Annotated in this window: 32 protein-coding genes; 7 read left to right on the forward strand and 25 right to left on the reverse strand. The window is 41.0% G+C overall.

All coding sequences use genetic code 11. The annotated features are described in order from the left end of the window. Positions 1–270: 270 nt before the first annotated feature. On the reverse strand, positions 271–1,242 hold the full coding sequence (locus V6259_RS17155; protein WP_341585560.1) for a LysR family transcriptional regulator: 972 nt from the start codon (positions 1,240–1,242) through the stop codon (positions 271–273). 300 nt (positions 1,243–1,542) lie between these two features. Here V6259_RS17155 and V6259_RS17160 point away from each other — a divergent pair, with 300 nt between their 5' ends. Further along, positions 1,543–2,583: a GlxA family transcriptional regulator gene (locus V6259_RS17160; protein ID WP_341585561.1), complete on the forward strand. Its 1,041-nt coding sequence runs from the start codon at positions 1,543–1,545 to the stop codon at positions 2,581–2,583. Between the two features lie 408 nt (positions 2,584–2,991). Here the strand turns inward: V6259_RS17160 and V6259_RS17165 are convergent, their stop codons facing one another. The 4 genes from V6259_RS17165 to umuD are packed head-to-tail and all read right to left on the reverse strand — an operon-like array spanning position 2,992 to position 5,443. After that, complete coding sequence (locus V6259_RS17165; RefSeq protein WP_341585562.1) at positions 2,992–3,342, reverse strand: ethanolamine utilization protein EutQ; 351 nt, start codon at positions 3,340–3,342, stop codon at positions 2,992–2,994. Further along, a complete protein-coding gene (locus V6259_RS17170; protein ID WP_341585563.1) occupies positions 3,332–3,703 on the reverse strand; it encodes a hypothetical protein in 372 nt (123 codons plus the stop codon). Before V6259_RS17170 ends, V6259_RS17165 begins: the two co-directional genes overlap by 11 nt. 22 nt (positions 3,704–3,725) lie before the next feature. Further along, the gene (gene umuC / locus V6259_RS17175) at positions 3,726–4,997 is read right to left on the reverse strand and encodes a translesion error-prone DNA polymerase V subunit UmuC (RefSeq protein ID WP_341585564.1); all 1,272 of its coding nucleotides are present in this window, start codon (positions 4,995–4,997) and stop codon (positions 3,726–3,728) included. After that, entirely contained in the window at positions 4,997–5,443 is a 447-nt protein-coding gene (umuD, locus tag V6259_RS17180) for a translesion error-prone DNA polymerase V autoproteolytic subunit (protein WP_341585565.1), read from the reverse strand. The genes umuC and umuD overlap by 1 nt, the downstream gene beginning before the upstream one ends. 315 nt (positions 5,444–5,758) lie before the next feature. On the opposite strand from umuD, the gene V6259_RS17185 reads away from it, so the two are divergent. Continuing rightward, entirely contained in the window at positions 5,759–6,088 is a 330-nt protein-coding gene (locus V6259_RS17185) for a hypothetical protein (RefSeq protein ID WP_341585566.1), read from the forward strand. 16 nt (positions 6,089–6,104) lie between these two features. Here V6259_RS17185 and V6259_RS17190 read toward each other — a convergent pair whose 3' ends face one another. Beyond that, positions 6,105–6,299 (reverse strand): hypothetical protein, encoded by a 195-nt coding sequence (locus tag V6259_RS17190; protein ID WP_341585567.1) that lies wholly within the window; start codon positions 6,297–6,299, stop codon positions 6,105–6,107. Positions 6,300–6,355: 56 nt separating this feature from the next. Then, positions 6,356–6,583 carry a helix-turn-helix domain-containing protein gene (locus tag V6259_RS17195; RefSeq protein WP_341585568.1) on the reverse strand — a complete coding sequence of 76 codons (228 nt, stop codon included), beginning with the start codon at positions 6,581–6,583 and terminating at the stop codon, positions 6,356–6,358. A 132-nt stretch (positions 6,584–6,715) separates the two neighbouring features. Here V6259_RS17195 and V6259_RS17200 point away from each other — a divergent pair, with 132 nt between their 5' ends. From V6259_RS17200 to V6259_RS17210, 3 genes are read left to right on the forward strand one after another with little or no spacing between them, the layout of a single operon-like run. After that, on the forward strand, positions 6,716–6,931 hold the full coding sequence (locus tag V6259_RS17200) for a hypothetical protein (RefSeq protein WP_191600067.1): 216 nt from the start codon (positions 6,716–6,718) through the stop codon (positions 6,929–6,931). A gap of 2 nt (positions 6,932–6,933) precedes the next feature. After that, complete coding sequence (locus tag V6259_RS17205) at positions 6,934–8,139, forward strand: site-specific integrase (RefSeq protein ID WP_341585569.1); 1,206 nt, start codon at positions 6,934–6,936, stop codon at positions 8,137–8,139. Then, the gene (locus V6259_RS17210) at positions 8,132–8,767 is read left to right on the forward strand and encodes a hypothetical protein (protein ID WP_341585570.1); all 636 of its coding nucleotides are present in this window, start codon (positions 8,132–8,134) and stop codon (positions 8,765–8,767) included. The genes V6259_RS17205 and V6259_RS17210 overlap by 8 nt, the downstream gene beginning before the upstream one ends. 104 nt (positions 8,768–8,871) lie before the next feature. Here V6259_RS17210 and V6259_RS17215 read toward each other — a convergent pair whose 3' ends face one another. The 17 genes from V6259_RS17215 to V6259_RS17295 form a co-directional block, all read right to left on the reverse strand. Beyond that, on the reverse strand, positions 8,872–9,441 hold the full coding sequence (locus V6259_RS17215; RefSeq protein WP_341585571.1) for a hypothetical protein: 570 nt from the start codon (positions 9,439–9,441) through the stop codon (positions 8,872–8,874). 12 nt (positions 9,442–9,453) lie between these two features. Further along, on the reverse strand, positions 9,454–10,065 hold the full coding sequence (locus V6259_RS17220; protein ID WP_341585572.1) for a hypothetical protein: 612 nt from the start codon (positions 10,063–10,065) through the stop codon (positions 9,454–9,456). 158 nt (positions 10,066–10,223) lie between these two features. Next, on the reverse strand, positions 10,224–13,247 hold the full coding sequence (locus V6259_RS17225) for a DEAD/DEAH box helicase (protein WP_341585573.1): 3,024 nt from the start codon (positions 13,245–13,247) through the stop codon (positions 10,224–10,226). Between the two features lie 12 nt (positions 13,248–13,259). Then, the gene (locus V6259_RS17230; RefSeq protein ID WP_341585574.1) at positions 13,260–15,203 is read right to left on the reverse strand and encodes an EH signature domain-containing protein; all 1,944 of its coding nucleotides are present in this window, start codon (positions 15,201–15,203) and stop codon (positions 13,260–13,262) included. A gap of 2 nt (positions 15,204–15,205) precedes the next feature. After that, complete coding sequence (locus tag V6259_RS17235) at positions 15,206–15,964, reverse strand: OmpA/MotB family protein (RefSeq protein ID WP_341585575.1); 759 nt, start codon at positions 15,962–15,964, stop codon at positions 15,206–15,208. Then, positions 15,964–17,835, reverse strand: a complete 1,872-nt coding sequence (zorA, locus tag V6259_RS17240) for an anti-phage ZorAB system protein ZorA (protein ID WP_341585576.1) — start codon at positions 17,833–17,835, stop codon at positions 15,964–15,966. The genes V6259_RS17235 and zorA overlap by 1 nt, the downstream gene beginning before the upstream one ends. A 103-nt stretch (positions 17,836–17,938) precedes the next feature. Next, on the reverse strand, positions 17,939–20,986 hold the full coding sequence (locus V6259_RS17245; RefSeq protein ID WP_341585577.1) for a DEAD/DEAH box helicase: 3,048 nt from the start codon (positions 20,984–20,986) through the stop codon (positions 17,939–17,941). 22 nt (positions 20,987–21,008) lie between these two features. Beyond that, positions 21,009–22,175, reverse strand: a complete 1,167-nt coding sequence (locus V6259_RS17250; protein ID WP_341585578.1) for a restriction endonuclease subunit S — start codon at positions 22,173–22,175, stop codon at positions 21,009–21,011. After that, positions 22,172–23,770: a type I restriction-modification system subunit M gene (locus V6259_RS17255; protein WP_341585579.1), complete on the reverse strand. Its 1,599-nt coding sequence runs from the start codon at positions 23,768–23,770 to the stop codon at positions 22,172–22,174. The genes V6259_RS17250 and V6259_RS17255 overlap by 4 nt, the downstream gene beginning before the upstream one ends. 17 nt (positions 23,771–23,787) lie before the next feature. After that, positions 23,788–27,189 (reverse strand): DEAD/DEAH box helicase family protein, encoded by a 3,402-nt coding sequence (locus V6259_RS17260; RefSeq protein ID WP_341585580.1) that lies wholly within the window; start codon positions 27,187–27,189, stop codon positions 23,788–23,790. A gap of 31 nt (positions 27,190–27,220) precedes the next feature. Then, positions 27,221–28,702: a sigma-54 interaction domain-containing protein gene (locus tag V6259_RS17265; RefSeq protein ID WP_341585581.1), complete on the reverse strand. Its 1,482-nt coding sequence runs from the start codon at positions 28,700–28,702 to the stop codon at positions 27,221–27,223. Positions 28,703–29,032: 330 nt separating this feature from the next. Continuing rightward, the gene (locus V6259_RS17270; RefSeq protein ID WP_341585582.1) at positions 29,033–29,380 is read right to left on the reverse strand and encodes a hypothetical protein; all 348 of its coding nucleotides are present in this window, start codon (positions 29,378–29,380) and stop codon (positions 29,033–29,035) included. Between the two features lie 452 nt (positions 29,381–29,832). Next, entirely contained in the window at positions 29,833–32,952 is a 3,120-nt protein-coding gene (locus V6259_RS17275; RefSeq protein WP_341585583.1) for a UvrD-helicase domain-containing protein, read from the reverse strand. A 2-nt stretch (positions 32,953–32,954) separates the two neighbouring features. Next, positions 32,955–35,645, reverse strand: a complete 2,691-nt coding sequence (locus V6259_RS17280) for a hypothetical protein (protein ID WP_341585584.1) — start codon at positions 35,643–35,645, stop codon at positions 32,955–32,957. A gap of 616 nt (positions 35,646–36,261) precedes the next feature. Next, positions 36,262–41,562 (reverse strand): tyrosine-type recombinase/integrase, encoded by a 5,301-nt coding sequence (locus V6259_RS17285; RefSeq protein WP_341585585.1) that lies wholly within the window; start codon positions 41,560–41,562, stop codon positions 36,262–36,264. Then, positions 41,562–42,395, reverse strand: a complete 834-nt coding sequence (locus tag V6259_RS17290) for a hypothetical protein (RefSeq protein ID WP_341585586.1) — start codon at positions 42,393–42,395, stop codon at positions 41,562–41,564. The genes V6259_RS17285 and V6259_RS17290 overlap by 1 nt, the downstream gene beginning before the upstream one ends. Positions 42,396–42,554: 159 nt before the next feature. After that, a complete protein-coding gene (locus V6259_RS17295) occupies positions 42,555–43,574 on the reverse strand; it encodes a helix-turn-helix transcriptional regulator (RefSeq protein WP_341585587.1) in 1,020 nt (339 codons plus the stop codon). Positions 43,575–44,012: 438 nt separating this feature from the next. Between V6259_RS17295 and V6259_RS17300 the strand changes: the two genes are divergently transcribed. Then, a complete protein-coding gene (locus V6259_RS17300) occupies positions 44,013–45,212 on the forward strand; it encodes an MFS transporter (RefSeq protein WP_341585588.1) in 1,200 nt (399 codons plus the stop codon). A 50-nt stretch (positions 45,213–45,262) separates the two neighbouring features. On the opposite strand, the gene V6259_RS17305 is transcribed toward V6259_RS17300, so the two are convergent. Beyond that, positions 45,263–46,129, reverse strand: a complete 867-nt coding sequence (locus V6259_RS17305; RefSeq protein WP_341585589.1) for a LysR family transcriptional regulator — start codon at positions 46,127–46,129, stop codon at positions 45,263–45,265. A gap of 292 nt (positions 46,130–46,421) precedes the next feature. On the opposite strand from V6259_RS17305, the gene V6259_RS17310 reads away from it, so the two are divergent. Then, positions 46,422–47,531: an MFS transporter gene (locus V6259_RS17310; protein ID WP_341585590.1), complete on the forward strand. Its 1,110-nt coding sequence runs from the start codon at positions 46,422–46,424 to the stop codon at positions 47,529–47,531. The last annotated feature ends 246 nt before the right edge of the window (positions 47,532–47,777 follow it).

Genomic DNA, 47,777 nt, shown 5'->3' on the forward strand with positions numbered 1-47,777 from the left:
ATTACATAGTAGGATACTACAGCCAAATCAGGCCGCATCAACACAATAGAATGTTGCCACCGAATAAAGCGGAAGAACTGTACTGGAGAAACTATAAAACCGTGGCCAGTTTTACTTGACCACTACAATCAAACCTTCACGATCTTAGGTGACTTATGACCATGAAGAGATTAAGAGATGAAAAGCAAGAAAGCCGCTAAAGAGCGTAGAGATTTGAAGTGAAAGAGTGCCTAAAAAACGACACTCAAAATGAAAGGAAATGTTTTATAATCAACTAATTAAGCTGGTCGGTTCATCTTTGACTATTTCGAGGAACCAACCCTTAAAAAGATCTAATATTTTTCTATTCCGATGATTCTCAGCATAAGTTAAGTAATGCATTTTCTCTTTGTAAGATAACTCAGATGCACCGACTCTAACCAACAAACCTTGTTCTACAAGATGAGCAACTAGGTGATTCCATCCTAAACAAACACCTTTATGACTCAAGGCCATCTGAATGATCATATTGTAGTCATTTGCATTGAATAGCTGTAACTTTTCATCGATTGCCAACTCTGGGTTCAAACTATTAAACCACACTCCCCAATCAACATGTTCAGCTACTTGAGAGCGCCCATATGGACTTAAGTTTAATAGCTGAGTTGCCCTTAGCCCCTCTAGCTCTGCTATCTCCGAATGCTTTTGTAGGAATAGAGGAGAACAAACTGGGTAGATCAGATCAAAAAAAAGAGGGATAGATTGATAACCTTCGCGAGGATCCATTATTTTGTTGATAAATACATCTGGATGCACACCCGGTTCAATATGCAAAAAGTCACTTGTCGTAACAATATTGATATTAATATCAGGATATTTAGATATAAAGTCAGGGAGACATGACGAAAGCCACAAAGATGAGAAAGCGGGTGAACAGCAAATAGTAAGTTCTTTATTAGCTTCTTCGGTCGCTTTTATCCTTTGAGCTGCTTGCGCAATATTCACAAATGAAAGATAAGCAGCATCATAAAAGATAATACCGGCCTCAGTCAGCTCTACTGCTCTTCCCGCTCTTTTAAACAATGCAACACCTAATGACGCTTCAAGTTCTCTAATTTGCCGACTTATTGCCGCTTGCGTAACGCAGAGAGCTTCCGCTGCACGGGTAAAATTTTGATATTTCGCTGCAGCAACAAAAGACTTTACAGCCCTTAACGATGGCATTTTCACAAGAATTTGATCAGGTTCAACATACTTAACCATGCATTATTCCTATTAGTTATAACGTATATCTTAATTAACTAATCTTAATCCATTCAATTCGTCGAAGAAATAGGGATTGCCTATAAACAATCAGCGTTTGTGTTCTGTAGACTTCGAAGCACAGCTTAACTTAAGGAATAGCCCACTTCGTAGTTTAATTATTCTATAGCGACAAATGATAACAGGATGTTATCAATTTTTCTAAAAATTACTCATTTGACTCAACTTAGCTAAAAGGTAAAGGTACTAGGGTAAAAAATTTATTCCAATAAAAACCATCATAAAAGCGACGAGAAAATTATGAGAAGCACAAGCTCACAAAACGACCAAAAAAAGTATTCAGATGCGCAACATAGACCATTCATTAAAGAAAGCACTGCTTCACCAATAAAAATAGCATTCCTTCTTTTAGAAAATTTCTCAATGGCCTCTTTTACATCTTCTGTAGATGCTTTAGTAACGGCAAATTTGCTATCCGAAACCTCAGTTTTTGAGCTCAAGAAAATTGGTATAAACTCTATATCTGTTGACAGTGATATTAATATAAGCGTATCTACAGATTTGACTTTAACCAATCAGATTAACGCTGAGCTATTTCATTTTGACATCTTAGTTGTATGTGGTGGTTATCGTTGCAGTCTAAAAGAAAATCCTATTGTTTCTTCCTATATATCAAGCGCAGTAAAAAAGAAAATTTTCTTAGCATCTTTGTGGAATGGAATTATTCCTATAGCAAATGCTCGAGTCATGAATGGAATGATCTGCGCAGTACATCCAAACAATCATTCTTTCATGAAGGAAAAATTCTCTTCAATATCCGTAACGAATCAGACTTATGTAATTGGTGAGAGTATAGCAAGCAGCTCTGGAGTAAATAGTGCTCAAGAAATGATGCTACATTTAATCGAAAAGTTCACCGATAAAAATCTTATAAAATCAATTAAACAAGTATTGAGCTGCGATAAATCTCCTAGTTCATCAAATGCATTTGAATTTTATGACTATCATTCACATAGACTACCTAGATCACTTAAATTAATATTAAAGCTCATGAAAAATAATATAGAAGAGCCTCTAAGCATCGATGATTTAACCGAATATTGCTGTTTGTCAAGAAGACAAATCGAGCGCTTATTTAAGCAGCACCTAAACAAAACTCCTTCCAAACTTTATTTAGAAATTAGACTTAAACATGGAAAAGATTTACTCATACAGTCTAACGAGAGCGTTACAAACATAGCTTTAGCAAGCGGATTCGTAACAAGTAGTCATTTTAGCAATCGTTTTAAAGAACTTTATGGGATGAGCCCTCGTTCAGCTAGAAAAAACTCTGGTTATTAGTTATAAAAGATGCAACTACGTCTTATCCACTCTGACATGGTTGCATCTTTATTGACCGCAAATTCAGATAATAAGTGCACAACTCATGGTTGAGTGTGGCAAGAGATGAACTGCCCATAGGTGGTATTCTAATGTCGCCAAACAATTAGAGTATGACCATGAGCTACAAGTCCAGTAAAAGCTCTATCTTAAAATGACAACAAGCTTGCTATACTATTTTCTCTTGGAGATGCTGAGACTGGATCAGATTATGAAGTCTACACAGAGTCAGCCCGTCTCAATAGCAGTTACAACATCCAGAGCACTTTAATCGCTAAAATGGCATTTTTTTGGCGTAATATTGATGAACAACGAAAGTCAGAACAACATAGTCTGACTTGTTCGTATGCTCTAAAGGCTTAAAGATGGTTAGGATAGTCCATGTAATTCTTTCCAGTTACCTGGATAGACAGCATAAAAAATTTTAGCTTGCCGACCTTCATACTTGAGCTCCGTACCCTCCGATATCCAGATTATATCTCCGGCTTCTCCTTCAATAACACCATCTTTAGTTACCAGACGAAATACGCCATCAACAACATAAATAACTTCATCATACAATACCGTCCAACTGATAGAACAATCATCAAAGTAAGCTACACCAGCTCCCATTGTTGTGCTAAGGTCGTTACTAACAGCCCTTGCAACACTCGCTTTTCCAGGAGGCCCTCCTCGATGAATATGAGTGAGGCTATTTCCTTTGATTAATTTAGCAGACATATCTTCTCCGACATTTTAAATGAGTTTTAACTAGACTTCTGAACCGCTCAAAGGCCAAACGTACAGGAACACCGATACGCAACAATGGTTTAGCAGGTAATCGGGAAGGATTACCTGATACGATCTTAATACTATCTAGGAGATCAGATTTTATTCCACAAGCCATGTCAGCAAGCATCATGCCAGAATATGTACCACGCGCCGCGCCAACGCTTTGATCACAGCAAGATGTAAAAATATCCTTTTCCACTTCACCAAAGTAAGTTTCAAAGTTTCCTGACAAGCTACTCGCCCCTCCCCAAGTATATTCAAATTTTAAGTCTGTTAATTGCGGATAACGCTCATCAAAAGCTTTAGTCAATTTGAATTTTCTACACTTTGAATCAAAAAACCTTTGGCAACTCCTCCCACCTAGTCGTGTATGCTGGCGATAGATGTTCTCGTTTCATTGACCATTGTGGTGACACACCTTGCGAGGCAAAAAAGACGTTACCCAGGCCGCTGTGATTGATTTTGTCCACGACGCTCATTAGGGCTTTTGAATTGGTTTTCGTGTTGTCTGCTCGAAATAAATCTTGTTGTAAGGCTCCATGTTCGTAGAAGTCTGTCAGCATCACCCCACCTTTGGCATAGCGATAGCCTGTCCGATACATACGACGAAACAACACGTCGGCCACTTCTAATAAATATCGTGTGTCGTCAGTTGGATTGGGGAGTTCTGCAGATAACGTTTTCGAGTACTGCGGTTCGTTTGGAATAAAGGGGCTGGTACGGATAAACACACTCACAACGCGACAAAGGCGTTTTTCCCCACGTAGTTTCTCGGCGGCTCTGGTTGTGTACTTGGCGATGGCTTCCCGTAGTTCGCGCTTCTCCGTCACTTTATGACCAAATGAACGACTACAAATAATTTGTTGTTTAGTCGGCCTGACTAACTCTAAATCCAAGCAAGACACACCATTCAGCTCTCGAATAGTTCGCTCTAACACCACAGAAAACTCACTACGAATTGATTTAGGATCGGCGTTAGCTAAGTCCAACCCAGTATGAATCCCCCTCTCCTTTAGCTTTGCCGTAGTACGACTGCCAACGCCCCACACATCACTCACGTCAACCAATGCAAGCAAACGCTTTTGTCTATCTGAGTCCATCAAATCCACGACCGAACCCGTCGCTGGGTATTTCTTTGCAGCGTGATTAGCCAACTTAGCCAATGTTTTGGTGGGAGCTATACCAATCCCCACTGTAATTCCTGTCCACTGATCAACCTTAGCTTTTATTCCCTTACCAAACTCCAGCAAATCCGGCACATGATTAATACCGGTTAAATCCATAAAGGCTTCATCGATGGAATACACTTCCAGCCGAGGTGCTTCCTCTTCTAAGATCGTCATTACCCTATTCGACATATCCGCATACAAAGCGTAATTCGATGAAAAACACACAATCCCATGCTGCTTTATCTCTTCCTGAACCCGAAACATCGGCACGCCCATCTTAATACCCAGCGATTTTGCTTCTTTTGAACGTGCAATGACACAGCCATCGTTGTTAGACAAGACAACTATGGGTGTGCGTTTCAAATCAGGTCGAAACAACTTCTCACAACTAGCATAAAAGTTATTGCAATCGACTAAAGCAAACACTGTTTGCATCAGCCACGCTCATACTTACGAATCACACTGGTTACTACACCAAAAACCTCGAACTCTGACTCTTCTGTTATCACAATGGCTTTATAAGCCTGATTTCTAGGACGAAGAAGCACATTAGGTTGTAACTCCAAGGTCTTTACAGTCATTTCTCCATGAATACAGGCAATTACGATATCACCATGACGAGCGGTTAATGACTTATCTACCAGCAAAACATCACCTGATAAGATACCAGCTTCAATCATGGAGTCACCTTGGGCACGAACATAGAACGTAGATGCAGGGCGGGAGACACAAAACTCATTAAGGTCCAACGTTCGCTCAACAAAATCTTGCGCCGGAGAAGGAAACCCAGCTGACACAGAATCAGCATAAAGCGGAATTCGCAGACTATTTGCCGCGATAAATTCCGACGATTCAGATACACCTAAATAAGTTACACGCATAATTCACCAATATACTGTATGGATATACAGTATATATTTAGAGAGTACGAATAGCCAAGTGAATTCTCGCAAGAGGATAAATCCCAAACTCTAAGAGAAAAATTAGGGAATCTACTCTAGGCAAACTGCCAGGATACTCCAGAGTTAGTGACAGGCAGTCCATCAGGGCTACTGATTATGCTGATATTAGCCGTTTGAATAACTTGAATTGGCATTTTCTTAGCTCTATTGATAGGTTTACGAGATAGCCTTTGTAATGGAAACTATTGCAATCGACAGTCCAAATACTCATAAAGCGAAGGAGCCTAAATAGAAATGAATGAACACCAGAAACTCATAAAAACCCTTCATATAGCCCAAAGTTTCGGTATTACTAGCATCAATCAGATGATTTTCTTTCTAATGATCGCCAAGGAAAAAGAAGCGGCTCTTTCCGTTCTCGACCTAGCCTCTACTCATGACGCAACCTCTGCTGAATATAAATTCGCCTTAGGACAATTTCGAAAGCTTTCTTCAGGGAGTAAATATCGCTCTAGTGATGGACTAGGATTAGCAGAGTACGCAGACTCGGGCAAAAATCGGAGAATAAGACTGACAACCAAAGGCAAGCAACTACTAAAGCAGCTGGATGACACGATTTTTTGATGGCTTTTCCCCTGCTCTACCCTCCGCTAAAAATAGCGAAACATCCCAGCACTTTGAGTGAAATGATAAGTAGAACAGCCAATTTCAGAAAAGTCGTATCATTTCTCAATTCAACGAGCCTAAGCGTTATGTCTGCCGCTGAGTTTGCCTTGACTGAATCTGCTCCTGCTTCTAGTAATGCGCTATAAAGACCTTTATCACCTTCTTTCATAGCTTACCCACTGCTTAGTTATTGGAAATGAAAACAGTTAACAAATAAATTCAAAGCTATTCATCTTCGTGAACATACTCTGCAAGTTCGTCTAATCCGCACTTAAAATAAGCGCATAACTTATCCAAATTATCTGTCACTGTACTATAACCTTTGTGGTTAATCATCTTTGACAAAGTCATACGGTTAATCCCCGTTTCTTTGGCAACCTCACCAATCGTAATCCTTCTTCCTTCTTGAAATGACTTCTCTGAAATCATCTCGTTCAACCTGAATCTGATCATAAATAAACTCTTTTGATAACTTTTATAATCAAAAGTATTGACAGATCACGCCAACCGACTTAATCTTACACATATTGATAATATATATTATCAATTGACAATAAATTTGATCTTTAGATAGGATATATACATATGAACACCTACCTTAGCACAGAACAGCTATCAGAGAGAATACATTACACAGCTCGCACTATTCGAAATGAGCTATTGGACTCATGCCTATTAGAAGGGCGCCACTATATTCGCCCGTTCAATAGAAGAAAGATTCTATTCATTTGGGAAGCAATTGAAGAAGACATGCTGGTTCAAGATGACAACTTAGCTATGGCTTATACAGAGGAGGCATAATTATGGCTAGTATCAATGTTCGTAAAGAAACCAACACCCTTTACCTCGATTTCCGTTACATGGGGAAACGCTGCAGGGAACAAACAACGCTAAAACCTACTGTAGCTAGCCGTAAAAAACTCGAACGAACACTAGTCCAGATTGAGTCTGAGATTATAGCTGGAACCTTTCGTTACAGCGCTCATTTCCCAGATAGTAAATCCGCTAAAAATTTTGATGATTTAGAGTTAAAAACACACCAACCCGAAGAGTGGAGATACCAGCAAAATCAAGTAGAGGTTCCAATATTTGAAGAATTCGTTGGGGCTTGGATTGAACGCCAAAAGGTTGCTTGGCGTCGTTCTCACATTGTCAACATCGAAAGCATTGTTGCCAAGCACTACTTACCTTATTTTGGAAAAATGAAGGTCGACGACATCACCCGTAATGACATCTTAAAATTTCGCACCGTACTCGCCAAAGTCCCAGGTCGAAATGGCAAAGAAAGCCTAGCAAACACACGCATCAATAAAGTAATAAACCCTTTGAAACGTATTTTCGAGGACGCCGCCGACGAATACAACTTTACCACGCCGTACATTCGTATCAAACCATTGAAAAGCCCGAAGACCGATGCTTTTCCCTTTACGATCGAAGAAGTGAACTTGATATTGGATACTGTACGACCAGACTATCGAGACTACTTTCTAATTCGCTTCTTCACCGGCATGCGTACAGGAGAGATCGATGGCTTGAAGTGGAAATACGTGGACTTTGACCATCGTGTTATAAAAATCCGCGAGACCATTGTCGCTGGAGAGGAAGACATTACTAAAACAGAGTCCTCTGTGCGTGACATTCATATGAGCACCCCAGTTTATAACGCTTTAATGCGTCAGAAAAAGCACTCAGAGCATTTTGAAAAATTCGTATTTTGCAACCGCTATGGTGATGCAATTAAGCATAATAATGTGACTCAGCGTATCTGGTATCCCCTTCTCAAGCGTCTAAGATTAGAAAAACGACGTCCTTATCAAACCCGTCACACTGCTGCGACTTTGTGGCTGGCTTCTGGCGAGTCACCTGAATGGATTGCTCGTCAAATGGGTCATGCCAATACATCAATGCTCTTTCGAGTCTACTCACGATACGTCCCAAACTTAACACGTATGGACGGCTCAGCAATTGAAAAGCTACTTCAAAGTAAATTGGGAGTGAAATATGCATAACTTATACGCTCAGCCAAATTTGTCACAAGTAACAACCCATAAACGCTTCAAAGGCTGCTACCTACTAGAGTCTGTAAAAGCAAAAATCACAGATACAGGCTGGCCAGTACGCATTGCAACGATTAAAGATGTTCAAGACCATAACACCATAGAGCTACGTTTACTTGGCAATCAATTTTTAGCGATTAATCACTTTGTTGGTGACTACCTCCAACTCGAAGCAGCCATAAAGCGTTATCGGAATGGCCAGTTCTTTTACTTAGCATGGTACGAGCCGGTTACAGGGCTTTTAATGGAGCCAGTTAAAAAGGAAAAGGATGCTGTACATCAGTTAAACCGCGAAAGCTGTTTACAGGCCATTAGGCAACACATTCAATTTTTACCATCGCTGCCTGAGCAATCATTTTGTTTAAACGTGATAAACAAGTTCGGTCATAACATTTCTAGCTATGCGCTGCAAAAACTATGCAAGCAACTGTCGAATTTAACCGACAGCCAATTTATCGTTGAGCTTGCTTGCCAAGCGGAGAAACAGAATGATGACATTGCCTCTATTGGAAAGACCTTAGATCAATTATCTAGCAAACAGGCCTACCACATCTGGGAACAACGACTTCTCGGTAACTAATCAAAAAGCCGCTATTTGAAATTACAAAATAGCGGCTTTTTGCACCTTAAACTGTTAATTCCATAATACACTTAACATTGACTCAATTACGCTTTATTTTTTCATCAAAAAACGTCTTCGTCCTTGGCGAAGGATTTCGGTCTTTTGATATCTTTTTCAGCTTGTCGTGTACGTAAAATATCACTCAAGTACCAATCTAAATTGACGATTTTAAAATCCTTCATTTGCTGGTTCATTACATACAGAACCCCACCTTGATGCCGAGAAAATGCTTTGGAGCCATCAGCCAATCTCAGTTTTTCAGGAAAAGTCCTCAAGGTATAAAGAACATTTTGTTTTCCAAACTCATGTCCTATCTTAGAAAAATTTTTCCCAGATAGTAAAAACTCTGTTTTCCGGTGATGACACAAAATGATCTGCTCATACTCTTGGTTTTTTAGTTTCGCGGCCACTTGTAAAAGCACACGAAAGACATCATTTTGGCTCGACGTATTTCCAAGGTCATCTACACAAAACCAAAGATCGGGCCCCTTGTTAGTCAAATTAATGATTACTCCAGCATTGCGAGCGTCGCCCTTTATTACTTGAGTTTTAATCTCCTTCAAGTTCACTGTATCTTTCGCATAAGCGAAATAACTAAACAGACACAACAGAATAACAATGATTTTTTTCATATTGCCTCCTAATTACAGTGCGCTACTATCAGATTGACTATTCTTTAAATCGATGGCTTTTTTTGCATTGTAAAAAGCAGGGCTCTCATAGGTGATAACAACATAGCCCCTTCCTCGACCACTGCCCTTTAATGTAACTTGAATGTTTCCACCAGAAACAGAATAGGATGAATAATAGAATCCGCACCCTGAATAACCCAGACACTGGTAAAATTCATCCGCATCTTCATACAGTTTCATTCCTGTCCGTTCAAAATGCGATTCTGGAGTGCCATATTTTTTAGTCAGTAAAGTCTTTACCTTTGTATAGAGTGCCTTACCTTCTGAACCATAAGCATCTCCTGTAATACTCTTTGAGTTAACAATTGCTTTGACCAACTTATCCCTATAAGTCAATGCAATATAAGTATCGCCTTGAGACCAAGGTTTGGGTGTAGACACAGATGTTAGCACCCTAAACTGGTCGAGTTTTTTGGGGACTGAAAAACCAACAGCTTGCAGCTGAGCATTACTCATTCCCCACTCTAGACCAAAGGGAGATGGAAATTTTTCAGCAGCAGAAACAGAGAAGGTACAAGACAGCGCCAAAACAGGCGCGACAAAACGTAAAGGCACATATTTCATAACAATATCCTCAATAGGTTAATCGAACGATCAACCTATTGCAGAAGACGTGCCAAGAAATATAATATTTAAAATCAATAACTTAGAGATTAATGATTTTGAGGAAATATAATAAATATTATTGTTAGATAATGAAATTTATAACCATTCCATAGAAATCACTTCATTAAGGAAGCCATCATCTCTTTTTCAGATACAGCTTCAGGAATTACTACAGCATCCCGCAACATGGTTTTCTTTGCCAGCAATCGATCCAAGTTAACATCAAAAGAGTCGTACTCTGGGTGAAGCAAACAAGGTAAATGTATAAACACATCTTTCTTTTGGCCGATTCTATAAACTCGATCCGTAGCTTGTGCTTCTTTCGCCGGATTCCAGTGTCGCTCTAAATGCACAACATGATTAGCACCAACGACTGTTAGGCCTACACCAGCTGCCACTGGCGACATGATAATAATATTGAAGCCATCAACAGCTTCAAAATCTGTAATCATCCCCTTGCGGGACAATTGATCTTCTTTAGTAGCTACAGCTTTCGCATCACCATTAATGATATGAATATTAAGTCCGAAAATTTTATCAAGGCATATTTTTAGAACAGCTTGTAGCTTTTTCGTAGTAGCAAAGATAATCACTTTTTCACTTTTACTCCGAATATCATTCAAGGTATTCATCAACATTCTTAACTTTTCGGACTCGTTAAGCTGCTGCATGGCTTCTTTGCTAGAACCCGCTGGCGTTTTAAAAATTTCCTCTAAACGCGGGTGTAGGCTAACTTTCCGTAATTCTTGTAATACAGCCAGAGCATGCCCAGTGCCATCTTCTTTGGCTTTAGATTTTCGATAGTCTTCAATGATCTGGTCATAAGCAGTTTTCTGGGCACCTGTCATCGACTGAGCAAGATCAGGAGCAAAAGCCATATTATCGGCTAAATCCAGTTGTAAGCCGGTTCTTATAGTCTTCACCGGCATCCCCTTTAACTCACTTTCTTTTGTACGACGCAACATAAATTGACCAACTGCAGCTCTAAGGTCTTCACCAACTTCTAAGCGTTTAGCAGGTTTATCTTCCTCTTCTGCATTGCTTATTGGCTTAATCCAACGCTCTTTAAAATACGGCCAATCCCCTAATAAGCCAGGCTGTGCTGTATCGAATAAACACCAAAACTCACTTAAACTATTCTCAACCGGAGTGCCTGTTGCCAGCAATTTAAAGTCTGCTTTCAGAGCCTTGGCCGCACGAGTTGCTTGAGTATTTGGATTTTTAATGTTTTGTGCTTCATCAAAAACCACAATACCCCAATCAATTACACACAATGAAAACTGATAATCTCTTAAAGTTTGGTAAGTAGTGAGAACAATTCGTCGATCCATATCCAGCCGTTTAGTGGCAGCTTCAGGACCAACATGCAAAGCGTAACGTATTGATTCATAGTCCGCTTTTGAATCGCTCATTACTGAACTTAATTGAATCGACTCTCGTTCAGCACCTTGTTTGCGAAACTCTTTTAAGTCCCGCCCAGACTGGAGGATTTTAATATCCCTAAATGGTGATGAATTAAACGTAACAGCAACCTCTTCTTCCCAATTTTCCAACAAGCTTAAAGGAGCAACGATTAAAATCGGTTTTTCAGGTTGGCGACTTTGCTTTTGCAGCACAAGATATTCAGCAAGCATTACTAATGTCATATAGGTTTTACCCAACCCCATATCATCAGCAAGTAAAGCTCCCTGAATGCGATATAAGTCATCATGATCATCACGTAGTGCTGACTTCAATAAGGCTAACATCCACTTGATACCAGATTCCTGATGTTGAAATGGAGATCTGGCTAGATTTGATCGATCAAAATCGGGGGACTTATCAAGATTTTCGACCTTAGTAACAATGTCATGGTTGTGTTCGTCAGTTTCTTTTAAAAGCAGTGACACTTTTTCTTTACGAACTAAAGCGTCCTCTATCTCAGACTCATTATCGTCGCTACTGGTCTGAGTAATTTTCTCTTTTACTTCAGCTAATGCATCCTGAACACGTCCATCATCACGAATATCAATAGACTCATCATTGACAACAACACTCTCAGCATTTTGTCCTTTTGCTTGTCCATAGCTTTGTTCGAACGCTTGTAGGTCTTCTTCGCATTCTAAAAGCTTAACAAGGCGTTCAGGTGGCTCACTGTCCGCATTAGTCGAAAACCACTTGTTGGTAGCATCGCTGTCTTGTCCAAATGGCAGATGAACCATCTTTCCAATGCCTGCCACTCGAACAGAAAAGCCCAAGTCTAAATTAACAATTGAGGCATCTAAAAATGCTGAGGGTGTTTGAATAAACTCAGCTACCTTATGTGCTGGAATGGTTCTGTTTTGTAGAACTTCCTGAACAGCTTGTTTCTTTTCGTCTGATAAAAGAACAATCCGCTCTTTTACCCGTATGACCTGTCCATCACCTTCAAGTTGCGCCCAACGGTTCTGTAATTCTTCTGATGTCGTGCCATCCCCAAAGCTAGGAGAAAGTTCTAGACTTCCATCTCCGCGTTGGTTAGCGGAGATTGTTATATTCTCTGGTTGTACCAACTCAAATCTATCAAAATGCTTTAAGTCGAGGTTTAAACCATTTTTTGTGGCTTGCTGCAATTTAGCGACAGCCAAGACATTCGCTAATTCTGTTCGCTCATCAGCAAGCAAAGATGCATGCTCTTCAACTGCTTTAATAGCTTCTAACTGAGTAGGAGAAAGTAAAAACTGAGTGCTTTCACTAAAAGCTAAAAGCGGCCCTTTTCGGCGAACAGGGTATTTGTTGTTACCCAGCTTCGCGAATAAAGTAAGTGAAAAACCACTCTTCGTCGTACGCCCTTGTACATCAAGATCAAATGAACCATCAAAAGGACCAGGTAGCCCAAGAGCATCAGCATCTTCGGGGTCTAAAAGCACAGCTTCTTCGCTATCAACACGAAAACCATTTGGCAGTGCCTCAGCGATACTTCGCTCCTGAAGCATTTTAAGTAATACATGTTGAACAAGCTGAAACCCTCCGCCCTGACCTTGATTTAGGCAATGGTATACAGCGGGTTCTGTCACAAAATTAACACCCAAAGAATCATAGAAAAGCCTATAAGAGGAACCTTCCATGATGTTGGTACTATGATTCGGCAGTAGTTTTTTTACGAAGCTAAATAGTGACATACTAAATTCCGTTTACTTCTTTTTCAGACGATACATTTGCTTAAAGTCTTTCTCAATAAAAGGCGCTAATTCGCCACGAATATACTTCAAGCAATGACTTGCTGTTACCCCAAGTGAGGTACGTAGAATAAATAAGTTACACCCCTCAAGCTCTTCAATTTTTTTAATTATTCTTTTGCCTTCAAAGCTAAGACTATCAAAACTATGTTGAGTAGCAGGCTCACTAGTTACATATTCACTATTTGTGTTTGGTAAACTCCAAAAATAGTCATCATCAAGCGACGCTTTTCCTTCTGACCTTAGTGAGTACAAAGTAGAGTTAATTTTGGGTTTCCCAACAACTAAGTCAAACTCTGTAAACAAAGCATTAGCTATAGATTTGGCCTTAAGTGGAGGGTTGATTTCTAGTACTCTTAGAATTTGAGCTTCTAGTGTTTTGCTTGTATCTGACGTTATTTTCTTAACAACAGGCACTCCAAAACGCCTAATGTAAATTTGGTAATCCTCTCTAGAAAGAACTTTTTCCAGATCCAGTTCGACGCCATTTTCTGCTAAAAACTCAATAGCATTTTTTTGCCAAGTTGTTGGTGAATGAGTAATAGATTTGTACTGCCCGCCATCGTAAGAACTCCTAAAATCCCGAACAAATCTAACCGTCAAATCCGAATGGCTTAGTTTATCTAGGGAGTAATCTGATAATCGAATACTAGGCAACCCCATATAAATCCATAATTTAAATTCATGAGAACCCTCTATGATATGGAAATCCCCACAATCCAAGTAAATAACGGCTTTATCAGTCATACTTGAGTCAGAAAGCTTAATAAAATTAGTAGTCATGCTTTTACCAAGCACCCTCTTAACTGTTGACGCCGCCTTGTTTCCTAACATCAACCTTGTATTTCGAATAATTCCATGTTCATACAGTCCTTCTAAAAACCGCTTCCTAGCAGGAAACATTCGATTAAGGGCTTCATCGCCAGACTGTTTTCCATACTCTTCGATTGCTCCCAAGAACAAACGTAAGTCTTCTTTCGCAAGCCAGCTTGTTACCGCTTTAATTCGATTCTCACCTATTGGCATCCACCATTCACGATAGTTTTTAGCCGTACTCGCAATACGTGGGTCACCAGCAAGATCAAGTACAAAGTTTTGCCAGACGCTTGAAGGGGCACCACCAGAACGGTCAATGATAATCTCTAAAGCTATATGGCCAATTCGCTTACCGTCTTCGTAAGGCATTCCTGCCACTTCAGTTTTAGACAGCTCAGATAGAATCTCGTGATCCTCACCTAACGGAATGTCACGCAACGTTTCTAAATAATACTGGGCGTGGCATATATTCAAAAAGCGTCCTTGCGGAAGCTCACTTAACCGTAGTTTTTTAAGTTGATCATTCAGATCTAAATGGTTCTTTGTAGCTAAATCTACAACTGCCTTCGGAGCAGTTATATCAAATAGCCAATTCTTATGCTGATGCAGGACCGAAAGAATGGTATCGCTGCTACCTCGCTTTCGATCTTTTAGACGTAAATCTATTTGTTCAGACAGCCAAGCTGTTAGCTTGTGAAAGGCGGTGCCAACATTCAAATCATCGAAATAACGATACAGCAGCGAAATTAAATTCATCAAAGACGACATCCCTAATTTAGGATGCAGCTCTTTTATGTGATCGATAAAAGATTCATTAAAGGAATGCTGCCTAACTTCTTCGCTATCAATCCAAAGCTGCGTCAACACACGAACACCGCGCCGCTTTTGAAGAATCTTTTTTACCTGCTCGACGTCACCTTGTACAACGAGCCTTCTAACCCCTTCCTCAAGGGCCTTAAACTCTTGACTTTGGCCTGCACTGTCTGCAATTTTCTTTGTGTTCGCTATTAACTTAACCCACTGTTCAGAGACTTTTTCCCACTGAGCATCTTGTAACCTAGGAATAGAAGGTAATTGCAACATAATTACTGCACCTCCAGCCTATTTTTCACAGACTCATACTCTGCACTGCTTGGACGTCGGATGGTAAAACGAATGTCAATTCGACGATTGGATCGATAGTCTTGATCTGTTATTTCCGTTTCAACTGCTCGTCGAGTTGCGGCATAGCCACTCACAGAAAACAATGGATTACCGTCGCGGTTTGTAACACCATCAAGTTTCAATGCATCAGGTAGAGAGTCTCGCCACAGTTCCCACAACGAAATTGCCCTGAAAGTGGATAGCCCCCAGTTACCTTTGCCCATCATGCCATTGAAGTTTTTACTATCAGTGTGACCTTCAATGAAAATAGTATCCAAATACTGCTCTCGGTTATCTTGATTGATAACCTGAGATAACACTTCACCAATTTCTAGAGCTGTACTCTGGAATTGAGGGCCGATGTTGAATGCCGCACTATCAAAACCAAGGATATCATTCGGGATACTAAGCACTGTTTCGTTCTCACTTACGGTAACCTGAATGCCTCTTTGTTGAAGTAATTCTGCGGCCTCGTGAAGAATCGTTTTACGAACACCTTCTGCTTTATGAAGCATCTCAAGCTCTTCCGTAAAGGCCTCTTGCTTATTCTCCAGCTCTTGTTTGGCTTCCATCAGCTCCACCATAAGCACAACAGAGGCCAATACAAACAAGATCAATAGCCCTGATAAGATGTCCGAAAAAGACATCCAATATGGGTTTTCTTCATCGACATTGACTTGCCCAGATTTGAACACACGCATTACTTACGCTCCAACTCATCCACTAAATCAGATATACCTTGTACCGTTCTCACCATCTGATCACTGAATTCACGAGTTTTATCGTTCCATGTTTCCATACGCTCTTTAACTTGAGCGTTCACCTCACCAGAGTATGAACGTAGCCAATCGTTAGTTTGCTTCTCAATATCAGATACTTGCTGTTTCAGATTCTCACCTAAAGACTCAAATGACGATTCAATATTGGCTATAAACTCAGTTTGATGAGCTTTCATCTCTTTGAATCCGGTTTGAGCTAACTGTGCAGTGTCACCAAACTTATCCGCTGTGCTGACCAAAGATGTCTCAAGCCCACGGAGAACCTTGGCCTGTTCAATCACATGAGATGCCAATGCATCATTTTGATCTGAAATGCCTTTAATAGAGTCCACCATATTGCCTAAACGTGCATCAAAAAGCTCTGTCGCTTTAACAAGGTTCCCTGAAAGCACACCGATTTGGTTTGAGCTATTGCTTAGGTTTTGACTGCTGGTCGCTGTTGCATCTGCAACCGTTTTTAATTGCCCCACTACATCGCGATGTTGCTCAATAACAGAATCCATATGAGCTTGAGTGCGCTCTACAGCATCCTTCATGGTTTCGGTTAGCTGAACTTGATTTTCAAGCCAGCTATCCAGCTGAGTTTGAAGCTTATCTCGATGCTCTGTTTCACGCTCCGCTAATGCCTGTTGTTGCGTGGTCAGTGTCTCAGCAAACTTAGACTCCATCGCTTGCTGACGCTCTTCACTTTGTGAAAGCATTGCACGCATCTGCTCATTAAACTGCAGTGACGCTTGCTCTTGTTGTTTTGCCATTGCCTGATGATTATTAGACGTCTGATCTACAACAGTCTTCATCTGGTCACTGAGCGTGGCAACCGCTTGACGCATTTCTTCAGTAGATTTTTGCATCAACTCGCCTTGTCCACGCCCAGCTGACTGCATGCTTTCGGTAAAATTGCCAATCAACTGTTCTAAAACACCACTGGTTTGTTGGCTTGTATTGCTTACCAATGATTGCATCGCCGGTGCCATCACATTGTTAAGAGCGTTGGTGAACGCTTCTTGCATGCTATCACTCACACCAGTAATCGTTTCTTGTAGGCGATCACCGATACGTTCATGCAGCTCTTGAAGCGCTTCACTGCTTTCACCAGTGAATTTTGAAATATCTACTAGAGATTTCTCTGCCGGTAAACGTGGGAATAGGAAATCAATTCGTTGCTGCACTAGCACGACTTTCTTAATGATTCGTCGTTCTATATTTTTTTCAAAAACATTAAGAATAAGGCTTAATGCCACACCCCACACGGATGTCACAAACGCTAGCGCAGCACCATTGATCATGCTAGCAATGCCATCTTTTAACGCATCAATTTCATTGCTTTCAATGTGAAGACCTTTAAGTCCCATTGTTAGGCCAAGAAAAGTACCTAATACGCCAATAGCCGTTAAGAAAGAAGGTGTTGCGGCTAGTAGACGACTTGAAGTAATACCTGAAGCAAGTGTTCGGGCATTGAAAAAATGCTCAGCATCAAGCGTATTGAAAACGCCTTTTTCACGGTGATCTAGTACCAGACTTTCATCAAATTCATGCCAAAGACTTTGGATGACAGGGCTTTCTGAACTTTTGGCTTTGTCTCGAATATCGCCAATATTCTCGTACAAAGTGTCTGTACTTTGTCCATCCAAGATAGATTGAATTTGCTGGATATTGTTCTTCGCGCGACGGTTAAGTACCCATACACGATATATAGCGAAAAAGAAGATTATCCCCATCGCAAATATAAATGAACGACCAAGCCAAGAAGATGGCCAAAGAAGCTCGATATTTAACCAAAACGCTGCAATCATTGTTTACTCCTGTTAACTAAAATATGAGCCTTTCCGACAATTTCTGTCTTATTTTTGACTATAACTTAAACGATTAATTAGCTCTTTTATGTTCCTTTTGAAGCTATACTGAAACGAACACCTTCAGTTCAATATCATTATTATGTGCCGTGGCCAGCCAACTATTTAATAACTGAAAAGCTTGTAAAGTTTCACCATTTGCCTGAGCGCCCAATCTTAATTGCTGCTCAAAATGACTTGCAGAAAAGCTATTTGCAGCGACAATCCAAATTTCTTTTTTTACTGCTGTTGAACGCCTTCTTACAGCAACTGTATCCCATAGCTCATTTAGTTTGTCTAGCCTATACTGCTCGTTTTGAGCAGTAAACATGGCTCCTTGGAAAACTCTAATTCTTTCAGGAATATTTGGGGTATCATTTGGACTAGGCCAAGGTGTATGGAGCCTACTCCAATTTGAAGGCTTCAGTTCAGTATTCCCACTGATTAGCATTTCAATGTTTTTAATGGCTTGAGACCCAACTTCAGCAAGTGCCCCTGCTGATGAACGCGGGTTTGTTGTACTACCACATTTAACATGAACGAATGCTAACCTGTTTTTTGACGATACAATGAAGTCGGCAGGCTCAGTTCCCATATCCGTGTTAATCAACAAGTCGGCTTCGGGGATGTAGGAAGCAAATGGACCTAATTGACTTTTTGTTGGGTTGGCTAAGCCATTAGCTTTTAATTGATCCACCAGATAGAAAATAGAATCACTGCTAAAGCCTCCATCAACAACCTGATGAGCACCATTTTGATACCCTTTTTCATCCAAGTTTGCGCCAACAAGAGATTCTAACCCGATAACAACATTGGCAAGGTTGGAAGTACCTAATTCAAAACTATCAGCCACTGGAAGCGTTAATTGATAGAACTTATCGTTTGAAAAACTTATACCATTGGCTAAAAGAGCTTTATGTAAATGCTCGTTAAGAAAATCAGTTATGTCTTGGTATTCCTCACCATCAAGTGAGTATATTATTTCCGTTTCTGATGTGATTTCTAGATAAGGTTCGTCTTGCTTGAAGCTGACTAAGATTTTACTTTCCTCAATACCATCAACAAGTAAAGCGCCGTTGTCATAAGTTAAATACAAAAACGAGTTATCGATTGCATATTGCTCTTCGTTTATCAAAATACTTATTGGAGACTCAAGCTCTGTTAAATCAAAAATCAAGCTGTGAGCTTCAAAATTTTCATCAACAGATATTGGTTTTGCATATGAATGTACCAAGGCGTTATTTATATCAATATTCGCAGATATAGCGGTATCCATGTCTGTAAGCCAATCATTAAGTTCATTTAAAGAAAACGATGATTCCTTTTGATCTGAAATTCGCCCAGAGTCCGCGCCTACATAATAACTACCTTTTGGTTTATTATATTGGTCATAGGTATCACAACGCATTGTGGCTAACCGATATGAGGCATTAGCTTGCATATCAGCCATTTGCTCTAAATTTCGTCCTTTTACCGCGATGCTTTCTGGACGTTTTCTAGCGGAGCTAATCGATTTACTACTCGCTTCTTTAGTTAAAGATGATTCACCTAATGACATTACGTTAAGCAGTTTATCGAGAGAGACCGCAGAGCCGAGTTTTAAATCTTTCTCACCATTAAATCTGCGGCCTCGGCTATCATAAATTGCAACAACGCTGTTCGAGAGCTGTTTATACAATGTTATTTCTAGTGAAGGTTCGAAAAAAAACTGATCTGTTAAAAACCGAGACTTATTAAATGCAATTGATATTACCCCACGAACACCGAATTCTGTAGAAAACTCCCTAGCTAATTCGCCAGATTTATTACATCGCCAATATAAATGGTCTGATAAAAGCTGAATACTGAAGCCCAGCGACTGATTTAAAAAACAAATTGATGCCGTTGGGATATTAAGAGAACGCTCAGGTTCAAAGGTATTTAGATCAAATTTACTTACAAAGCGGTTACCGTAATAACTAACATCAGGAAATGCTTCTAGGTAACGGTCAATTAGCTTATTACTGTCTAGTGATGCTATGAATTTTTTAACTGCGTCAGCACTATCGAGTGAGCGATCAAATTGTCTGTAGTTTTGCCACATTTGGCTATTCGCATCACTCTCAATTTCCAAAATTATAGGCTCAATATCACCATATAGACGAACTACTCTTCCGATGGTTTGAACTAGCTCCCTTCCACTATTCACGGCATAAGCCAAAACCAATAATTTAGCTTCAGGAATATCGACCCCTTCATCCAGTTTCCGCTGGTGAATAATGACTTGGTAATCAGAACCTTTAAGGTTCGCTGGCACGGAAACTTTTACATTATCTCGTTCATCTTTAGTAAATTGTTCATGTATTGCTAACACCGAAAAGCCATCGTTTAGCAAATCGTAGTAGCTTTTTATATCTTCGAATTTTTCACATTTGATAATGCACTTTGTGCCATCATTAGCCTCTAAGAATTCGGTAATTTTCCCGCTTAACTCAGCTAAAGCAATTGACTCAAAAGTTGGTTCTTTTAATACACCATCTGCAAGTGCTCTTTCAAAGGTATAAATATAACTAGCGTCTTCGGTGACATCGAATTGATACAAGTCATTCCTGTACGGAGTAGCGGTTATAACTACTTTATGAGCATCAATTCCACGTACCAATGTGCTCCATACTGGAGAAGGCTCAGCGTGCCCCTCATCAATAATAATAAGGTCAATATCTTGCTTTAATCGCTCAAGCTGAACACTATCGAAAGTTTGCAGTTTCTGGAAAGTTGAAACATAAATACCGCTATTTGAAGTATCGTTCACATCGTTATAAACAGTCTTGCTCTTGATAACCTCGCCTTCAACACGATCACTAAAGAACTTTCCGTCTATTTCTTTAAAAAGTTGATCACACACAGCACGTCGGTGACATAAAACCAACACTCGTTTTTGAGTAGCTTTGTGAGATACGATACTTATTACACCTGACTTACCTGCACCTGTTGGTAAGCTAATCAGGCAAGAGTTCGCGTTTTTATCTAGCGGTTTTTTTAAGTAACTTAGTGCAGTTTGAATACTTTCTTGTTGGCAAGACCTAAGACTTTGCCATAAATCCTCATTAACAGAGAAACCACTAACATTCATTAAAACGTCCTTGTTGTTATTCTTATAATTTGCCAGCAAAAGCGCCCTGACTTAGGAAATTAAATAAACTATCGCTACTTGAATCATCAAATTTAGATAATAAACCTAAGACTTTCTCTCTTACTTTCACAAACCGTTCTTGCTCTTCTATTGGTGGAGCATACATTTCAATATCAATCATTCTTTTCAAGCCAAGATCTTTGTTCGTAGCTCCCCTGGTATATCTCTGAGATTGTTGATAGCAAAATTTTGTATTTAGCATATGTGTTAGCCAGATATGATTCGCTAACTTTGGCTTAGGCCGAACTAATGCAACATGGACCCACACGGCAAAGTCTTTTTCGAAATCAACAGGACATGCAATGCCAGTTGTTCCCCCTTTTGTATATAAAACATCACCTTTCTGAGGTTTACATTTCTTCCAGTGAACATCGGCTTCTTCTTGTGAGACGTACTTTAAATCCTCCCAAACTACCCCAGAAGGTTTCACATGCCTTGTAGATAAAAAGGGAATACCAGACTCTGAGTATTTAGGACTTACATGCGGTCCATCTTTAGCAAACTCTATGAGATCACCCATTTTTGCAGGCTCCCACCCCTTCGGGTTGGTAACCGGATCACCAAACATGTCTAAGAATACGGAACGCAGAAAGTCGTCGGTGAGTTGGATGGCTTGCTGGCGTTTGCGGCGGATGGCATCGGCTTTGTCGAGGATGGCGGCGATGCGTTTTTGTTCTTCTAGAGGTGGGAGAGGGATTTGAAAACCCTCTACAGTTTTTTTGGATACCTCTTTGAAAGTTGCTCCATTACCTAATGCTTGAAGCCTTTGTGAAAAGTAGCTAATGCAATGATAAAGGTAGCCGCTATCAGTCTTTTCTGATGGAACTAGGCTCTTGAAGCCCTGATTGGTACACATATCTCGACCTGCAATTGCAACATTGCCTATAGGCGCTCTTGATGTCAGCAATACACTTCCTTTTGGAAGTATGTAAGTAGCGCAACTGTTATATCCTAAGTTAGAAATATACTCGGGAGCATCATAAAGCACTGAATCACTCAAGTTTGATACATCTTTCGGGGTAATCCAAGGAACATCAGACGAGCTCCAATATTCAGGAACATCTCGCTTAGGAGTAGCGCCACCGACCACAGTGCAGCAATCTTTCAACTTCACCATCGGCCATGTCATAGCATCCCCTCCAACTCTTTCAAATCAGCCATGATGTCGTTTTCTAGGGTCATGAGTTTGCCAAGGATGACTTTCGGGTCTTCGTAAACTTCTTCTTCGTACACCACTTCTTTGTAGCGGTTGATGGAGAGGTCGTATTTATTGCTGGTGATGTCAGTTTTGTCGACCACAAAAGCTTTTTCTGTCTTAGTGCCAAATTGCTCGTTTACTTGCTCTACCGTGGCGTTATCTAGCACCAGTTGTCGGTAGGCTTTCCATTTAGCAATGGCGTCTGGCAGGTCATTTGAATTGTCTCCTTTTAACGGGGCACGCTTGTCGTCAAGAGAGTAACCGTCCGCTTGTAAGTCGTAGAACCAAACACGCTCTGTAGAACCGCCTTTGGTGAAGAATAAGATTGCGGTGCTCACGCCAGCGTAAGGTTTAAACACACCGCTTGGTAGACTGATGATGCCTTCTAGCTGGTTGTTTTCGATCATTTCTTGACGAAGTTGTTGGTGGGCTTTGGAGGAGCCAAATAACACACCATCCGGCACGATCACCGCAGCACGGCCACCCAATTTGAGCGAGCGCAAAATATGTGCGACAAATAAAAGCTCCGTCTTTTTGGTTTTTACCATACTGAGCAATTCTGGGTTGGTATTGGTTTCGTCTAAACTGCCTTTGAACGGAGGGTTAGCCAGCACCACGTCAAAGAAGTTTTCTTCTTGCTTAGGGAAGTTCTCGCGGATGGATTTATTTAATGTGTCTTGGTAGAGCACGTTCGAGCCGTTTACCCCATGCAGCATCATGTTCATGCTAGAAACGCGCAACATAGTCGTATCGAAGTCAAACCCCCAGAACATGTCATCACTGATGTGTTCTCGGTAGTTTTCTAGCTTGTCACCTGGGTAATGCTTATTGCCCTCTTCGTCTTCCCATACAGCCTCTGGGCTGGTGTGCTGACGGTTGAGGTATTCCATTGTTCGTGCCAAGAAACCCGCCGTACCACAAGACGGGTCGCAGATAGTGTCCCACGGTTGTGGGTCGATAATTTCAATCATGGCGTCAATAATGTGGCGTGGCGTACGAAACTGGCCGTTGATACCTGCCGTTGTCAGCTTGCTTAGTAGGTATTCGTAGATGTCGCCTTTTACATCGCTTTGGTTTAGCGGTAAGGAATCGACCATTTCTAAGGCAGCCACCAGCACAGATTCGTTTTTGATTTCTAGATCGGCGTCTTCCATGTAGTCACTGATGTGACCGAGTGCTTTGGTTGGTGTGTTTTCTTCCGTTTCATCTATGTCGGCCACTTGCCCGAGTTTGGAAAAATACGGATACACTTCGTTTTTTAGGTGTTTATGCAGCTCTTTACCCGATAAGTTTTTGAAGTTTTTCCAGCGCAGTAGCTGACCTTCCTTGGTTTCTGGGAACAAACGAACACAAGGCTTGCCTGTGCGGCTGGCTTTGCGCTCTTCCGCTTCTTCTTGCATATCAAGCATACGGGCGAACATCAAATAGCTAATTTGCTCGATGACAGTCAGCGGATTAGTAATCCCTCCTGTCCAGAATTTTTCCCATAGCTTGTCGATATCATTACGGATTGGTCCGGTTAACATAAATTTTCTCTTGTGTTCTAACTAGCCGACGCGCCAGGGGCTGTCGGTTTAATAAAGGGTTTTAGTACAGATACTAGGTCGTCTACGTCGCTTTCTTTAAACACACCATCAACACCATTGGCCGACACGCTCGTAAAGGGCGCCTCGTAAAGTTTGGCAATGTCTATAAAACCGTAGTTGGCAATGTAGGTTTTCAATAAATCAATAAAGCGTACCTGTTGCGAGGTTAAATTCGGATGGAGGTGCACAAAGTCAGTAAAGTGTTCATTGACTTTTGCAGGCTCCAAGCCTACCAGCTCTTGCAAGGTAATATGCAACTGATCGGCAGTGCGTCCATAAAATTCATTCAACGCATCTAAGCTCACGGTTGGGTGTGTTGTTAAGATGGTCGAGGTTAGATTCTTTAGGTCATCTTCTGAAACAGTTTCATGGGCTTTTATTTTTTGCAAAATAGGGTTCGTCGAAACCAAATTATCGAGCAGTTCTTTGGCTCGTTGGCGATAAATACTGATTTCATCTTTGTTAAATAAGGTGTGCTTACGCGCCTCCGATCGCACCTCACCATCTTGCGTACGCGTTTTGAGTGGGTCATAACCGCCACTGGTATCACTCTGACGGAACTTCATAATACTGCGCAGTTGAGTCCTAGCCTTTTCGAGTTTAGCAATACTCGGTGCTTGCCAAAAATTAGCGCTGTTTACTTCGTCAATAATGGCTTGTTTTTGGCGAACCGCTTGAATATTAATCGCCAAGCTCGCTATTTGTTCTATCAAAGTGTCTCGACCATCTTCAAAACTTGATGACTGTTCGATATAACTTGTTTCTAGCGCGGCCAGTAAACGGTCCAATTGCGTTGCATGCTTGTCTTTTAGAGGACGAACCGCCATCAGTGGTGCCATTGTTTCTAATAACAGGTGCTGAGTGGTGGCGTTCAGTTTCTGTAAGCTATTGGCTTGCAGTAGCCTATCAACTTGTCGCAACTCTTTACGTACAGCTACACTGTCTCTTGGTAAATCGGCAATATCCGCTTTGATTAACGCAATCGCCGTATCGAAACCGTCGCGATGATTATGCTTAAGGGCTTGCACAGCAAGAGTGACACGAGCTTCAAAACAGGTCTGCAATAATGGCTTGCCACCTACATCTTGAGGTTCTTTGTACTCTTGCTCAAAGAACTCAAAATTACCGTAGTGATCAAAAATCAAAAATTCCGTTTTGTCTTTACCTGGGCCAAATAAGTTTTCACATAGGCGAGTACCACGTCCAATCATCTGCCAGAATTTCACGGATGACTTTACCGTTTTCGCAAAGACAAGATTTACCACTTCTGGTACGTCGATACCCGTGTCCATCATGTCCACAGAAATCGCGATTCGGAATTCGTTATCGCCTTTTTTAAATTCTTTAATCACGCTCTCAACATGGGGTATCTTGTTATGAATGACCTTACACACTTTATTTCCATATTGAGGGTAGAGCTTGCAGAACAATTTTTCTAAATGCTCGGCGTGTTTTTGGTTATTCGCGAAGATAATGGTTTTACCGACGAGCGAGTTGGTTTCATCCTTAATGCCATTATTCATGAGGTTTTCAAGGATTTCTTGATCGGTTTTTTCACTGAAAATTTTACGACCAATGTCTTTGCCTTGATATTTGGCATTTTGCGCTTCGTCAAAACCAAGATCGTCTTCTAACTGTCGTTTTTGCTCATCATTAAGATCTTGGTAATGGATGCCGTCACGTAAGAATTCAGTCGTTACGTCTTTAACCTTAAAATCCACCAAATACGGCGGTTCATGATTAATCGCTTCTTGCAGACCAAACTCATAGGTCGGCGCTGTCGTCTCGCAGCCAAACATATCAAAGGTATTACGACTGATGAATTTTACCGGTGTTGCTGTTAACCCAACCTGCAGTGCATCAAAATAATCAAAAATATCACGGTAGCGATTATAGATACTGCGGTGACTTTCATCGGCAATGATCAAATCAAAGAAGCCCACATCCAGTTGTGCAAAGCGGTTCATCATGCCTGGATAAGTAGACACGTAAATACGTGCGTTCTCGTCGATTTTATTCGCATCACCGATTTCACAACGTGGTTCACTTGGCAGGTTAGCCTTAAATGCTTCGCTAGCTTGAGTACGTAATTCTTTTCGATCGCATAGAAATAACACTCGCTTTGCCCAGCCTGCATTTAGCATTAAGTCAGCCAAGGCGATAGAGACACGCGTTTTACCTGTCCCTGTTGCTTGAATAATTAACGCTTTGCGACGCTGCTCTTGGAAAACATGAGCGACGGACTTGATGGCGTCGATTTGATACAAGCGATCCGCAATCTTTAAATTTGGATTATTCTGTTCAAGCTGGTTGTCGCGGTATTGATGCTGGTAAATAAGATACTCAAGGCTCTCTTTACTGTAAAAACCATAGACGATTCGTGGCGTATTATATTGTACGTCGTCCCAAATAAAGGTCTCATAACCATTGGTGTAAAAGATCACTGGCCGTTGACCAAATTGCTCCCCAAGCGAATTCGCATACAGTCGAGCTTGTTCACGCCCTGCTTGATCTGAGCTGTTACTAGAACGCTTCGCTTCTACTACGGCGAGTGGCTGACCATCGCTTCCCCAAAGCACATAATCAGCATAACCTTTGCCAGAAGGGTTATTCTCAAAAGCCACCTCTACTTCAATACCAACTTGCTCTGGATCAGAGACATTCCAGCCAGCTTGAACCAGCATGGCATCAATTAAAAGCTCACGAGTTTTCGCTTCGTTCCATTGCAAACTGTCAGCAACGGCTTGGCTTTCTTGCTTACGTTTAAGTTGATCGGGATAGGCAGGTGCATCAAGATACTTAAGGTTTTTAGTTCGTTCTTGTTCAATTTGCTCAAGCAGCTCGTCGTTGAGCTTTTTCTGCTTCTCCAGTTCCTCTTTGTATTTATTGATGGACCCAGACAGCGCAACAGCATCCGCACGATTGTCTTTTATCTCAACAAACTCAGGAATTGCTGCCTTTTTCTTCATGTAATATTTAATACCAAGGTAGCAGGCTAACTGATGTGCTGTCCCCAGAGCCATAAGAGCTGTTCGTAAATCCCCTTCTCCACCATGTGCTGTTTCATTACCTTGGGTTCGTAGATAATTCAATTGATGGACAAGCGGTTTTGTTACACAGTTTTGGAACACGGAATCGCGAACCATAGTATTCAAGGTTGATTCAGGTAAACGAGGTAAGCGCTCTTCTTTATAGATGGCCTTGGTTAGCTCTTCAGCAAAGGCGCGAAGACGAGTCAAGGCACTACCTGGGTCAATATGCAGCACGGCCTCAGCCAACCCTGCTAGGTTGGCTAATGCTTCGTTTTCAGGGCGTAGGAACTCAAAATTTTGTGATTTCATAAATAATATTGTTTTCATACTCGTGCTATAGCGAAAGCTGTGCCAACTTCTATTTCACGTCGTATTTATCCATCCAGTTGGTTAGTGTTTGGTAGTTTTTAAGCCCTAATAACTCAGCCGCTTTGGACTTACTGCCATTGGAATGAGCTAATGCTTTAGGAATGTAATGCCTTACCAAATCAGAAATAATATTTTGAATATCAATACCTTGCGAAATATCCTTATCTAACAAACCGGTATTATTCTGAGGTCTATCAAACAACGCTTGTTTGATATCATCAGCCGATATTGCGTCTTCACTACTCCATAGAGAAGCTCGCAATAAAGTAGATCGTAATTCACGTATATTACCCGGCCACAATTGTGAAAGGATAATATTTTTTGCATTTACAGAAATTTCTTTACCTCTCAGAGCAATATCTTGCTTTGCCATATCCACTAATAATGCATCGGCTAATAAAGTAATATCACCCTGTCGTTCTCGAAGTGGTGGCAATGAAAGAACCCCAACAGCAACACGATAAAAAAGATCTTCCCGAAAACGTCCGTCATGGATAGCTTGCATCAAGTTTCTGTGTGTGGCTGTAATAATACGAACGTTCACATTTTCCTCTTTGATCGCGCCCACAGGCGTAATAACGCCCTCTTGTAGAACCCGTAGCAATCTTACCTGCACACTGGGCTCTAGCTCACCAAATTCGTCTAAGAAAAGTGTTCCACCATTGGCTTGCTGGAAATACCCTTGTCGATCAGCTGATGCGCCCGTAAACGCGCCTTTTTTATGGCCAAATAAAATAGAGTCAATCAAGTTGAGGGGGAAAGCACCGCAGTTTACAGCGACAAAGGGCTGATCCGCTCGGTTACTGGCATTGTGTATCGCCCTCGCAAATAATTCTTTACCGGTTCCTGTTTCACCTTGAATAAGCACTGGCACATCGTGTTTTGCAAGGATTTGAGCCTGCTGCTTAAGTCGCTCCATTAATGGGTTTTGTGTGACTATTTCGCTAAAAGCAGGGCTTTGATTTGGAAAGGACTCAGATAACTGCGTCAGTTTAGTAGACGATAATACATTGGCCAATGGCGTGTATTCAGCCGCAATATCAAAAGGAATTTGTACTAGCTCAGCCCCCTTTTCTTTACTGGACTGAATGAATTGCGCTGGATATTTGGTCTTGCCAAGTAAAACCCACACGGCTTGCATCGCTGGTGTACCCGGACTCAGTAAAATAGAAAGTTCACACTTTGATTGAGCAAGCTCAGAAAGACATTCATTCGCTGCTATATAAATAGAGGAAAAATCCACGGGAGACACTAAGGTAACTTGCGTCAGTATCAAAGAAATCTGATCGCTTAATTTGCTTTCAAGCCACTTTACGTAGTTTTTTCCTTGCTGACTTGAGTAGTTACACAGAAGAACGACCTCATCAAAATCAAACGCACTCAAGGCGGAATAGATAGGGCCATGATGCTCAAGCTTTAAAGCACCGTCTAAGTCATGCTGACCAATCCAAGTTACCAGCGTCTTTCTCAAAGGAAATCCTTATCCATTTGTATCTAATTTAATGAGTTAAATACCACCTATGGCATTACAGTCTGTAACATAGCACTTTTTTTATGAGCAAATAAAGGATAAATCCTGACAATAACTAGACAAATAGGCTGAACGGTACACTGAAAAAAATTGATGTGGCTGAAGGCTTACTCGCAGGACGCCTAATATATTTAAAGCACCGTTTCTGGTCTGAGCGGTACCTAATTCCCTTACTAGAAGCCTATACTGACTAGCTTTTTAAATTAAGAGCCAGCTTACACAACCAATTTTGATAAATTTCCTATCAAATACAGCAAAAACATCGAGTAACTAAACCTGCGAAATTGAAAACACTTCATTGTGTACCAGCACTGAAAGTTTGTAGAAAACTGGAAGTTTTCGGTTGGACAGATCTGTAAGGGTGATAAATCTTCCGTTCTCATCAATAAACGGCACCTCCACAGTAAGATGTTTACGGTTAATCTTAGCTAATGATGAAAGCGTACCATCCAGTGTTTTGACTTTCTTAAATTCCATTTCAACTGTAAGCCATTGCCAATAGTCAATCAGATGAGTATAGGATGACAATGTTGTGGTAGCATTCGAATGGCCAGCCATCAGAGCTAATGCTGGAAGCAAAGCGTGGTATGTTGAAGGTATTGCGATAGTAGTTTCCATGAATCGTTTCTGAAAACTAGAAAAGGCTTCAGTGCGCCCCCATTCTTTAACGACCTTTGGAATCGGGTCTTGTTGGCGATCCTCAATTACGAGCGATGAACTGTCGCCCCATGAACTACAAAACCTGTGTCGTCAGCTTACCCAATTAAACGACGACCAACTAACCGTCGAACTGGTACACCAAGTTGAAAAACAAAGTGATGACATTGGCTCAACAGGCAAACTATTAGATCAACTACACAATAAGTTGCCCTACCAAATATGGGAGCAAAAGCTCTTAGGAATTTAAGGTAGAAAGCCGCTAGTGTAAAACTTATGTAGCGGCTTCTTTATTTTATAAAGCCCTAGCAATACAGCGATATGAATAAATGATTATCTTCTCCATACATCCTAGGGATTCTTTCTTTAGCACTTACAGCCCCCAAGTAACTTTAAACTAAATTCATAACCAGCTACGCAGTCACTTCAACAAGCCCACCACTTACTGAAAAATGAACTAACGTGCTAATCACTGGTTTACCTGAAAGTACTTCTAACGCGTCCCGATAAGCTTTTAATTGTCCACTATGCTCTTGTGCTATATCAAGCCATTTATCCTTCGGCTGCGGATTCGATTTGTGGTCAATAACAATCCAGCCCTCGTCCGCCTCCACAACCAGGTCAATTGCTCCTTGTCGAAGACCTCCATCACTGAGCATCAGCATGATTGGCATCTCGGTGTGCAGAACGGCATCTGGATATCGGGTTTTGACCCAATCAAACAAAGCCAACCCCTGTTTAAAGATGTGATCGCCTTGCACAACACCCGGCAACTCAGCTTTGACCAACTCATTCAGAATCTCGACATCCAAATCAGGCTTAGCAAGAACCAAAGCCAAGCAATGGTGAAGAACTGAACCTAGTTGATCCATGTTGGGTTTACCGTTGATTGGAATTCGATTTCCAAAGTCATGCAAAACACTGCAGGCGCTCTGCGTATGTGGTGGAATCTTCGATGCTGGTTGGAAGTAGTCTACGGCTGTCACTTCAGTTAACTGTAGTTTGGGAGCCAACCAATGGCGAGATCTGGTATTAGTCGACGCAGAAGCTACATCCGATTTGATCCATGTTTGCTTATCAACGTTCAGTGTCGCTCCCGAAGATAATTTGAGAAGCCCTTGAGCTGGTGGCAATGCGCTGTTATTGAGCAACTGCAGCCAGCCTTCAACAGCATCCTCTTTTCCAATCGTGGTTAAGATCAGTTGGTCCCGAGCTCGAGTAATGCCTACGTAAAGCAACTGAATAGCTTCATTCAATGCTTGTTGTTCAGCATCCTTCCACTCGGGGGATTGATTCAGTTGAGTGGTTAAAACATCATTTCCTCGTTGTCCAGGAAACGGATTCGGCCAATAACACAAGCTTCGGCCCTGTAACGGTTGTTGCCAATCAAAAGGCAGCGCCTGGCTGGTAATCCGGGGACCAAATAGTGATACCTTTAATGGGCTATCGAGACTGTGGCAGATGACAATCGGCCACTCGAGTCCTTTCGATTTATGATAGGTTGCGATGGTAATGGCATCACCAGGGTTTGACGCTTGCTTGTCGTCAAAACGCTGCTCTTGGTTTTTCAGCCACAAGATGAACCCTGTCGGTGTGGCAGCTAGAAATTGCGCCGAACAATGGCTTTCATAGTCGCTCACTAAGTTGGAAAGCTGAGCCAGGTTGGCAAGTCGATGTTCGGTTAGTTTGGCTCCTTCGTTCCATTGGCAAACCGTGTTAGCAACGCCACCAGCCAATAAAGCCGTATCTAGGGCTTCTTTGATACTGAACAATCCAACGTTTTCACGCGCGCGGGCCAGCCGCTCTAATACAGGGTGCGCAGTGTTATTCCATTTCCAAGATTCTTCAGCTGATACTGCAGCTAAACGGTCTTGCAGCCACTGCTCAGGGCCATCCCCCGTATTTAACGTGAGGATTTCCGCGCTTGCTAGGGAGTCTGAAGGGTCAATCAAGCGTCGTAGGCAGGCCAGTGCTAGGCTGATCTCAGGTGTCTCCACCAGACCTGCTCGCTCTAGTGACACAGGGATGCCGATCCGAGCGCAGTAGCCCGCCAGTTCAGCAGCTTCTGCATTACCGCGACAAAGCACGGCCAGATCACGCCACATTGCTTGGCGGGGTCTCTTCAGCTTTTTATCCCAAACCTCAACTCCAGCCTCAATATGAGCACGAATCCCCTCAGCAAGCGCTGAAAGTGTACGTTCATTGCTCTTAGGACCTTCATAAGCGAGTGTCCACCAGCCTAACTCTGCACTGGCCAGCGAATATGAGCTATTCGGCGTCAACTGTACTTGGTCCGGCTTCAAAAGATGGCTAAACGAAGCAGTAAAAAGCTCGTTGGTCAGCTCAACTAAACCTGAGCGCGAACGGTAAGAGTTAGAGAGCGTATTGGTTTGGCCGCCACCCTGCTGGACATAGTCTAACACATCCAGCGTGAGCTTTGGATCACTGCCCCGGAATCCATAAATAGCTTGCTTTGCATCTCCTACCATGAGGACATCGTCAACCAGCTCAGATACTTTGGAGAACAAAGCGAGCTGCAAGGGGCTAGTGTCCTGAAACTCATCAATGATCAGGTAACGGACCTCCTCTTTGAGTCGCTGTTGAACGACAGGATGGTCAATGGCAATAAGAGCCAGATTTTCCTGATCGACAAAGTCAATCAGACCCCGAGACTTCTTGATATCAGCAAAGGTATCCATTGCCTTCTGCGCTGCTTGAAATACTAGAGCAATAAACTCGGTAAGTTCCTGCTGAAAGGCTTGGCACTTCAGCACTTCTAGTCCCATGAACATTGCTTGTGCAAAGATGGGCTCGCCCATTTTTGTTGGTTTGAGCTTGCTCACCTTTACCCAGTTTTGCCATGTTAGAGATTGCTGGCGAAGGATTCGTTGGCAAGCGTCAACAGCACCTAAAAGCCCCTTGGTTGGTTTAACGACCTGCCTGGCCTTTTGCACTGCGTCCTCAAGCGCTTGAATAAACGCCGCTTCAGTAACCCCTGGACTAGTAGTAGGTAGATGGCGTTGAAGTGCAGCGATTGAGGTTTGGGCAAACATATTTGCGTCACTGGCCAGCATGGCATTGGTGCGCATCAATTCAATGATTTTAAGCACGTCAGCTCGCCAATCCTCGACGCTAAGGCGGAGACTTAATTGATTGAGAGATTTGATTTCAGCCAAGCTTAGGCTGCTGTCTAATGCTTCAGCAAGCACCAGCTGTTTATCTTGATCATCTATTACACGTTGCTCAGGTGAGAGCCCGAGCTCAAAAGCGAAGTCTGAAAGAAGTTGACCGAATACGCTGTGAACAGTCCCGATGCGAGCCGACATTACTCCGGTGGCAAGTTCTAACTTGTTGCGACCGATCAACGCTTGGCTGATCCGGCCCTTTAGCTCTTCTGCAGCGTCCTTGGTAAAAGTAACCGCGATGATTTCGCTAGGTAACAGATCCCCGCGCTCCAGTTTATCCGCAACATCATGTTCAATACTGTAGGTTTTGCCTGAGCCGGCGCTAGCTTGGGTATAGTGTAAGGTCATGATTAATGCTCCTTGATGTTGCCAGTGAGATTGCGCCAAGTATCGACGGCCTTGTATGTTGCTTTAAAAGAGCGATTTCCGCTTTTTCGAGCACTCTCTTCCATGGAGACAAGGTCTACAGTGTCGCTTGGTGGTGTTGAATCGTCATCAGGGGTAGCGCAGCCATATGTCACTTCAATTTGTCCAGCATTGAGCTGATCAATTCGCCAACGTAAGACTGAGTCAAACTGCTGCCATGTGCGCTTCAATGACGTTGGGTCCTCTGGCTCGACAACCGTTGCAGTTGTAAATAGCAAAGCACTATTACATAACAGCTCGGCGCGACTCAGGATGAAATAGCCAGCATCGGCAAGCGCCCGAATGCCGTTTCCCTCAGCAATGTGCGCATAGGTCGCCAACTGCAACGGGCGTCCAGCCTTGAGTTCTTCGCGATACCTGTTGTATCCACCCCACTTCAGATCAATAATGGCGAAGCACCCATCATCGAACTCACAGAAAATATCCATGGTTCCGACCAGCTTGCCGAGCTTATCGTCATACTCAAGCTGACACTCCGGCTCTACTCGAATAACCTTGGCCGCAACCATCGCCTGCAGCAGCCTATCCATGGCCTCCAACATCTGCTGCTGAAACTTCAATTGTTCAACCTGCATTCCTGGCTGTGCCAGTGGTAACGCGATTTGTCTGATCATTCCCGGAAGCTGACAGTCCAACCAAGCGCTGATATCACTGCGAGCAATCGGCTGACCGGTCCATGGATGCTGATTAATCCAGGCTTCGATCAAGTGGTGTGCTAGGTTACCTTTCAAACGCACATCCGCCGATAAAGACTCAATTGCCCCTTCACGGATCTGAGCAGCATATTTCAACACGTATTCGTGAGGCTTGAGTGCCAAAGTTGCCAGACTGCTGTATGACTCTGCAGAGCGAGGTACGGGAATTGGACAATCGAGCGACCACCAGCGCTGCGCTTCTGGCAATGGGGTATCATTCACCGGCTGTGCTGATGCTCCAATACCTTTGTTAGAGAGGATCGCATCTTCCAAAGGTGGCCAAGTGTCAGCATCCACCAAACTGCCAATTTGCAACTTCAACAACTCTGGATTCGAACGGGTCGCAATTAGTGTCAGTGATTGCTCAGCAGCCAATAATGGCGCGTGACTTCGAGCCAAAGCCTGCTGTTCTAAAATTGCCTGTTGCGATGGGGCGGGTGCCAAAGGGATACCACTCAATTCCTCTTGCGATAGCGGCGGTACCTCAATCAGGTTAGAGATCTCCGGGTTTATCCAGGTAATCTTGCTAATTGAACGAGTCCGCAGTTGTGTGACTTCGGCATTACTGACCACATCAAAACAGGATGTCTCTCGACTACTACGTAAGCAGCTATTGCCAACGCTTAACACCATGGTGATCAATCTATTTAGCTGGATCTTGCTGATGTCACTTTCCGGCCACTCACGCAGCGCTTGGCTAACCGAATCTGAAGCTGCATAAGCCGCAGAAAAGATAGTTTTAGCTTGCTCCTGCTCCGAAATACTGAGCATTGCATTCCAGTACCTTGCGACGCGGTCCGTCAACGAGATGGCTAGCTCGATGGGCATGGCATCGTCACTAGGGCACAGGCACATCGGCAGCCATTCATCAATGGCGCTGCGCAAGCTAGCTTCGTCTTGCTCAGTGCCATCTGCAAGAGCGGCAGATACGAATTCATCAATCTCGCTCTGCCAGTGGTTGCGATCGTATCCGGGGAGATCACGAAATCGTCGTGCAAGCTTTCGACGCAAACGTCCAAAGCGCCCCGCAGGCAACGATAAATATTGAAGTAATACTTCTGCCGATGGAGTTTGCCAAGCGCACTGAAGCATTAGCAGTAAAAGTTGGTTTGGAGCGCGAAAAGTGGAGAGGTCACCAAGCCCAGTGTTGTTCCCCCCGAGCTGACCAATAGCTGCAGCCAAGCAGTGATGCCCGCCTCGGGAAATGATCAATGTCGAATCATTTGCCTCCCGAATTGCGTATTCGGTTGCGAGCTGCTCACTTCCGGCAGAGAACAATTTGAGCGTTCCGTCCTGTTGCAGGCCGAGAGCGCCTTGGTATCCATCGCTCAGAGCGCGCTGAAGCTTACCCAGGTCGCAGTCTGCTGGCGCTTGCGGCGAGATTGCCATGCATACTTCCGTAACCGAAACCCCAGCGCTTTCCAGAGAGTCGAACAGATTTTGATACAGTGCAGGCCAACTGAAGCGCGGGTGGTGAAGCTCAAGCGAAGTAACACTTGAAGCCAACAAGTTGAGTCTAGGGAGAAGAGCGTAAATACGTTCGCCAAGCGAACTTCCGACAGTTTCGAATCCCCCCTCAACTGCTGCTAAGTCAGCCATGCGTCCTTTATCAGCGCTTCTTGAATCATGTTGCCAACCATGAAGGATGGCCCAGTCCCGCCATGCCAGCAATGATTCAGCACTGGCCATTGGATCAACAAGCAATGACTGGCTGTAGAATCGCTTGCCCTCATCGGCGGTTTTCAGTGCTTTTAAGTAAGCCACAGTGCGCGCAACCTGAGATCCTTCTGGGCTCACGATCCCAGCGCGAAATTCAAGCTCGGCAATAAGCCGTTGCTCACCACAAATCAAAGAGTTGTAATGCTCAGGTAAATCATTGGGTAATCGATCATCATAGCCAAGACCAGCAATAATTTTCATACGTATCTCCGTTTACATTTTGAAATAATGCTCAAGCTAATTTACTACCGTGCTTGGAATTTAAGTGACTTTTAAAACTCCCGTACTTTAATGACATACCTTATATAAAATTATCAAGGCATCATTTCGCTTGCATTAGCCCAGAGTACTTCAACAGTCTAAAAGTAGCTATTGCAGAGTTGACTGTAAGTAGAGCTGAATGTGTGTTACACAATAATATTTTAATTAGAAAACCATCTTAACAGCTGAAACGACAGGTTATGTCGTTACCTCTTCTCATAATTGCCTTAACAAATAACCTAAAGACTTTGCATTATCATCAAGTTTTGAGGACATCAAACAAAGGTTATAAGATGAAAGCAAAGCTGATTCAGTGAACTCTGTATCTGAAAGTTTGTAGAAAACTGGGAGTTTTTGGCTAGACAGATCTATCTGTAAGGGTGATAAATCTTCCGCCCTCATCAATAAACGGCACCTCCACTTCCTGAACTTTTAGTAAGCGAAGATGATCAATATTATACGGATCAATTACAAGGGTTTTACGTCTCCTATAAATTGGAGTCGCTTTCTGAAAAATAATCCTTCAAAACAGATGTGGATATTTTAAACATCAAAATTAATTCCTTTTTGAACTTAGTAGATCCTGTGTTGATATGGTATCCATGAGCCACATCAAAAACATCGCGTGACTAAACTGAGGAACTGAAACAGGCTTATTGTTTAATTTAAGACTTAGAACCGGTGCTGAGTTATACACTACACCACCAACACGGCGATTTATTCTTTCACTCCCTAAATCACAGCTCAGCAGACAACTAGAGAAAACACCTTTGGCATTGCCAACCTGTGAAGACGGAATATACAGTTTCTTTGTAGCGTCGTACCATGCTTGTGCCCAGACTTTTTTAAGTTCACCAAATGCTTGTTCATTTGATTGCTGAAGATGAATTAAATGAGCCAGTAGATAGTAGAACGCTGGATCCTTAAAGTAATTGCGGGCTTCATAAAGCCGAGGCTGCCCAATAAAGTCCACACCTTCTTCAAATGAAGATATTTTATACGCCCTGTACGAGACTTCATTCGTCAAAACTAACTGATACGCCTGACTTAGCCTTTCAACATAATGGGATGTTAGGCCATATTGAAGATCCGATGGTTTGATAGGCTCAGCATCTGGAGCTACTTGAAACTGCTTTTGCGCATCCTCAAGGTACCTAAGCCCTTTTTCTTGCAACTGAACTTGGTTTATAACAGGTGTAATACTGTCTTTATCTCGTGTGCTTAAGGTTGGCTTTTGATCGAAGCTTTTGACTTCAAATCCTTCTACTTTAAGTGGAGTTTCTTTTTTTATTCTCTTCAAGACCGCATAACTAGCGGAAAGCCCCCACTCACTTTTGATCTCGATAAGGCGCTTACGATTGACCCTGGCCAGGGTCGAGAGCGTGCCATCCATTGCTTTAACCTTCTTAAAGTCCATTTCTACCGACAACCATCGCCAATACTCCATTAGATGAGTATATGAGGATAATGTGGTTGTAGCATTTGAATGACCCACCATAAGCGCCAGCGCAGGAAGTAAAGCATGACGTGTTGAAGGTATTGCGATAGTAGTTTCCATGAATCGTTTCTGAAAACTAGAAAAGCTATCGCTGCGCAGCCATTCTTGAACGACTTTTGCGATCATGTCACTTTGCTTATCGTTCAGTACTAAAGCCGAAGCAGTAAAACTAATGAAAGTATGCCGTCCATCATGGAGTCGCATGCCAGGGTCACCCGTTACAAGCTTCAGCACTTCAATAACTCGACTAAAGTGGCTATCCATATGGCGAATTTCTTTCGGGTTAACCAAGTCAAAGAAAATCGGGACAGACTTATTTTTCTGCCCTTTTGCTTTCTCGATATAGGAACCTAGTATTTCCAACTCTTCCTCATTCAAAAACAATGAATATGGAATCCGACGATTTCCGCTTTTCGATTTTACCCGAACAGTTTCTTTTGATATGCGGTGTGTCCTCACATAAAGCACTTGCTCCTCACATGAAAAATCTCTTAGCTTCAAGCGCCTAATTTCTTCTCGTCTTAACCCTAAACGGCAACATAGCACTAAAATCAAAGCATTCGTTAACCGCTCTTCTGTATTCATATCTTTATCGGATAACAAAAGCGAGAGCGCTTGATCGTATTCCCACGGCATGATGATTTTGCCAGTCAAACTCTCTTCATGCTCCTCGACATCCAAGTCACGGAAATCAAATTTAGCAACACCAAAATATTCATGAATGACAGAATGAAAACGAACCAATATCTTTGCTCTTTCAGCGCGGTTTTCAATATCTCCCGCATCAATAATATCTTGATAAAGATCTGAAAAATCTTCGTAATCGAATACAGTTAAAGACTTATTTGCAGCAAATTCAAAAAGACGCGGAACAACTTTTGAGAAATAAGTCAGAATGGTTGAAGAAGCTAAACCTCCATAGCGCTGCCCTTTTCGTCCAGAAATCTCATATAACCAGGTTAGAACAAGAACAATAATTTCCGGTAGCTCATGAGACCTCTTTACTAAATCAGAAAGATTTCTAGCTGTATCCAACGAAATCAGCTTTTGCCAAAAACGGGTTATTTTCTCTTTTGATGTACCAGGGTACTTATCAAACTTTTTTCGAAAGACCGCCATAAAATTTTTATAGTAATCGTTCGAACATGCCATTTTCTTGAAGAAAGAGCGTTCTGCAATCACACTCATCATGGATTCTTCACTGGATGGCATGATGTAACGATGCTTACGATCTAACATTCTTAATAGAGTATGCTCTGAAAACCCTTTCACTCTGAGTGCTGCTTGGCGAACCCCATAAAGAGCGCCCGTTTCTGACCATCTAGGTGCATGATCAATAAGTTGATAAAGCTTACTAAGAGTCATTTTTTTATCATGCATCTGTCGAAACAGCGCTAATAGCTTCGTATACCCATTAGCTATTGATTTATCAACTTTGGATTCAGAGAAATTGCCATTCATTAGTAGCTCTAATTTCTGTGGATTAAGGTAAACACTCTGTGAGTCAGCCCTCTTAACCAACATTGCTAGGAGCAACGCAGATAACCCACCAAAGAAAATCAGCTCCTCTTTGCCTACCACCGCAGTCAGGTAACCGCTCATATACTTTACTGACTTGATGATCACTACTGAACGAAGCATTTGTGGGCGAAGATATCCCGTGCCGTCTAGTATCATGGAGAACAATAAAAGATTACTCAGAGTTTCAAGAGAAACATATTTGTGCTGAGTTATTAACGCTTGTACAAAGTCATAAAATGTCGAGCTAATTTGACTATAGTTTCGCTCATTAAACATTACATCGTAAGGCAAGACAGCATTAGCTACTGGGGACTTTTTAAAGTAGTGACCTAGTGCGGAATTTAAGTAATCATAATTGGTTTCTGTCTCTTTGCCATCGCTTAGTTCCAGTTTTTTAAGCAATACTAAGGCTTGCTCATGCAGATATGGGTCCTTGATATAATGCTCAGATAAAAGCTCGTATAAGTCTTGGTTTGTCGCGATCGCCTTATTTAACAAAGATTTTAAGTCAGACTGTATTATTTGCTCAGCACCCTTCGATTGATTTCGAGACTTTTTCTGAATGGAACGAGGGACGAATTGTCCTTTGTTGTATATCTTCGATTTAGAGAAGCTTGTGCGTCCGAGCAAACTAAAGCCAAGATCATCAATGCATTTAGATATGACATTTCGATGTACTTCAACTTCAGGGCTGCCATACTGCATCAAAGAGGTGCTTTGAAACGAGTGCATATCGGTAGAAATATGCCCCATTTGATGGTCCAAGAATGGAACTGCCTCTTCAAAATTAAACAATGTGTGATAGGAAAGGTGACGCATTGCATTCTGCGGTAGAGTCCACTCATCTCCCATAAACGCTTCAATTTGTGAAGTGCTTGGTGCCGCTAATACACCATTATCCAACCACAACCCCAGAAAAGAGGCATTACTATCACGATGAATAGACGCCTTCAGCACCACAGCCATTTTTTTATCGAGTAAGCGAACCCTTTTAATGATCTGTTCAATCCACCCAAGAGTGTTATTGATCTGCTTAGTCATTAATTCAGGAATGGGGATAATTCGAGTCGCGCTCTCACCAAAATGAATTTTATCGGCTACCAGTACGCTTGTGTAATCATCGTTCCAGCAATAATGCTCAATAAAAATGCTTTTATTACGGCGGTGACTCGTAACCGAACAAAACATCAAAACAGTGTATGAGACGAGCTGATTATAGATTTCTCGCAAAGTAACAAGAGAGTTGTTCGTTCTTACGTTTCTGAGAGATGCATTTAAAGCCGACACTTTTTCAGCCAAATGTTCTGAAAAAGCTGTTTTATTGATCGCCAACTTAGAACCGATGACGGAATTGCCTTCGGCAAGATCCACTTGATGGTCGAAACCAAAACCTAATGACTCGCTACAGGTGTTCATAAATGCTAGCTGAGAATTTTGGACTGTGTCCGACATGTAGTAATGCCAAGTAGACAAACCAAATTCATTATTCGCGAATATAAGTGCTGCTCTATGGCGACCGTACTTGGAAACCACACAACCATAAAGCAGATATCGAAGCACCTTATGAGTAAGGCGCCTATTTAAGCCACCATAATGAACGATTTCAGCACATGCTCTCGTTAATAAATCATTCGCTTTTTGTAAAACGTCATCAGGTAAAAGTTGTTCTATTAAACCCGTTTGATAATCAGCAAAAAATGCTCTGAACAAACTAAGAATCGGCTTTGGTATTGGTAACCCTAGCCATTCAGTATGCGGTAACAGCCATTTAAAATCTCTCTCACTTGGCTCGTAACGATCAGCGATATCAAGCTCTTTGCGCCAATATATCCCTGATGCAATGTCAACAATGCCAAAACATCCCTCAGTTTTTTTTAAGCTATCGGTATCCCCCTCTGACACAGAAAGATGTAAACCAAGCACCTCATGTAATTTTAAAGACGTTAAGATAGTTAAAAATGCCAATGTTGAACTGATAGTCGACTGCGCGCTATTAATCCATTGTGTTGCTTTGCTAAGCTCATAAGGCGTCAAACGGTAAGTGATAAATGTGAGACCAAATTGCTCTTTTGTTGTGAGTATTTTATTACGAAATAATTCACGCTCTGCTTTGATAGTTGGAATAATTGAATCAGGATCCAGCTCTACAATGTTTACATCAGGGATATCTTCGATATCTAAGCTGTTCTCAGAAAAAGGGAAAGCTTCGACGCTGACTAGCTCCTTAACTCCTGATTCAGGCAGTCTTGAACGTATCCTTTTTTTAACTTTTAAAGGCGACTCTTCTTTATAATTTGAGCATAGGTTCCAGCCATCTCGAACCATTTTAAAATAAGCCTGCGAAACCGTATATTGGTCTGTTATTTCATTACAGAAATACTCGAGGGTTTCAATTACTGTCAGCTGATTAGGAATTTGTTTTATCTTTGAACTGTTGGATCTATGTGACAAGATTAACCGAATATTATCAGCAGCTTCAGCAACCGTAACAAAACTTAACTTTACCGTGCTTGAAGTTAAAGCGTAGAAAACAGATACCAGAAGTTTATAGAAGACGATGTGCTCAATATCGTTGGGAAGCTTTTTTACATCAAGAGTCAGTAGAGAAAGGAGTTGAAATTGATTAATCCTGCCTCTACATAAGCCTCTACCTTCTTTCAGCGCTAATTCAAAGTTTTTGTCACTGCGAATCCAAGATTCATCTAGAAATATATTGGCTTCCGAGCATTCTGACTTCATAAGATAGAAGCTAAGTAAGTCTCCCGCAATCCTTTGAAGCTTTGCAGTCGCAAATTCTACCTCACTATTTTTTGCAGCTTTTTCAATTAACGGATGCATTAGCAATGTTCAATTTCCACCTGAGCACTACTAAGCGAAAAGCTAATCAATTCATATTGCTTCTCTGACAGTTGCCTAACTTGAAAGTCACGCAATACATAGGCATCAATTGAAAATCCCTTGCCTTTCTCCAATGCAGAATATTGTTCAGCATTAACGAGCAGACTCTTTTTACCTTTGCCAGTTTTAGGAACAACTTCAATAGTCGGTCCTTTCTTGTGTACATCACTTATTTCATACTCTAGTAATGAGATTTCTTTAGCGTCAGGCCTAAAATCCGGCTTTTCAGGTGGACTAAGAATTTCAATTTGATGAGGCTCTTCATACCCTTCTACTTGAATATCAAAGCCTTTAACTCCTTGGTGATCAGCGATTTCATCAAGAATTTTAATAGCCTCGAACGCATCCTGAACTTTTGGAAAGCCTGATACTTCGTAGGAATCTGATGCAGGTTGATCAACCTCGTTAAGCTGTTTAATTGACTCCGTCATGCCCTTGAAATGTAGATTCAACACATCACAGACAATTTCTTTTACAGAATGAATGAGGTCAGAAGAGCTACCTGAAAAGTCATAATTTATCTGAATATGCCCCTCAAGCGCGGCGACTGAAAACTTTCTCGCATCAAGTTTAAAGCCAGCATCCTTCTTACGACCTTCTATTGGAGAGCCTTTACCATTAGCAACTTTTGCAAGTAAAGTGACAAGGTTACCAATCAAGTCTACTGATTTATTCCCACTCTTACTGATATTACTAAATACAATCGCATTTAGTTTTTTATCAAATGTGACATCTTTAAGTTTTACGTTAATTCTGCATACGGTTTGTGTCATTAAACCTCCAAGCACTATCTACTACATTCCTGCAGCAACTAATTAATCTTGCTTAGAATTTACACACAATTAATAAACAATCAAAACCATGCCGTCAAATTATGACGCCTATTAACATAAAATTACAAAAATTACAAAAATTACAAAACAAAACATATCTCAGATATGCTTTAACCCTCTCAAACTTTCAGATAATTCTGCGATAGAAGCCACCTCTTTAAGCAACTCTTCTCTCAGCGAGATTGGCTCACGCACAATTACACTAGCTCCTTGGCCAAGCAACCAAGAGCGCGTATCCCTATCATCAGGAATAACGGCTCGCAAGAGAAACCACTCCTTAGACTCAGTCTCCAGAATGGCCTGAGTAGCACTTAATTTTGTTTCCCCAAGTCTTTTCGCTAAGCTCCTATTAATAAGCGCCACTAGGTGGATTGACTCATCAGAGTACTTAACACCTGACTCGCCAGCGTCTATATATCGTTGAAGTGAGAAGCTTATATTGGGACGGAAATCAGAGGAGGATAACTTCAAGCTTGTGAAACGATGAAGAGCATACTGTCTAACATCATCATAATCGTTGTAAGACCCCAGCACGTAAGTGGCACTTTTTCGGATCATTAACCCATAAGGATGAAGAATAAATGATTGAATCTTGTCTTTAGCATGACTGGTGTATATAACATCTAATGCTTTATTTGACATGATTGCTTCACATACAGTAAACCAAATTTTTGGATCAATATATGCAGGAACAAGCACTTTACCGTCTGGAACTATTTTCACTTTTTCTAGCCAGTTTACATACGTACTGTCTGAATGAGATTGAATAAAGCTTTTCGCTCGATTTAATTGGGGAGATAGCTGAGATAAAAGCGGCACTGGCATTATACCAAGCAGGTATTCATTTACGAGAATGGTGCTCACCGCTGAAGACGCATCCATCGCTGCAAAACTTCCCTGATAATCTGAAGCAAAACACCATCTATGCGGGCGAACTTTATCATTACAGGTGATTGGATAATGTTTTGCTAAGGCGACAAGATCGCGCTGTAGATTACGAAGAGATACCAAAAACCCCTTTTCTTCCAACTTTTCAAGTATATCTGTTGTTGAAATACCAAGCTTAGGCTCAATCGGTATTAGCTCCAGTATACTGATATATCGAATAATAGAATCCATCTTTAAAACTCATTACGCATTTAATATAAATTCTATCCTAGAGACCACCTTAATTGTTAGTTAGATGTCACCTTAAAACGAAATAGCCCATTTGTTCTTCCTAGCTGACGAATTATGTATTATTTTTTATCCATGCCGTGAGGTGTCTACCTTCTATGCTAACGCAAAAATATAAGACGAGCGCTATTAAATCCAGTCCCTTTTTTGTGGCTAATTTTTGATTTCCTTGTTATATGCCTTGAAAAACTCTAAAAGATTTTGGCCTTTTTTTCAGCCGTATAAGCTATCCACTAAACTATCAGCTCTAAATTTTTAAACGCTCATTTTACACCGAATTTTAGATATTAATCTGATGCAAAAATGGGCAGGTATGATGAGGTTTTATAGGTTATTAAGCTGATAACAGTGTGGAATAATAATAATAAATTTGGAGGTTATATGAACACATCACAAAAAAGCAATGAGCTTAATAAAAAATCAAACTTACCGATTATCTTTTTTCTATCTTTGTCATTAATAACTGCACTCATCAACAGCAGCGTACCAACTCCCCTATACCCCTACTATAAGGAGATATTCAAATTAAGTGCAACAATGGTCAGTGTGGTTTACGGAGCTTATGCAACTGGGGTTATCATTGCTTTACTTGTTATTGGAAAATTGTCAAATTTATTTGATGATAAGAGAATATTAATTCTACCCTCATTATTTATAGTATTTATAGCAGGAATTTTGTTCTCAAGATCCAACTCATTTTTAGATTTATTTATAGCCCGTTTCCTTACTGGTATAGCTACTGGTGGACTTACTGGAGCTGCCAATATATCGCTTCTGAAAATATGTAAAAAAGATAATGGTAAGACCGCAGCATTTATTGCTGTTTTATCTTTTACTTTAGGCTTGTCTTTAGGGCCATTAATCAGTGGTCTTTCTATAGAATATAATTTTTATTATTTAAAGTTTCCGTTCTATATTATTTCACTTTTTTCTGCAATTTCCTTTATAGGTATAGCAATTTATTGGCCTAAAAAGATAAGTGAACCAATTACAATTAACAATGAAAAGAAATATTCAAACAAAATATTACATGTAAATAAATTTATTATTTGCGCAATATCTTTATTTTTGTGCTGGATGTTTGCTGCTTGCATACTAACCTTTGGCCCAACATTATCAAAATTAATTGGTGGTGATAAAGGTGAACTATATTTCTCATTTATAATCACTGCTTACTTACTTATTGCTGGTGTGAGTCAGATAATTTCAAAGAAATTAGAATCAAAGCATTCCGTTATATTTGGCTATACAAGTCAACTTTTTTCTTTTTCTCTATTATTTATGGGATTGTACTTTAAAAGCCCACTACTATCTTTAGCTGGGTTTATTTTAGCAGGATATGCTTATGGTGCATTGTTTGTAGGAAGTGCAAGTCTTGTGAACCACATATCAAATGAAGAAAATCATGCCAGAAGCATTTCATTATTATATTTAATTGCTTATACAGCAAACTGGATTCCAATTTTAATTGGCTTTTTTGTTGACATATATGCAATAGAAAATGTTACATACATATCTTTATTATCTTTCTCTTTGATAGAAATTCTAGTTCTATTCTTATTTAAGAAAACTCAGTTTTAATTATATAGGGAGTTCTACTTTTATGAGAACTCCCTATATTTTAAGCAATATTAACTTTGAAATTGCCTAACTATTTCGTCGATTACTATTCTATATTTTGGTGTAGACTTCAGGTCCGGATGTACAACAAGCCAAATATCAACAACATCTTGAAAATCAGGAACGACATTAACTAACGAATCATCATTATTGTTAATCATAAATTTAGAAATCATTCCAACACCTAAAGAGGCACGAACTGATTCAATAATAATATCTTGCGAGTCACATTGTACAGACACATTATTATTATCGACTTTGACATCAAATAATTTTTCCCAATGTCTAGGAACTAATTTCTTATCAAACATTATTAAATTATCTAATTTTGAAATTTCACTAATATGATTTACATCTATTTTTTTTGCTAATTCTGGTGATGCATAAAGCCCCATTGATATCGAAGCGAGTTTTTTAATTACTAATTCATCCGAGTCAGGCCTAGAACCACGTATAGCTATATCAGAGTTCAAATTTGACACATCAGAGAATGTCACACTTGTATTAAGGATTATTTTTATATTCGGATACTGATTTTGCACTTTCTTGATTGAAGGGATTATGAATTTTTTTGCGAGTGTATCAGTGGTAGATATTTTTACTACACCACTGACATTATCAGCCATTAGTTTTGACTTATATTCTATTGATTCAAATTTAGAGTTTATCATGCTTATTTCAGAATATATTGATTCACCAATATCCGTTAATACAAATTCTTTTTTTGTTCTATGAAATAATTTATGATTTAAATTTCTTTCTAACGAAGATATTCTCCTACCAACAGTAGCCTGATCAACATTCAAAGACCTTCCTGCAGCCCTTAATGTATGGAGCTTAGCTACCTCATAAAAGAACTTTGCATCATCCCAATTCATTATAAACATTCCCTTTTTATAGTATAGAAAACAAGACAAGTTGATGAAATTATGCATCACACCGAAGTATTTTTGTATATTACAAAAAGTTTTTTATTATGTAAATATTTAATTAAACTAACTCATAATGGAGTTCAATCATGCAAAACATTGAAGTTAATGATAAAAAATATCAATCAAAGACCTTTGTTATGTAGTACATCTAACTTTATTATAAATGAATTTTATAGAAGAGAGGTAGGTTATATTCTCTCTATATGAGGGCTTGCTAGTGGTAAACAAGAGTATACTAATGAGAAGTGCTGGCGCATTAGCGATAAGCGCCGGTTATGGGATGATCCCTCCTCTTGTGATTTACTTTACGAATGCTGGTATGTCCAATCAGGCGATTTCTATTCTGATTGCGATCTATCCCTTATTCAAATCCTTAGGCTATCTATTAGGTTCTGTATCAATTTTCAAAAGACAAAGCAGCAGGTCTATACTGTTTTTGGCATCCGTTACTTATTTTGGTATGTTTTATTTCTCTGACTCTTGGTCTCTTTTTCTCTTTAGAGCTATCGAAGGTCTATTACTTGGTTTATATGTAACAAAACAGTCAATAGAAATTAGCAAAGAGAATAATGCCACACAAAATTTAGCATATTTGAATTCTGCGGCGTCAGTAGGTGTGTTTATTGGACCTTTAATTGTCTCTGCCTATTTACAGTCAAAACACCCTCTAGATTCGTTCTTAATTCCAAGCCTAATATGCTTTTTGATATTCATTGTATTTAGAGGCAACTCCTGGACAGACAGTAATTCAATAAAATCAAAGTCGTTTAGCTCATCTTTATTAAGTAGTGAAAATGTTAGTTTGCTATTTACGTTTTTCGTTTTCGATTTTACTTATGGTTTCTTGTCATTAACTAGTTCTTTTACTCTAACAGCTAGTTTTCACGAGAATGCTAGTATTGCCACGGCCTATTTGCTAACAATAGGTTTTATTATATTTAGCATTTTCATGCCTATATTTGGCAAAATGATAAACAACAGAAATTCAAAACCTCTACTAGTAATATCCCTGTTTCTGATAGCGATTTGCTTTTATGCCATTCCATATACTATTAATTCCAAACTACTCGTATATTCTAGCTTCATCGCTGAGTACATTCTTGCCTCTCTGGCTTATTGCTGTGTTCTATCCAGAATGTCAAATGCACACGAAAACATATTTTCTATCGGCGGAGCCATACAGTCAGGAGGCATGGTAGCAGGCCCAATTGCGGCATCTATTCTAATGTCTGAATTAAGCCTTGAATTTACATATATGACTCTTGCTGCCCTATACGCCCTCTCTTGCGCTCTTTCGGCCGGACTCTTAAGCAAAGCAAGCAGTCAAACTCTACCTACCTTTGATTAACCGCTCATTAGGCCGCATGGCCTTTAACCATATCTAAAACTTATAGCCATGCGGATTTGGAACCTGGCAAAAAAAGGGTTTCTATATCAATCTAGTGAAGATACTAAAGCTTCTGCAAAGTTAGCGTTCATTCTACGCCGTTATTTCATCTCATCTTTTTGCACTCTAAACTGGACTCCGTTTTCATCTTATAACCGATAACGGAGTCCATCTTATGACCAAACCTTATACCCGTCGTTCTTCCTC

It is taken from the genome of Marinomonas sp. TI.3.20, assembly GCF_038155025.1.
Taxonomy (GTDB): Bacteria; Pseudomonadota; Gammaproteobacteria; order Pseudomonadales; family Marinomonadaceae; genus Marinomonas; species Marinomonas flavescens.

What these genes read in the sequence shown, in the direction of transcription:
- V6259_RS17155 (WP_341585560.1), bottom strand. Translation starts at nt 1,242, where the DNA reads ATGGTTAAGTATGTTGAACCTGATCAAATTCTTGTGAAAATGCCATCG.
- V6259_RS17160 (WP_341585561.1), top strand. Translation starts at nt 1,543, where the DNA reads ATGAGAAGCACAAGCTCACAAAACGACCAAAAAAAGTATTCAGATGCG.
- V6259_RS17165 (WP_341585562.1), bottom strand. Translation starts at nt 3,342, where the DNA reads ATGTCTGCTAAATTAATCAAAGGAAATAGCCTCACTCATATTCATCGA.
- umuC (WP_341585564.1), bottom strand. Translation starts at nt 4,997, where the DNA reads ATGCAAACAGTGTTTGCTTTAGTCGATTGCAATAACTTTTATGCTAGT.
- umuD (WP_341585565.1), bottom strand. Translation starts at nt 5,443, where the DNA reads ATGCGTGTAACTTATTTAGGTGTATCTGAATCGTCGGAATTTATCGCG.
- V6259_RS17185 (WP_341585566.1), top strand. Translation starts at nt 5,759, where the DNA reads ATGAATGAACACCAGAAACTCATAAAAACCCTTCATATAGCCCAAAGT.
- V6259_RS17190 (WP_341585567.1), bottom strand. Translation starts at nt 6,299, where the DNA reads ATGAAAGAAGGTGATAAAGGTCTTTATAGCGCATTACTAGAAGCAGGA.
- V6259_RS17195 (WP_341585568.1), bottom strand. Translation starts at nt 6,583, where the DNA reads ATGATCAGATTCAGGTTGAACGAGATGATTTCAGAGAAGTCATTTCAA.
- V6259_RS17200 (WP_191600067.1), top strand. Translation starts at nt 6,716, where the DNA reads ATGAACACCTACCTTAGCACAGAACAGCTATCAGAGAGAATACATTAC.
- V6259_RS17205 (WP_341585569.1), top strand. Translation starts at nt 6,934, where the DNA reads ATGGCTAGTATCAATGTTCGTAAAGAAACCAACACCCTTTACCTCGAT.
- V6259_RS17210 (WP_341585570.1), top strand. Translation starts at nt 8,132, where the DNA reads ATGCATAACTTATACGCTCAGCCAAATTTGTCACAAGTAACAACCCAT.
- V6259_RS17215 (WP_341585571.1), bottom strand. Translation starts at nt 9,441, where the DNA reads ATGAAAAAAATCATTGTTATTCTGTTGTGTCTGTTTAGTTATTTCGCT.
- V6259_RS17220 (WP_341585572.1), bottom strand. Translation starts at nt 10,065, where the DNA reads ATGAAATATGTGCCTTTACGTTTTGTCGCGCCTGTTTTGGCGCTGTCT.
- V6259_RS17225 (WP_341585573.1), bottom strand. Translation starts at nt 13,247, where the DNA reads ATGTCACTATTTAGCTTCGTAAAAAAACTACTGCCGAATCATAGTACC.
- V6259_RS17230 (WP_341585574.1), bottom strand. Translation starts at nt 15,203, where the DNA reads ATGTTGCAATTACCTTCTATTCCTAGGTTACAAGATGCTCAGTGGGAA.
- V6259_RS17235 (WP_341585575.1), bottom strand. Translation starts at nt 15,964, where the DNA reads ATGCGTGTGTTCAAATCTGGGCAAGTCAATGTCGATGAAGAAAACCCA.
- zorA (WP_341585576.1), bottom strand. Translation starts at nt 17,835, where the DNA reads ATGATTGCAGCGTTTTGGTTAAATATCGAGCTTCTTTGGCCATCTTCT.
- V6259_RS17245 (WP_341585577.1), bottom strand. Translation starts at nt 20,986, where the DNA reads ATGAATGTTAGTGGTTTCTCTGTTAATGAGGATTTATGGCAAAGTCTT.
- V6259_RS17250 (WP_341585578.1), bottom strand. Translation starts at nt 22,175, where the DNA reads ATGACATGGCCGATGGTGAAGTTGAAAGATTGCTGCACTGTGGTCGGT.
- V6259_RS17255 (WP_341585579.1), bottom strand. Translation starts at nt 23,770, where the DNA reads ATGTTAACCGGACCAATCCGTAATGATATCGACAAGCTATGGGAAAAA.
- V6259_RS17260 (WP_341585580.1), bottom strand. Translation starts at nt 27,189, where the DNA reads ATGAAAACAATATTATTTATGAAATCACAAAATTTTGAGTTCCTACGC.
- V6259_RS17270 (WP_341585582.1), bottom strand. Translation starts at nt 29,380, where the DNA reads ATGGAAACTACTATCGCAATACCTTCAACATACCACGCTTTGCTTCCA.
- V6259_RS17275 (WP_341585583.1), bottom strand. Translation starts at nt 32,952, where the DNA reads ATGACCTTACACTATACCCAAGCTAGCGCCGGCTCAGGCAAAACCTAC.
- V6259_RS17280 (WP_341585584.1), bottom strand. Translation starts at nt 35,645, where the DNA reads ATGAAAATTATTGCTGGTCTTGGCTATGATGATCGATTACCCAATGAT.
- V6259_RS17285 (WP_341585585.1), bottom strand. Translation starts at nt 41,562, where the DNA reads ATGCATCCGTTAATTGAAAAAGCTGCAAAAAATAGTGAGGTAGAATTT.
- V6259_RS17290 (WP_341585586.1), bottom strand. Translation starts at nt 42,395, where the DNA reads ATGACACAAACCGTATGCAGAATTAACGTAAAACTTAAAGATGTCACA.
- V6259_RS17295 (WP_341585587.1), bottom strand. Translation starts at nt 43,574, where the DNA reads ATGGATTCTATTATTCGATATATCAGTATACTGGAGCTAATACCGATT.
- V6259_RS17300 (WP_341585588.1), top strand. Translation starts at nt 44,013, where the DNA reads ATGAACACATCACAAAAAAGCAATGAGCTTAATAAAAAATCAAACTTA.
- V6259_RS17305 (WP_341585589.1), bottom strand. Translation starts at nt 46,129, where the DNA reads ATGAATTGGGATGATGCAAAGTTCTTTTATGAGGTAGCTAAGCTCCAT.
- V6259_RS17310 (WP_341585590.1), top strand. Translation starts at nt 46,422, where the DNA reads ATGAGAAGTGCTGGCGCATTAGCGATAAGCGCCGGTTATGGGATGATC.